The following is a 57,671-nucleotide window of genomic DNA, read 5'->3' on the forward strand; positions in this document are numbered from 1 at the left end:
AATTTTAATAAATAAAAAAGCTTACTAAAATAAAATTGAGATTTACCTACTGGAAGAGTAAATAAAAATTTCCATGAATTTGTTTGGTGTTCTACGTTAATCAAATTCGAACTTATAATGGTGATAGCAAGAGGAATTAAAAACATAATAACAAATTGAGTCATCACTACCATTGCATCCCACATATTATAGTTTCTTTCCATAAAATTATTTTTTTGCATCAATATAAGTAAAAAGGATAACATAACAATTCCAAGAGGATAAACTAAAGTAACCGGTGTGATAAAGGTTCTCTTCAGTTTCATTTTTTCTGAATGTATAACATTATTCACGATACTTTTCCACCTTTGTGTGTAATTTCGAGGAAAATATCTTCTAAAGATTGTTTTTCTTCTTGTATTCGATATATAGCTAACTGTTGACGCATTAACTTATCGGCAATGTATGCGATTTTACTATCTTCATTTTCATTAATTACTATTTCTTTATTCTCATTAAGGAATACATTCCATCCTTCTTTATTCAAAATTGTTTGAGCTAAGTTTGGATTGTTAACTCTTATGTTGATTTTTGAAGCACTCTTCTTTCTTAATTCTTGGATATCATCTTGAAAAATTAAATTTCCTTCATTTATAATGCCTACTTTATTGGCCATTTGATCAACTTCGCTTAGTAAATGACTAGAGATCATAACTGTAATTCCATAACTGGAAGGTAAACCTTTAATTAACTCTCGAACTTCTTGTATACCTGCAGGGTCTAGTCCATTAGTAGGCTCATCAAGGATTAATAATTTGGGAGAATTAAGCAAAGCAAGTCCAATTCCTAAACGTTGTTTCATACCTAATGAATAGTTTTTTACTAGTTTGTCTTTTGCTTTCATTAACCCAACAATATTAAGTACTTCGTTAATCTGGTTTTTATCTTTAATACGTAATAATTTATGGATTGCTTCCAAATTTTCATATCCTGTCAAGTTTCCATAATAAGAAGGGTATTCAACTAAGGAACCCACTTGGCTCAAAATGCTCATTCTGTTTCTGGTTAAATTTTTACCAAATATTTCAACATCTCCAGAAGTAGGTTTAATTAATCCTAATAGCATACGAATGGTAGTTGTCTTCCCAGCACCGTTAGGGCCTAAAAACCCATAGATATCTCCTTGTTCTACAGATAGGTTTAGCTGATTTACTACCTTTGTTTTTTTATACTGTTTTACTAAATTAGCCGTTTCAATAATTTTATTCAATTTAATCACCTCAAAATCATTATAGATTGTGAAAGTAAACAGAGAAGAAAAATAACCTTAACATAACCTTAAAAATTAAATTATTTCATAATAATTCGAAGAAATAATAAACAAGACCGTTCTAAAACATAGAACGGTCTTGTTTATTACAAAATAAGGTTTTTTCCAATAAGTCAATACTAATACGTAATTCTTTGCAATGATAGGATAGTCATACCATTGCAAAGAATTTTTAAAATTACTATAACTTACATCTTCATGTTCTTCTACATCCTAAATCTTTATATGTTCAAAGTGGTAGACATATTCTTAATGAAGTTCCAGTCTCTACATCTTTTTCAAGTTTTATATTACCTCCATGTGCCTCTATAAACTGATTAGAAATGTGTAATCCTAATCCAGAGCCTTTCTTAGCTACAGAATTACCTTTATAGTACCGATCGAATATATGCTTTTTAATTTCTTCTTGAATTCCTACTCCATCATCTCTAACAATAATTATTAAAGATTTTGAGTCTATTTTTAATATGACACTAATATTAGTTTCTTTAGGATTATGTATAATGGCATTTCCAAGTAAATTATTTAATACTCTTTGTAGTAAAGGAGCGCTAAATGGATAATAAAATTCTTCGCCAATGTAATTAAATAGTTCAATTTCATAATCTTTAGCTGATGGATTATTGGCAAACTCAAGAACAATCTTTTTAATAAAAGTTATTATATTCTGTTCTTGCTTGACTATATCTTCGTTTTGATATTCAAATTTAAATGTATCGTTTAAATCTTGCAACAAAGCCTCCATATATTCTGTTTTTTCTTCTATTTTCTTCAAAAATAAAAGTCGATCCCCTTCCGTCCACTTATCACTAGATAAGAGCATAGAAGAATAACCTTTTATATAAGAAAGTGGAGTCTTTAAATCATGGGCAATGTCTGCTACCCACTCTCTTTTCTTTTTCTCAATTTCTTTTTCTTTTTTCTTACTTTCTTTTAAAGAGTTCGTTAAATATTGCAAATGATTTAAAATGTTTTTGTAAAGAATAAATGTATATTTTATACTACCTGTTCTCTTTGAAAGGCTTCTAGCTACGCCATTTCTATCTACTGGCTCCTCATATTTGTCCTTAGATAAGTAATTAAGCCATTCTAATATGTGAAATAATGGACTACTTAATAGCCATCCATAACTAAAAATTACCAGTACCAATATTATTAATGTATGATATTTAATAATAAAGTCACTGATTTTATCATTTAGTGTATGATCCTCTATAAAAAAGTTGATTATGTCAAAACTAAATGAATTAATCAAAGCAAAACCAAAATAAACGAAATTTAATAATAAAAATAAATTAATTAGAAATAAAAGAATAAATTTTAACCTTATTTTCAAAAAGAACCATCCTTAGGAGGTATAAATTTATATCCTAAACCTCTAACATTAATTAATAATTCAGGATTGTTTGGAGCTTGTTCAATTTTCTTCCTAATTCGATTAATATAAACCATAACTGTATTTGTATCGCCTAAACTGTCATTTCCCCATATCTTTTCATATAAATCTTGTATGCTAAAAATATAATTAGGATTTTTAAAGAAGAAAGATAACAACTGTAGTTCTCTAGCTGTACAAGATACTTCACAATTTCTAACAAAGAGTTGACCACTAGCTAAATTAAGATATAAAAAACCATACCTATATTCTAATTGTTCAGTTTTATCTACTTCTCTATAATTTTGTTCTCTTCTAATCTTTGCTCTAATGCGTGCGATAACCTCTAATGGTTTAAATGGTTTAGTAATGTAATCGTCTCCTCCTACATTTAAGCCAGTGAGGACATCTAAGTCGGATGTTCTAGCTGTGAGAAACATTATAGGAGTATTGGTTTTTTCTCTTATTTTAGTACATAATAAATATCCATCCATATCAGGTAATGTTACATCCAATACAATTACAGCATATTGATTTCGTTTAACATACTCTAAAGCTTCTTGAGAGGTCGTAGCTTTATCAACTGAATGAAATCCCTCAACCTTAAGAGCTGCACTCATCATATCTAATAGCCCTACTTCATCATCTACCAATAGTATCCTTTCCAACTTTTCATAACACTCCTTATTTTTCAATATAATACTAATTGTACCAAAAAACATCTATAAATTTTAATCAAATATAAAGAAGCAGATAAAACTAAGTTCTATCTGCTTTAAACCGACATCTCCAATTTTTTAATGTTATAAAATAATTGATAGGAAGGACTCTTAATTAATAATTCTTCATGTGTACCATAATCAATTATCTTTCCTTTATCCATTAATACAATAACATCTGCACTAACAACAGTACTTAAACGATGTGCAATTATAATTCTAGTGCATTTAAGCTGATCTAAGTTGTCACTAATTTTTTGTTCGGTAATTGTATCGAGAGCACTTGTCGCTTCATCTAATATTAAAATAGATGGATTATTTACTAAAGCCCTTGCCAAAACAATTCTTTGTTTCTGGCCACCTGATATATTTGATCCCATTTCAGAGACAATGGTCTCGTATTTCATAGGCATCCTGCTAATTTCATCATGTATTGCAGTTAATTTAGAAGCTTTTTCAATTTGCTCTGAAGTTATATTCTCATGATACATGCGAATATTTTCCTTTATAGTACGATTAAATAAAAAATCCTCTTGCATTACAATACCTATTCTTCTTCTCAGATCAGATTTATTAATATTCCTAATATCCTTATTATCAAATTTTACAGTTCCAGTTGTTGGTTCATATAAGCCAGCTATTAAAGAAGCTAAGGTACTTTTTCCAGAGCCAGATTTCCCTATGATAGCTACTTTTTGCCCAGCTGAAACTTCAAGATTTATGTTGTCTAGCACTTGTTCTTGATTACTATAATAAAAATTTACATCTTTTAATGAAATGTTTCCTTTGATATCATTTATTTTTTCTTTATTTTCATTACCTTCTGTTTTAGTACCTAAAATATCGTGAATTCTTTCTAATAAGGCTTGAATTTTAATAATTTCGCTAAACGACATAGTCAAAGAAGTAAAAGGAGTTAAAAAGGTCACAACTAGTGATTGAAATGCAAATAATGTACCCAAAGTAATCTCTTTTTGCATGACTAATATTGCTCCAGCCCAAGCTACAAATAAAGGAGATATAAACATAAGAGAGTTATTGAACGCACTAATTACGTTCTGATAATTTAATTTGTCTGTAGAAGTAGCGATTTGTTTATTGAAAAGTGCTGACCATCCCTTATATACCTGATTCTCAACTCCTAATGACTTAATAATAGATATACCTTGAACAGTTTCTGTCAAATATCCATTAGTACTGGATTGAGAAGAAACCTCAAGCTGAGTTAAATGTTTTAAACGGGATCTTGTTGATAAGGTTACAATTACCTGTAAGAAAGCAATTGTACTTACTATAAGTGTTAATTGAATCGATTGTAAAAGCATATAAATAAACAACACTATAATCAGTAAAAAATTTATAATTGAAGAAACTAATTGGTTAGATACAATTTGACGAATAGCTACATTGCTGTTGGCTCTAAGGATTAAATCTCCACTTGTTCTCAGCTCAAAGAAATTATATGGTAATTTAAAAAGATGAGATATAAATCTATTCATCAAAGATTTATCAATTATATTTTGTAATTTAATTAATAATTTCCCATGAATAATAGTAAATCCCAGATAAATAAACAAAGTTAACAATCCTACAAGGCCTATAACGTTGATCAATTCAATATTATAGGATTTTAATACATCATCAATTAAATACTTTAATAGCAAAGGTACAGATACAGTAAGCAATTGTAAAAACAAAGCTACACTTAATATTTTATAAAGCACTTTTTTTTCATCTAGAAATGAATTAAAGTAAGAATATTTTTCTTTCCTATTCATTCTTCTTTGTTTGAATTTTTTTGATGGAGTTAAAGCCAATAGGATGCCAGAATATTTTTTTTTAAATTCATTAATTTCTAATTTTAATCTTCCAAGCTCAGGGTCGACTATAATGGCTAACTTATCATTAATTTCTTCTAAGACTACATAATGTTTTTGATTCCAAAATATAATAGCTGGAAGAGGAATATCATGTAATAAATTCAAAGGAACAGCTTGTCCCTTTGAATCTAAATGATAATCCATAGCTAATTTTTTTAAAGTCAGTAAGCTTGTACCGTTTCTTCCTTCACCAGCTTTTTTTCGTAATTCTGTTAAATCTACATGGCAATAATAATAAGATAACACCATAGCCAAAGAGCACAGCCCACATTCTGATTGCTGCATTTGTTCAATAAAAGGCACTTTTCGCTTATGTTTTACTTTAGCTTTGTTACTCTCCATATTATTTCTCCTCTTTTACTACTTCAGGGGAATCCAATATTAAAATTGAAGGCAAGTTGTTATTATATAGCCTAAGCATTTCATAACCTATTCCAGCTAAGCCTGTAAACATATTAGGCGTAGGCTTGTCACTACCTGGTATTCCGCATTTCCATATATTATTTTCTTTTTTCACTCCTTCAAATAACATATTCACACGTGCATATACCTCATCCATTAAGGTATAGTTTTTTGTCTTAATGGATGCAGAAAGAAGAAAATCAATATTACCTAAATCTCCGTGACACAAACAATGACTCTCTTTGTTAAATCCACTAGATCTTGTCTTATCCACAGCCAATTCCAGATCTGACTTTAAAACCTCTTCAGACAAATAATCAAGAGCATATAATCGACTTAAGCCTATCCCAGGAGCCCCATTACACCAATAAAGAGGAGAGTGGACCTTACCTGTATTTTCAACATTTCTTAAGTCAATCCAATTACCTTTATTATTATCTAGTAAAGAATTATCATATTTTATTGCTTCAAATGCGGAAGTTTTATAGGATTCTTGTTGGATAAAACTATATAACTTTATGAGTGAATAAGCAATTCCAGAATTACCATGAGCTAATCCCCCTAATGGTTTTCCTTTAGAGCGATTAATTTGTAACCACCCAATACCTTGTTCAGTAGGAATAGCGTTCTTTATTAAATGTTGTCCGCAGATTTCTGCTAATTCTAAGCTTTTTTTGTAACCAGATATTTTAAAGAAATCTAAAGCAACAGTGATAATCCCTGCACTTCCTCCTAAGAAGTCATACATTCGATCATCTTTAATTTGATTGTGTAAGCCATTTACTATGTGTTTACCTAAATCTAGTAGACTTTCGTCTTTCCATAAATAATAAAAATGATTAACTGCATAAACAATAGAAGCGTAGCCTAAAAATGCTGAAGAGCTTACTTTTCTCTGACTTAAATCTGTATATTCTTCTAGTACGCTATTAAAACAAGCTTTTGCAACGGAAGTAAATAAGTCATCATTCGATTCTTTGCCTAGATAACCGTAAAATAGTGCCATACCTATTAATCCATCATAGAGCCCTAGCTCCATTGGCTTGTATTCAACTCTTTCATATTCATTAATACCTAAAGAAACCCAAGTAATGTTTTCTTTATTTTCTCCCCAGACAGCATCTTTCAAAAGGGTTTTTCCTATTTTAATGGCTTCTAATAGATAATCCTCTTTTTGGTATAAATTTTTTAGTTTCAAGTTGATTTTTGGGCTAGCTTCTTCATCATAATGACTATTTTCAGTTAATTCATGTGCCTTCCTAACTGTACTAAGCGCATAATCTATGTACTCTAACTGCTTATTGCAATCTTTTGCACTGAAAAAATTAAAATTTTCCAAAACCTGTGTAAAGCTATCTTTTTGATAGAAGTCTGGTATAATTTTTTTTCGTGAATCGTAAACTTTAGGTGACTCGGGATATGACCAAAAATAAGGAATATCTTCATTTAATAAATCTTTTACTTCTGATTCAATTACTTTCGATAAAGTTGGAAATCTAACTGCTGCTCTCCACAAATTATCAAAAAGCTTTCCTCTTTCTAATCCGTCCTTAAGATATTTAGGATGTTTTCCGGCCTCTAGCATACTACTATATGTTTGAGTATCTCGAACAATATTTCTAATTACACAGTTTTTGAATTTATAGATAATTCCTTCAGGTTGTTGTAACTCTTTCATTGAATCTAAAATAATGTTGTATGTATTATAAAAACCTATTTTAATGAATTCATCAAATTTATCTGTATTACTGAATCGTTTTCCTTTATAAATAGGGTGATTCTTTTTCAACTTCAGTGGGATAACCGTTTTTTCCATTTTCATTTCGTCTGTAAATAAATTAGTGAATTTATAAGCATACATAGATTGATTTTCTTGATTTCCTAATCCACTGACATCTAATTTTAAATCGTTTAAGTTTCTTATAGAAATAGGGAGTAACCCTGTTCGCATAACAGATTTGTTTAAATTTAGCAACGCTTGATTAGTAGCTGTTTTTGCATCTGTAAAAATCGTATTATTATGAAAAAGTGCTTCTAAATCTATTATGATTGGATGTTCGCCTTTAGCAATTATATTTTCAAAATGTATGTCTGTAGCATTTAACATGTACAAAATAGCAAGATATTGTCCTTGCCGTTCATAAAAATGATTAACTTGAGTAATACTTTTACATTCCTTATTAGGTATGAATTCAACCCATCCGTACTTTTCTTTATCAATTAATTTAACTATATCAAAATGTTTATTTATATTTTTTTTATTAAACCATTGTAATAACTCTTGAAAGGCTACATCAGTTGACAAAGAGTGAGGTTTATAAACTAATTTTTGGTTATTAGAAAAATTATAAATGATTACGCCTTTTCCATTATTGTGGCTATCGCCTGATATCTCAATTTCAACAATGTCCTTTGTTTTAATACCTATTTTTTCATTTATTTCCTTATAATCATTTAAAAAGTTAATGATGGACTCGCTCATAAATAAAGTAGTTCTTTTTATATGCTCACAAATTAATCTTGCTAGAACCGGATAAGTAGATAAAAACTCTAACACAAGCTCTTTTGAGCTAAACGTATTATTGATGTAATAATTGTATCTTTCATGCGAATCAGCTCCTACAAGTGTGCCCATCAATCGATTCTTATTTAATTCAAATATCAAACATTTTCCAGATATTTTCAAAATCCCTTCCATATTAGCTTTTAATATAGAGGTTAGTATTGGTTCTATATAGTTCTTATCTAAAAGACTTTGGACTGGTTTAAGATAATCTAATGTTTGTTTAATTACATATTCTAAAAATGGACTCATAAAACCTATAAATGGTATCTTTGTTTGATCAAACATTTGGCAGACACTAAAATTATTGCTTTTATTATCAACTAAAAAAACTGCTTCAAGAATTTGATACCACTCTTTATCTTTAAATAGCTTTTGACTGCTCAAAGGCATAGAAAGAATCTGTTGAAATTCTTGTATTGTTATTTGATCAGCCTCTAATCTTCGATGAAATGCTTTATCATCTTCTAAACCTGTAGATTTTCTCCAAATATCTGTTTTATCAAAGTTATCAAGGTTAACATGAAGTGCTAAGGGTCTTTCATGCAAATACAATGCATAATTCCATATTTCTTTATTTAACAAATCACGCATTGTCATCATTTTTTTATTATCTATATGTAAAGTCATAGGAACTAGTTCCTCCTTTATTTGAAATAAATCCTGTAAATAAAAATGAAGAATAAGAACTGATGTTCTTATTCTTCATTGTTTTTTTAGTTGACCATTCTTTATCTAGCTAAACAGCAAACGAATGCGAAAGTTCCTAAATAACATTCTGATGTTGCAGTCTTAACTACGCCATCACCACCACCAGCAATATTTGCTAGCTCTTCGTCTGAAAGGTCATTAATTGATTTCAATGCTTCTAATTCCACTTTACTCATGTGTGTTCACCTCTTTTCTATGTATGAACAAAGTATATTGTATAACATTTCCTTTTTCTACATTAAGGAAATAAGCGGACGAAAATGAAGGATAAAAGTTTATTTTTGCAGGTTAATAGGACTAATTTATTCGAGTAATTTATTTGAATAATTATGAAGATTAAGTTAAAATTTATATGTTTTTACTATAAAATACAATTATTATGGTATATTTATCTTAAGGTTAAAGGGGGAATTGTATATATTATTAGAAAAAATATCCTATAAATGGGCATTGTATCTCTGTTCTTCGCTTAATAAAGAGCCAGACTTAGATATACTTAGGTATGGAATAGAAGTGTTTTTAAAGAGTATAATTAAAATTTTATCTTTATTATTTGTAGGAGTAATATCGCATAATCTCCCCTCATTATTAATCATTTCTATTTCCTTTATCTTACTTAGGTTGGTATCTGGCGGATTTCACTTTTCTTCATATCACTATTGTTATGTGATTTCTATTAGTCTGTTAACTCTTTTATCAGTATTAAGCAAATATTTAAGCTTACTAAAACTTGATTGGACATTTCTTTTAATAAGCTTAAATTTACTATCTATTACTCTTTTACTTGTTTTCAAAACTTCTATTAACATTAATAGACCTAACTTTCATAAGAAAAAAATGTATTTATTCTTATCTATAGCACTAACTATAATAAGTATTTTAGTATCCTTAATTATAAAAGATAAGTATCTAAGCTTTTCTATAGGGATACAATTATCTATGTTCTCTCAAGTTATAACCCTTGTTAAGTTTAAAGAGAAGGAGCAGTACATATGAAATTTTTGATTCAAATTTTGTTTTCTTTTTTCTATTTAGTTGCAAATACAGAAGTTAAAACAGCTAGTTTTTTTCTTATTCATGAACCGAAAATACCGCAACAATTGAAAATAAAATATAAAAACGGAAAGTAATGTATGGTTACTTTTATTCTTACAATTCTTGAAAATATTATAGTTGTTATTTTTTTATTAGTTCTAGTAGGAAAGAGAAAGACTTTAAATACTAAAAATATAGTAGGGTTTATTATACTCTATTCATTTTTCACTACTATTACATATAACTATATTGATAATATTTACTTTAGAATAACTTTTAACCTAATATGTCAAGTTATTGGAATGAGATATATTCTTTCTTTACGCCCGAAAGCTTCTATTTATCTTTCTCTTCTTGCATCAACTTTTCAAATGCTAGTAGAGATGATCGCTTACATAATAGTAATAAGAATGGATAATATGTTTGGCTATGAACCTTCTAAAATATCTTTGGCTGTACTTTTTTATTTTTTATTCGGTACTATTACAGTTTTATTGTACAAAAAGAAAGTAAAAGTCAATTTTTCATTTTTAGAAAATATAAATTCTTTTTCTTTAAAATTAGTATTTATTATATCTTTGGTGCAAATTATGATTACATGTGTGATTTCTTTCACTAATCATATTACTTCTTTAGCTGCAGGATTAATGTTAATTCTAATAGTCTCAATGGTAATTATTATTATTTATTTAATGAGAGAGCAATATCAAAAAGTATTAGAGAAGTCTGATGAAGCATATTTAAAGCATTTAGAACAATTAATTCAATCAATTCGTGCTCAAAGGCACGATCACATGAATCACTTGCATGTTATTTCAAATCTTCTACATGCTAAAAACTACGAAGAAACAGAGAATTATATTAATGAGTTGAATAGCAAAATAGAAATGGACTATTCTTTGTTAAATATTAGACATCCATCACTTATGGCGTTGCTTCAAACTAAAATTGAATTTGCTAAAATAAGTAAAATTAAATTCGATATCAATGTAAAAGAATCTGTGTCAGGTATATCTATAAAATCATATGAACTTATACAAGTTGTGGGGAATATTATCGATAATGCTTTTGATGCTGAATTAGCTTCAGCTACTGAAAATAAAGAAGTGACCCTAACCATAGACAAGTTACTGAACTCTATGTTAATAATTTCGATAAATAACGTTAATTCGTTTATAAGCTCTTCACAAACCCAAAATATTTTTTTTCAAGGTTATTCATTAAAAGAAAATCATAAAGGAATTGGTTTATTTACAGTTGCAAATATACTTAAGAAAAATAAATCTTATGTGGAAATTGAAAGCAATGTAGAACATGGAACAACTTTTTACGTTTTTATACCATATACAATAAAAGGTGATTAAACAATGTTTTCTGCTTTAATAATTGAAGATAATTTAAAAATACAAGAAGAATTAGAAAATAGTGTTAAAAAATTAGGAGTAGATGTAGTAGGTAAAGTTAGCTGTGAAGAAGATGCTAAAGCTGTTATCATAGAAAATAATCCAGATGTAATTTTCTGCGATATTAATTTGCCTGATTTTAATGGTTTTTCTTTTGCTGAACAATTAAAATTAATATATCCTTCCATAGAAGTTGTATTTATTACAGGATATACCGAATTCGCTCACAAAGCATTCGAAATACAAGCAATCGATTATCTTACAAAACCTTTTAGTTATGAAAGGTTAAAAGAATGTGTAAAAAGATTACATAGTCATTTTAACAAAGAAAAAAACAAAAAAAGTATGCAGCTTGATTTACTTCCTATAAAGTCTAATAAAGGGATAAATTTTTTAGAGACAAATAATATTATATATATTAGTTCTGAAGGTAAATTTTCTACAATCATATCAATCGATTCTGGTAAATATAAGGAAATTAAGACATCAGAAACTTTGAAATCTATAGAAGAAAGGTTGGATCCAAATAGATTTGCCCGTACCCATAAGAGTTTCATTGTAAATCTTAGCCAGGTAAATAGAATTGAGCCTTCGGGACAAACAAACCTTATCTTTTTTAAATCCTGTTCAGATATGGCCTATTTAAGTAAAAATTATATGTTAACACTTTATAAAAAATTAAATTTCAGGTAGATTTTAACCATATTATAGATAATAAATTACCCTAATGGAATTATTAGTAAGCTTTATTTAAGATAAAGATAATAATCACAACTTTTAAATATCATATTTATTAATATGTACCTTTGAAAAATATAATAAGTACATCTTCCATTCTATTGAGTAACAACCTATAAATTCACCTAAAATAACTTCATGTTATTTACCCATACATTTATATAACAAAAAGTGAGCTCATAATGTAAGAGTTCACTTTTTGTTGTTTCTAGAAATTATTTATCTTGTCGATACTTGTAATCCTTAACACAAAGTTTTAAACAATTTGAAAGAAAAAACTTGCTACAGAAAGCCTTACTTTATAAATATATAATCTTCTTCTCCTATTTATAAAGTTGATAACTCCTTATTAATTTCACTATAATTGTAGAGGTTATAATACTTGCCCTTTAGAGATATTAATTCATCATGATTTCCAAACTCGACAATTTTGCCCTTGTCCATTACATAAATTACATCTGCATTTATGATAGTTGAAAGCCTATGTGCAATGATCACACAGGTACATCCGGTTTCTTTGAAAAAATTAGCTACCCTTGCTTCATTAACCGAGTCCAGAGAACTTGTTGCTTCATCTAACACTATAAGCTTAGAATTATTAATTAAAGCCCGAGCTAGTGCCATACGTTGTCTCTGCCCCCCTGATAAATTTAAGCCCATACTAGAGACCAATGTATAATAATTCATAGGCATATCTTCAATTTCCTCGCCAATTTGAGCAATGTGAGCAGCTTTCCTTACCTTTTCCAAATTAATATCTTCCATACCCATACTTATATTTTCATAGATAGATTTATTAAACAAATGAATATCTTGTGGTACTACTCCCATTTGTTTGCGGAGTTCTTTTTTATTAATATTTCGCAAATTTACAGAATCATAAAAAACATCTCCTGTATTGGGAGTATATAAACCTAACAATAATTTTCCTAAAGTACTTTTTCCTGAACCCGATGTTCCTACAATAGCAACTTTTTGACCACTTTTTATATGTAACGATATATCTTCAAGTACAATTTCTGAATCTTGAGTATAAGAAAAAGATACATTTTTTAATTCTATCTCGCCCTTTAGATTTTGTACCCTCTCTTTATTGTTATCTTCCTCAATCTTTGCATCGGTAATATCCCTTATGCGCTCTAAACTGTTTGAAGCTAATAAAAAGTCATTCCATGTTTGAAATAGTGAAGTACTAGTAGCAAAGAACATTACAGATATGGAGTAAAATGCAATCACTTCTCCTATAGTAATGAATCCCTTAGTAAATAAGCTTAAGCCAAAGATTAAAACTACAAAAGGAGATATAGTTTGTAAAACTTGTGTAAAGGATGTATAGATATTGATTAAATACCCTTGTTTGCGATACCTATAGAGCATATTATCTAAACTTTCATTCCAGGATTTAAAAATCTGTTCTTCAATTGCAGCAACTTTAATTGCAAACATAGCCGTAATGGCCTCTACTTGTATCCTTTCTAACTTACTTCTTTCCATTAATTCATATATATTTGCTTCTTTAATTGGGTTCCTCATAATAAAACTAAATACACTGTACACTAAGAATAATCCTATTACAACTGCAGTAAGTACAGAGGATTTACAACTCATATAACTTAATATAAATAATAGAGAAATTATTTCCATGATTCCTTTAACGACTTTTTCGGATATTAAATCTTTAATTAAATCTAGATTTCCCATCCTAAATAAAATATCTCCAGATGAACGAACTTCAAAAAATTTATAAGGAACTTTTAATAAATGACTAAAAACTCTTCCAAATAAAGATTTATTTAAAATTATTTTAATATCGATCAGGAATTTACCTCTCCTAAAAGAGGAGAAGCTATAAACAAGTAATAACATTGAAAATAATAGTATCATCGGTATATCTAATTCTCGTTGTAAAGTTACCTTATCAATTAATTGTTGCATTACGATTGGAATTCCCAGTGTAATTATGGAAAGGACTAAAGAAAAACCAAAAAGTTTTATTAATAATAGCTTATTGGTTAATATACTAGGTAAGATTATATCTAATGTACTTTCTTTTTTACTTTTAGGAGTAAATTTATTTGTAGGATTTGGAACTATAACTACATTAGTAAAGTTTGCAATTATCTCCTCTTCAGATATTTTTCTTTTTCCTAATGCAGGATCTACAATATAATATATACTACCCTTCACTTTTTCTAAGACGACAAAATGATTGTTTTTCCAGTATATAATAGAAGGATTTTTAATTACTTTTAGGCCCTCAACAGATGTTTTATATACCTTTGTTGAAAACCCTGTTTTTTTCAGAAAATTATAAATTTGATTAACTCTTAAGCCATCTCTTCCTACTTCTAAATGATTTCGAATTTCACTAATGGACTCATAACTTTTATAATATCTTAATACCATTGCAACGCAGCAGAGCCCACATTCTGTTTGTTGCATTTGTTCAACAAATGGTACCCTTCTTTTTGTTTTATATGACATTTCATACTTCCTTTTTTTAAAATTAGAAAGCTTAACAGTAAAATAAGAAGGAGAAATCCCAAGTCAGAAATTAGATTCTTTTCCTGTCCATGGAATATATCCCCTTCCATTATTAATCCATAAATTACTCTAACCAAAGAACATTTGGAAGATTATGATTTGTTAAATTTTGTAAAATGGAGTATCCCACTCCCGATAAACCTATCATAAGTCCGTAATTTTCAAATCTTCTAAACATTCCTTTGTCCCAACTTTTCAATAGATAATCTTTAAAAAATCTTTCATACGTCAATTTACATCTTTTTTCTAATTTTTCATCTGATAGAATTTTTGCAGCATATTCCAATATAAATAGATTGCCTAAATCACCGTGACATAGTGTATTATTAAGATTGAATCCATTTTCTATAGTAGTAGTTAATGCTAGTTTAATTTCTTGGTCTAAAAATTCATCATCGTAACCAAATTTCTTTAAGAGAATTCTATTTAATAAAATTCCTGGTGCACCATGGCACCATGCTAAACTACTTGATTGTTGATTCAAATTAATATACCAATTTGTTCCTTCTTCATTTAACATTGAACGTTCAAAACTAAGAGATTTTTCAACTAGACTTAATATTTCTTCATTTTTATTTATATTATATAACCTCATTAAATTAGCTGATATTCCACTAGTTCCATGAGCAAAACCTGTATAACCTTCAGCTTCTTCAAACGGTTCCCAAAGTATCGATCTTTCAGAATAAATTGTGTAATTATCCTTTAATTGTCTATATATTTCGTTAGCTAAACACAATAACTGTTTCTTTTTATCAGCGCTTGTTGTGTTATCATATAGTGAAATAACAACGCCCAAACAACCTGCTAATCCTGAAACCAAATCATAATTAGAGGTTTTTTTTATATATTTCAGTAGTAAATCAATGTTGTCATATACAATATCTATTAAATCGTTTCTCTGAATATATTTACCAATATGAAACAATGCATACATAATTCCACTTAAGCCAGTAAATGCTCCAACACTAAATTCTATACGCTCATTAATTTCATTATTCTTCAATCTATCTATAAACCTTATAATTGGTTTTATAGTTTCAATTGTTGCAGCTTCAAACCTCTTCTCTCCAGTTATAGAAGCTAAAAATGCAAAATACATACCAATTCCACTATTCCCTCTATAAAGGTCAGGTCCCACTGAAGAAATACGAGTAGTAACCTCGTTTTTACCCATTATCATTAATCCTAACCAACTTCTATCAACAGAATCTTTTTCATTTCCTTCAATACTTTTAGCAATTAGACGATCTCCTATTTTTATTGCTAATTTCAACTGTTCATCTCTGGTTAAAGTTATTGAATCAGTCAAGGATGATGAGAAGGTGACTCCAGGTGTATGCCTATTTTTATCCGTAGCATTATGAGCAAAACTTAAATCAATGATAGTTAATTGCTTTTCTAAATCTTTACTACTAAAAGATAATATCTTCTCTCTTACATTATCTAATGGGGAAGACTTTATATAAAAATCTTCTACTACTTCATTTCTAGAAGTTTCTATCCTACTCGAATTCGTATATGCAGTAAAGTAAGGTATATCTCCTCTCAACAAATCCTTAACTTCGTTAAAAGAAACTTTATTCACGTTTCTTTTTAAAGAAGATATAGCTATTCTCCCTAACAGAATATTGCGATCTATGGGGTTTCTTAAGACATCTGGATGGAAACTAGTATGTAATAATCTTGAATAAACAAAAGTAGGTTTTAAGATTGCGCGACACTTTATTTGCGAAAATAAATCGCTAATTTTCTTAATAAACATTTGTTTATTTTCTAATATCCAATTATATAAACATGTAAATCCTTCTTCTATATCATCAATGTAATATTGAGATGCTTGAACTTTTCCATTAACCTTTGGATTGTTGTTTTCAGGGGAAATTACAGTATAATCTTTTTCAATCTTAATTTCGTCAGTATTACTATTAGCCACTACTGAAGTTTTAAAAGGCGATTTTTGTTCTTGGTGACCATTTAATCCTCCAACATCTAAGACTTGAACATTAGTTTCACCAGAAGAAATTATTCTACTGGGCAGCAAGTAAATAGAATATACAGATGACTTTACCATTCTTTCTATAAAGCTCATCGAATCTTTTTCTTTATTTTCTGAGTCATCAACATCTACATGAAGTAAAGATTCTAAATCAACTAAAATTGGTTGAGATCCTTGAGCAATCAAATTTTCATGATGAAAATCTTTAGAATTTAATGCATAGAGTAAACAAAGTAATTGACCGGTTCTATAATAAAAGTCTTTAATTTCTTTAATATTGTTACATTGCTTAAATTCTATAAATTCCATCCATCCACTATTATCTGTATAATGAATTTTAGCTGGATACAATGGCTTAAAGTGAGGAATATCTTTGTTATTAAACCATCTTAGAAGCTTTTCATAACTATCTTCCATTTCAAGGGAACGAGGTTTATACACTAAACGATAACCTGATGTAAAGTTTATAAAGGAAACACTTTTTCCGCCTTGATGTGCATCACCCAGGCCAATTGAAATTGTTTTTATTGAATTTCCTTTTAAGCCTTTAAACTTTTTATATAGATAAGATAATTGAGAGTTTGTATCTTCTGTAATATTAATAATATATTGTATTTGAACCTCTGCTTGATATAGAAGCAGGGAAATTAGTTCCTTATATTCTTTAAATAGTTCCTTCAAAAACTTTACATTTTTCAACAACGTATTACTGAAAAACTCAAACCTTTCTTCTGTAGAGTCACCGTCCAAAATGTTCTTTTCCTTGGCTATATTTATTTCTAATATAAGAACTCTGTATGCAATAGGGTATAATTTCTTATATACTTGTTTAATAATGTCATGAATGAACAATTCATAATTATAAATATTTTTAATTTTTATAATATTTTCATAATATTTATTTATGTAATACTTAATAATAGGTTCGAAAAAATTAAAGAATTGTAAATTATGTACATCTATTTTTCTAAAAATCATTTCTATAACGCTAGAATATGCCTCTTCAAATATTACTGTCTCCTTGTTGGAGTTAGAACGTGTATTATTCTCCCATTCCTCAATTAAAGATTCTAAATCTTTGTTAGAAATTTCTCTGATAATTTCCTCGAATTCTTTTACCTTGTTAAATTCCGGGAAAAACTTCATCCAGTAATTAACTAGATCGGAATGTGAAATTTTCTCTTCAGAATTTATTACATTATTCATGTTGTTTCCTCCGTTATAAGTGTTAATGTTAATAAAATTTAAATCTAAAATAAGAAAGAATAACCTTCAATAGGCTATTCCTTCTTATTTTTTCTACTATAAGAGTCTAAATTAATCTCCACAACGTATAGTAGCTGCACACTCTGCTGACCAGGTACAAGTTTCACCATAGTTACGCCCTAAACCATGTTGGAATGCAAGGGTTTTAGAAACTGCATCTGTAGTTCCTCCAGCCATAGCGCTCATGTCTTGTTCACTGATTTCTTCTAATAGATTTCCAGATGGATTATCTACATTCAAAGAAAGTTTAGATTGTAATACAGGATTTTTTAAAAATTTTTCCATTTCACTAACACCTCTAATGTAATTTTTTTGAGACTGTTCCATAATATGTTATTAATTACAGTTAAAAAAGGTTGATTTTTCATCAACCTTTCCATTAGAAAATTTCTATGGTATGTTTACAGAATACCTCTCGTTTTAACTTTCCTTTTGATTTGTTTCATATTTTTACAATTTGTTTTTTTTAGAATACTATGTATTTGTGTTTTTACTGTACTAGTAGATTTTATTAGTATTTTTTCAATTTCAGATCTTTTGTAACCTTTCTCGTAAAGGTCATATATTTCTCTTTCAGAATTAGTTAAATTATGAAGAATTTCCTCTTTTTTATATAAATAAAACTCTTCGAGCAATACTTCTATAGGGTTAAAAGTACTAAAAGCCTCACGTATTTTTTGAGGGATACTTGCATAATTCTCTTTTAATATATAATTAACAGCTCCAGCAGCAAAAGACTTCTTCATCATTTTTATATCTTGCAATCCAGTTAACATAATAATCTTTAATTTTGGATACAACTCACTTATATGAGAACAAAAAATAATTCCCGATTCATTTTCTGAAATCCTAATATCCATCAGAATAAGATCTACTTTTACTTTAGAAGAAATTATTTTTACTATCTCTTCTAAAGTAGTAGCTTTACCTGTGACCTTAATATCTTCATGTTTATTCAAAAATTCTGATAATAAATCTAACCAATAACTATCATCTTCAACAATTAAAACATTAATTACTTTCATAAATAATCTCTTCCTTATTTTAAATTCTTGTTTTTACGAACATTAAAGATATTATTGTCCCTTCCCCCTTTTCACTAGTAATCTGTAAATTACCATCATAATAATACAAAATCTTTAGACAATAGGAGAGTCCTAAACCAAAATCCAACTTCCACTTTTCGGTGCTAAAAAAGAATCTTTTACTCTAAATAAATTAACTGAAGAATACCATTTCTATTATCTTTAACTTTTATATAAACTGTTTCACGGCCAATTCTTGTTTTTCCTATTACTTTGCCTTTATTATGTTGAATTGCTTTTATAGAACTTCTCAAGAGATTTTTAATATCTTCTTTTGTGAATTTCATCACAAGTTAAAAATGTATGATTACATAAATTTTTAACTTGAACATTATTTAAATCTACTACGATTTTTCATCTTTTACTGTTTCATTAACAACATCATAAATGTTTATCAGTTGTCTTTTTAAAGCAACATCTTCTTGAGGTTGAGTTAATTTCCAATAAGTATTTTGCTGAATCTAAAATTATGGTTGTTTTTCAGATACCTACACTAGTTCATGATTATTATTTCTTAAACTATTATTTTTAAATTATGGCTACATAAAGAAATTTTCAAAATTTCTTTATGTAGTGTATGTGTCAAAGCAGCTGAATTAGCTTTCATTTGGTCAATATACAGATAAAAGCTCCTTTTTTTATTTTTTAAATTCCGTAATTTTTGTCATAAGGCAATATAATATAAATTATAAATGAGAAAGATAAAAGTATATTTATTTTTCTCACTGAAATCTCTGTCCTCTTCCCTTATATAAATCAATATACATATGTAAAAAGACTACATATTATCTAAAATTTACATAATCATGGAATATTATAAAACATATAGTTATAATGTTCAAATAAGTGTTTTTTTGAGTGAATTACTCTTTCATTTATATTCATTACAAAATAGTATCGTAATATTTCTATAGTATCAAATGCTCTTATTTTTCCAGGAACTAACTCTATAAAAAATAAGAAAATGGAATTCCTTTTACTTAAGAAAACCATGTTCTTGTTTCAGTTCTAGTGCAAATACTTGATGAATAAATTGGTTTTGATTTTGGACAGACGCCTTCCGTTGAATAGTGTCTTCTTTTCTAATTATGTAAACGGTTTCAGGTGTATATCTTGCTGTTAGGTATAAAAATGATTTTTTAAACTAAAGAATTAAATAAATTTATCAGCAGCTGAAGTCTCTCCAAAATCAAGGAAAGTTTATTCATAAACTATTTTGAGTACCCGCATAAGGGTAAATATCATGAGGGAGCTATACATCTGGTTTAAGCAAATATACTCTTTGTACTAGACCTATAGCTGGAACAAAATAATTAAAATATTAATTGCAGCAAAATAAAAATTCTTACTTAACACAATGTACCTTTCTGGAACATGCCACAAAAACGAGCCCTTGGCACTAAAGGGCTCGTTAGCTTTGTCTTTAATGTACCCAGCTATATTATCGCTTTAAAAAGGATAAGTAATATAATACATAGGTTATAAAGATTAGTTTTCTTGAGGAGAAATAATGATGAATCTTACAAACAATCATTTAGAAAGTATAAAGAGGGAAGAAGAGCAAAAGTAATTGCTTGAAAGAACCCTTGAAGCTCACAGAAATAGAAAATGGGTGATTAATTTAATTTGGACTGTATCTATAATTGTAGTAATACTATCCTTCTCTTTTCACCTATCAAAATCCGTAGTTATAACTGGGATTTTACTATTGATATGTGTAATTAGCCAGATTGTACATAAGACATTAGATATGAAAATAGAGCTACGCTTAAAAAGAGTTAAGCAGGAGAAGCGAAAGAGCATCTTTAAATTAAATAAACTCTAGAGTTCTTCTTTTTCCTTTCAAAAAAAGGATTAGATTTTGTCTAATCCTTTTTTCTATATTCGTATCAAGTTTAAATTGACGCCTTAATCTGCTTTGTATAGAAAAAGCGTACAATGAAGAAATAAGCGACCTGAATGACTAGGAAAACACTTAAAACAGTAACGGATTGCTTCAATAGATTAAAGTAGAACAGATGTGATAAGGCCGTAAGAGCTACAGCACCATGGATGAGCGCTACAATTATCGGTACGAAAAACAGCATCATGGTTTGCCTGTTTAATATTTTTTTCAGCTCTTTATCAGTTAATCCCATTTTTGATATAGACTTGAATTTTTGTTTATCTTCATCCAGATCCATATAAAGTCGGAAGTACAGAAAACTACCAGCTGATACAAAAAAGACAAGCCCAATAAATAGTCCAACAAATAAGATGGGACCGTACCCTTTCATAATCTGATAGATTTCATAATCTACTGCTGTAATATCAGGTCTTGGTAGTTTCTTGTATAGCTTTTTAGAAGCGGATATCACCCTGTCTTTTCCACTTTTTGCTTGCCAAGCATAATAACTTTGCTCATCCTCTGGCTTAGGAAGATGATTATAATCTTCATCGGATACAATATAGTATGAACCAGACACAGGTAGAGCTTTTGATTGAATGGTTTCCTTTGCTCTTAAAGTAGAACCTGACGTTAATTTAATTTTTTCATTTAGTAAATCTCTTTTTGGTCCAAGTTTCATACCGTTAAAATCAACAACCATAACCTGCCGATTTTTTAAGTTAATGGGAGTTTCTCCAGTAAGTAAGGCAAATTTGTTAAAATCAGACTGATTCGTAATAAGGGTTTTATCTCTTCCAATTTTGTAGTAATTTAAAATTGTGTGTTCTAAAACTGTCTTGAGGTTTTCTTCCTTTAAAGTCTTATTTATAAATGCAACGTTCTGTTTTTCATTACCTTTAGATGGTTTATAAGAAAACGTAGCTGTATAAGTAGATTTTACGCTTGAAGTCAGAACCGTTTGAAATCCAAATAAAGAACCAATTGCACAAAATGCGACAGTTGAAACCATAGCTACCATAAAAAAAGTTCGCGCATTATCCTTCATACGAAAGGCCAAGTCCGAAAACAGCAACATGTTGGTTTTAAACCAAAAAATACGCTCATTCTTTTTTAGTCTTCCAATAATAAATACGCTTAGTTGCGTAAATAACAAATAAGTTCCAACGCAAACAACGATTATAACTGGAACCATTGCAACTACAACTGTTACTCCTTTCACTAATAAGGCACCACCATATCCTACTCCTAATAAAAGCACAGCTAATAATGTTAAAAAAAGATTCGCTTTTGGCTCACCCTTTGAAATTTTATTACCTTTTATTAATTCAATTAGCTTTTTACTACGTAGAACATACGTAACAAATAGAGAAATAAAGAAAAATAAAATTATAAAGGAGATAAAAGTAATTATAATTGCTTTAACTGGAAAGTAAAAAGACAGTGCGTGTCCAATAATTAATACATTTTCAGCTAGTAATAAAATAGCCTTTGCAAAAACAAGGCCAAGAAGTACACCACCTAGTGTTGCTGAAAATCCAATGAGCATATTTTCTAAAAACACCATTAAACGAATTTGTTTCATTGACATACCTTGCATCATTAATAAACCAAACTCTTTTTTTCGGGATTGTAAAAACGAGCTCATGGAATATAAGACAAAAAAGAAGGAAAACACATAAATAATTCCTGCTGCTGCATTCATTCCTGACGTTACACTTGAGCTCATATCATCTTCATTTAATGCAGGGTGATTGGCAAAAATAGAGAAGGTAAAAAAGACCATGACCGTGAATAAACTGCTAAGAAAATAGGCTGCATATAACCTTTTATTACGTATAACGTTGTTAAACGCGAACTGTCGAAAGGTCATGTGCATTCCCTCCCAATAAAGAAAGTGTATCTATAATCTTTTGAAAAAAAGCCTGACGATTATCACCACGGTGTATCTCTGAATAGAACTTACCATCACGAATAAAGATAACACGGTCACAATAGCTTGCTGCCTGCGCCTCATGTGTCACAAGCATCATTGTTGTTTTATTGTTCTTATTGATAAACTCAAGCATTTCCATCACATCTTTTGAAGATTTAGAATCAAGGTTTCCTGTGGGCTCATCTGCGAGTAGAAGCTTAGGCGTATGAATCATTGCTCTGGCTACAGCTGCTCTTTGTGCTTGTCCACCAGATATCTCATAGATTCTTTTTTTCATAATCTCCGTAATCCCTAAATTTCCAGCGATTTCATATGCCTTTTCCTTCATTTCACTCACTTTTTTTCCGTCCAATGTTAATGGTAGGACAATATTTTCTTCAACCGTTAAGGTATGAAGTAAATTAAAGTCTTGAAAGACGAAGCCCAGTTCACGACGGCGAAATTTTGCTAACGCGTCTTTTTTTAATATATGAGGGTTCTTTTCATTGATTAGGATTTCCCCTGTCGTTGGTTCATCAATAGTAGCAATTATGTTCAGGAGCGTTGTTTTTCCACTTCCTGATGGACCCATAATCCCTACAAATTCCCCATCGTCAATAGTCAGATTTATATTCGTTAACGCACGATATGCAATTTTACCTTCATAAATCTTACTGACTTGTTTTACTTTTAACATCACAAGCTCTCCTCTCCATACACTTGACTTGTGATTATTATATCTTTTATGTAATCTTTAAAAAATCGATTTTCCTTTCACTTATCTTACACTCTTGTAAGGTTTTGTGTTTTGGTAAAAATAATTTGAAAGGCTGACCCTTGATCCAATTTGGATTCAAATTCAAGTCGATGACCAAGGTGATCAGCTGCTTCCTTCGCCAAATATAGACCCATACCTGTAGATTCTCTAAACTTCCTTCCATTTTCACCTGTATAAAAGGAGTCAAACACACGACGTTTATCCGTTTCGGGAATTCCAACACCAAAGTCTTTCACCTCTAAAACAGCTTCTCCTTCTGTTTCAAAGATGGTAATATCAATTCTATTGCTCTTCCCTTTTGAATACTTGACTGCATTATTAATGAGTTGTGAAAGAATGAAGAACAGCCATTTTTCATCCGTCTCTACAATCATTTCTTGATTCTGCTGTAAGACATTGGGGTATACTTGGTTCCGAATATAAAAACGTTTATTTTCACTATTTACATCCTTAATCATTTTAGACAAGTTTACAGGTTTGACATGAAAATCCTGCTCGATGGTCCGAAGTCTTGCCATGTAGAGGATGGTGTTTAAGCCTGTTTTCATCCGGTCCGTCTCTTCACGAATACTTGAAGAGTCAGGTTCATCTAAATTTTGTGCGATAAGCTCAATCACGGAAAGGGGTGTTTTCATTTGATGAACCCATTGATCCATAAACTTTAAATGTTCCTCTTGTTTTGACTCCAACACTTTTATCTTTGTTTGATAATGCTTGTACTGATCCTTTAGCAAATGATCAAGCGCTTGTGAGATTGGGGAAGCTTCCGTTGTTTGGAAGGAATCATCCAGGCAAGAAAGTTCGTTCGTCAATTTCTTATAAAACTTCCGACGACTTAAATAGTGGTAAACAAGATAACCTGTAAGAAAAAATAGGCCAAGAAAGATTGCATAGAAGGCTGGAAGAAGACATCGATAACCATCAAGCCAATAAATGGAAAGAACTACGAAAAATTGTACGATTTGCACTGCAATTAAAAGAGCATGTTCTCTAAAGAATAATTTCATTTCATTCCAACCCTTCACCATGTAACGATTAGACGATATCCAGCACCTCTAACTGTTTCTAATAAACCTGAAAGTCCAACTTCCTCAAATTTTTTTCTTACTCTTGCAATATTTACATTTAACGTATTCTCATCCACATAGACTTGTTCATCCCATAGTTTTTCTAACAAGTCTTCACGACCTGCAACACGAGGATATCGTTCTAGTAAACTTTCAATTATATCTGTTTCTTTTTTTGAAAGCAGGATTGTTTTATTACGAAATGACAATTCCAATCTTTCTGGGAACAGCTTTAATCCCTGTATCTCTAAAATTCGTTCTTGTACCTGTGATGCATATTCACCATAAGCACGGCGAAGCTGACTGCGAATTTTTGCCATTACAATTTCAGGATGAAAAGGCTTTGTGATAAAATCATCGCCGCCATTTTCAAGTGCCATCACCTGGTCCATCTCTCCTACTCGTGCAGATATAAATATAACAGGACATATAGACTCCTTCCGTATTTGCCTGCACCAGTAATAGCCATCAAAGCTAGGAAGGTTAATATCTAATAATACAATATCTGGTTTCTGCCTATGAAACTCTTCCATCACATCATCAAAATTCTCCACGACGGTGGTATTAAAGTCATACTTTCCTATATACGAATGGAGGTGCTCTGCGATTTTAGAATCATCTTCAATAATTAATATTTTCTGCATCTCTTCACTCCTTTTTCTCTAGAAAATTATGCCATACAAAATATATAATTTCAAAACACGCAAACAACTAAAAGATTTTAGGTTTTAGCTTTACTTTTTCTAAAGGAACATTTTTTGTTATGAAAGGCATTGCATTTTCAGCCATTTTACCTTCCCTTATTTTGATTACGCCTGTTCGTTATGCTGTTAATTCTGACCATATCCACATTATACAAGTATCAAGTGTTCGTGAATTATTGTGAAAATATAACAGATTAAGTAAACAGTAAAGAGATGGAAGAACAATATTCTCAGCTTCTTCTCGTAGAGTTAAAATCAATTTCACATAATGATGAAGAACACAAAAAGCTATCTCAGCATTGGCAGACGAGAAAGCTTTTTATAGGATTGATAATTATAAAGTACCAAAATATAACCGCAAGTAATCAATAGCACATTTTTCCATAATAGCTATTTTTGGATGAATGGACATATATATAAAGCTACATATCCGATTAAAGGAACCCACACAAAAACCTTTTCCTGTAAAGGTTTTTGTGCTTTCTTACTCCCTTGTATATATATTATGTAAACGAGTGATGTATATTGTATTCATTTTAAGCTTCTTTTTTAAGAATAAAATAGTAAAAAGCAGAAATTCCCAAACTGTTAAACATAATAGGTAATACAATCATTGTATGTTCACCTTCTTTTTATAAATTTTGTTGGGATAGACCTTTCAGCTGCTACTGAGTACATATTTTCCTTTTAAGCAAAATCAAATAATGCAACATCTATTTAGCTATTAAAATAAATCTTTATACACGTATAAAGAAATTATACCTATATACTGTACATTAGATTTCCTTCTAGTTAACACAATGATAGTTAGACATTCAAAACTATAAAAAACCTTTTAGAGGCTTATTTCGAATGCCCATTATAGAACCAACTGCAGGATTAATGTAAGGGTAAATATATATTATCTTAAAGGAGAATTTAATTAGTTCGAAGGTTGGAAAAAGAAAATCTTTGTCAAAGGAATTAAAAAAATAAATAATAATCCTTATTTTTACATGATTTTAAATCCATTATATAGTAATATATTTATAAAATTACATATTATGATAAAGGCAAACTAGTTGAAAAACTAGGACGCAAAGCTACAGGTCTAAGGTTAAATTGCTATGGCAGCTGAGCTCCCTGAATATCTGAAAGTAATTTTCATGGATGGTAAACAACAATTGATAGAAAAAGAATTAGATCAAGAATGGGTTAAACTTATAACAGAAGCTAAGGAATTGGGATTAACTATTGAAGAACTTAAAAAGTTCTTCAAAAAACAAATAACCCCCTAATCACAAACAACACTATTCATATTTGGTCTTGTTTATAATCATTCAATTTCTGGGATTTCCTATTCAAAAACTCTTTAAACTCCTCTTTGGTAACGCTAGAATTCATTGCTTCTTCAACTAAAACTAGCCATTTATAGGAAAGAGTAGTGTCATGATTTGAATTATTCATTATAATCTTCCTCCTTTACAACTTGTCCTATTATAAAGCAAATTGATTTGTAATATAAGCTATAATGATAAAATTATTACTTTTTATCCTGTTTTTTACACAAATTGTTATTCATAGGGTCTTATTCAGTTATTTAGCTTATGAAGATCAAATTTAATAGCTTAGGTAAAGTGTAAACTCATGAAGATATAAAATGAATATAAGTAAATTTATCCTTTGTCTACAAAAGTACATTTGAAAGGATTTTATTAGTGGAAGAGAAAGAATCATCCAAAGATTACTTAATAATTGATAATATGGGGAGAGTAAAGGTACCTTCCCAGCTTCTAGAGCATGCCAATATCCACTCATCTGCTGCAATACAATTCCTCAACTATAAAGATTACATTGTCATGAAGCAGGTTGAATTCCCACCGGTTCTTTTGGAAGAAAATAAAGATAAGAACTTAATTAGGACTATTGATAATTTAGGCTACATTGTAATTCCAAAGATACTTCGTGAAATACATGATATAGATCTACATGATGAAATAGAAGCGAAAGTCCTTAACGAGAGCATTATTTTTGAAAAGAAAAGAGAGCAAAATAAATCTCCAGGTCTACTAAAGGGATATATAGAACCTGAATTAAGTGAGTTATCTTTACTTCAAATAAAATCAGGGAGAATAAAACTTCCTGATTTTGTATTGAAATCTTTGAATTTGGAAGAACATATGCAATTACAGTTCTTTATTAAAGGACCAGATACTATCGTTGCAAAAAAACATAGCTATAAATTTCTTACAGAAGGAAAACTTTTTTTCACTGGACAATCACGCGTGATAAAGAAAGATAAATACTTAAACATTCCTAAAAAGCTGAGAATTTATCTAAACATTCATAGTGGCGACATCCTAGAAATCAAAACAATAGGGGAAAAATTAATCATAAAAAAAGCAATTGAGAACGATACTCTTGTTTAAAATAAGTAAGCGCAGCTGAAATAATTAGCTGCGCTTACTTATTTGCTGTTACCAAAAATCATTTTGTAAAAAAACTAATCTTTAGAGATACATCTTTCAAGGAATTTCACATCAGTGTCCCTTTTATTTTTAAGAGTTTCCGAAAACCTAGTCACCTTTTATTTAAGCGAGTGGGTTTATTTAATCTAATAATCCTTTTTTCTATTTTACCCTTGAAATACCATTGGTTATTGTACATTTTTACCACTTCTAGCTTAAACGAGATTGTAAAAGATTGTCCTTAGTGACCCATAAATCCCCTCTAAGTATAGTGTAATCCTCTTTCTTATTTACTCCATCCACTTAATCGGGAACATATCACATATGAATGAATCCTTACAAAAAGAAACCTTAATTGCTAATATCCAAGGGTATTATACTTTCTTCGTAAAAATAAGAACTAATCAGTCACAGAGGTCTCTTTTAATTGGTTTAGCAGTTGATCAACGAATTGACTGATTACAATGGTATTTTTACTGGTGAATCCTTCTTCTAAGCCAACTTGAATCATCAGTTCTCTTCCTGCCTCTATATCTACAAGTAAAGCTTTTATTAAAGAATCGTCCTTTATATATACTTGCACTTATCTAATCACCTATTTCTCTAATTTGCTACTTTTTATTTAACACCAACTATATTGTGGCTTTCTAACAATATTTTTTCCTGTAAAATCCAATTAAAAGCTCGGAATCCCCTTTTTAGGGTTTGAATAGCTCACTTTTTATATCTAATGCGTGTTAAAATACTTTTTGTAGATGCAAATAGAAATTCCATTCCTAATTTCATAGTTAAGAAAAGTCCTCAATTCATGAGGACTTTTTTTATAATTAACATAGAGATATTTAATTTTCAAATTAGAAATTAAATATTTACCCTTCCATTAGAATGACAAAAAGGACAAACATGATGACTTGTTTGTCCTTTTCACATCGAGAAGAGTCTTATATTTCTTACACATTCTTTCTTATTATCATCTACTTGTGACCTTCACCTTCTCTAACCGGAACTTTCATATGTACTGTTTTTTTACTCCTTAATAAGTTCAACTAGATGAAAAATAATTGTTGATATATGTAAGTTTTTGAAGAAAAATAAGTTGAACTAAAGGATTGAATTTCTTCCCTTGTTCTTGTATAATGAGTTCAACAGAAGTTCAACTTAAAAATGAGGTGTATAAACATGAAAATTTCACGTTTTAATAAAGACTGTGGAAACTCCGTTGATATGAACATCATTGATGGATACCTATTTGATTTCCCAACCAACGTTGTAGAACTACAAAAAGATGTTGCTGATTCATTCTTTACAGATGCTGTAACAGCACCAGAAGAATTTAAAAAGCGTATCTTACTATCTACAACAATCGGTGACGAAGAAAAAGAACGTTATTTCTTAGTCGGTGACATCGCAGCAAGCCAACAACTTGCGAATAACCACATCAATCGTTTACATAACAAAATTACAAGTCATATTCCTTATGTGACATTTCTAGCTGCCATTGCATACTACCATGCGTTGCATGCGAAAGATCAAAAAGATAATAGCATCGAGATTGACTATTTCTCTACGATGTTGCCAATCTGGTTATTGAAAAAAGAAAGTACGTTTGGCGAAGCGCAAAAGGCCATGGCCACTCGCTTCCTAGGTGACCATACATTCCGTATTCATACTCCAGGATTTGAAAAAGAATTAAAGGTAACTGTGGACGAAAGTGCTTGCCTGAAAGAAGGCGAAATCGCGCGCTTTGCGTTGAAGAAAGACCTAACACTTCAAGACCGTGAAGATGCCAATGAATATGTGGAATGTGAAACCGTGATGGTTGATATCGGTGGTGGCTCGATTGATGTCGTCATTTTACCGGAAGGATTAAAGGCTGCGAATAGCCGTGAGTCATTCCAAAGTATCGAGGGTATTCCCTATTTAGCTCATATTGATAAGTTACGTAAAGAGAAGTTCCCAGAGCTGTTTACCGATTTACGTGCTTTTGACCAATTTATTTTAGATAACTATAGTAAGCAAAAATTCGAGTTAAAAAATGAAAATACAGGCGCAGCCATTGATTTAACAGCTCAAATTACATCTTCTTTAAAAGAGTATGTGGAAATTTTACTAGCGAAGTTAAATGATGTAGCCCCACCACCGGCAAATAAAATTCGTAAATACGTATATAGTGGTGGTGTCGCTCCAACACTAGAAGTAGCAATTATGACAAGCATGAGTGAAAAGATTGGCGAAGAACGTACAGAGAAATATCATAAAGTACCAGCAGATAGCCGTCACTTAAACTTATTTGGCCTAGAAATCCGAAGCATCGGTTATCTTCAAAAGAAACAAGCTGAGAAGAAAGCCGTTAAATCCTAACAGCGTAGGTGATAACCATGTCAGAGCGTCAAAATGCCTTTACGATTAAAACCAACCAGTTGAGTGATGAAGTCTATGACGTACTTGCAAAATATGCGAAGTCTCGAAAATTAGGAGACTATATTTCATCTTTAATTGTTCGGGACCTTCATCGTTCATCTACCGATCAAGTAGATTCAGGTCACAGAACAGAAGAACTTCTTGAACATATCAATTCAGAACTGAAGGAATTAAAACAATTAGCTAAGGCTAATGGCTTTATAGTCAAGCAAGAAGAGTTAGAAGACAAGCATCCAGAAAGTCAAACCTTAAAAGAAGGTAAGATTGCAGATTTAGAGCAAGTATCTGGTTCTTTAGACGACGATGATTTGGAAGAGTATAGCGATTTTTAAAGTAAAAAGCCACTAGGTATTCTAGTGGCTTTTTTGCTTTACATGGTCTTTTGAGCTTTAATGTATTTCCATATGTATAAAGAACCTGATTGGACTAAAAGAATAATAGTAAAGAGGATTTTATTTATGAGCAATAGCAATCAGCACGAGTACTTCTATTTATTCTAAATCTCCTCCTTACTTCTTTGTCTGAAGAACATTAATAATTAGGTGTAACAGATACTGTATTGATAATAAAATTACTCCTAAAGTGTTAGATAGAAGGAAGCGGTATAGTCATGGTATACTAATAACAAACATGGAAATGATGGAGGGTATTATGACAAAACGATTAGATTTGCGTGTCGACTTTGCATTTAAATCACTATTTGGCACACATGGAAATGAATCTATTTTAGCTGCTTTTTTGAACGCAGCACTCCGTTTTCCAGATGATAAAAAAATTCAGACGGTGCAGTTATTAGATCCGCATTTTAATAAAGAAAACCAAGAAGATAAACGCTCTATTTTAGATGTGCACGCACAGTTAGAGGATGGAAGCCGAGTTAATATTGAAATTCAGCTTAATAACAAACATGACATGGAAAAAAGAACACTCTATTACTGGTCTAAAATGTACAGTAGTCAAATGAAAGAAGGAATGGACTACGGAGAGCTTTGTAAAACGATTACCATTAACATTGTGAACTTCCGTTATTTATCTCATATTCATGATTATCACTCCACTTTTCAGTTATATGAGCGAGAGCAGAAATTACTCTTAACGGATATGCTGGAAATTCATTTTATGGAGTTACCTAAGTTATTAATAAAATGGCGTAACAGAGAGGTAGATCCACGGGAAGATCAGCTTGTGCGATGGTTATTATTACTTGAAGCATCCGAAGATGAAGAAATCACTCAGGTATTGGAGGAGATTGCGATGCAAGAAGATCAAGTATTAAAGAAAGCAATGGACGAGTGGGAACGTGTTAGCCAAGATCCGGAAGTGCTACTAGCATATGAAGCACGAAGAAAAGCATTATTAGATGAAAAGTCAGCTTTAAAACGAGCTGAGAAACTTGGAGAAGAAAAAGGAAAACAAATAGGTGAAGAAATAGGCGAAAAGAAAGGTATCATCAAGGTGGCCTTAAGTATGATTCAAAAGGGTTTAGATACTCAAACAATCGCTGAATTTACAAACCTTACACCAGAAGAAATTGATAAATTACGTCACCAATAATCATAATTAAAAAAGGGACTGCCTAACAAATTAATTTGTTAGGCAGTCCCTTTTTTAACTTCCTCATTATCAGCACATCTAATTTGAAGTTTATTGTAATTGAGTTAGCTTATCTTTATTATGCAGCGTAATAAATGTTATTGCGTACTATAGTAGGAAAATATAAGTCTTATATTTTTTATTAAATTGAAGACCTTTTCTTATATATCCCCTTTTAAGTTGCACTAGCATTTTTCTTTTTTTTCACAGGTAATCCGTACTTATTAGAGTTTTCTTTTATTTTTTTTGCGATTTCTTGTGCTTCTTCTTTCGTCATTTTCATACAAAAGACTCCTCTCATGTTCTAGTATTATAAGTTTTTTCCACTATCTCAAAAAAATATACATGCTCCTCCCTCCCCTGCCATATACATGTTTTAGGTATGTACAAAAAGTCATTGTCCTAGAGATAATTTTAGATTTTAGGAGTGATTATGTGAGAATAGAAGAGAAGAAAAGAAAAATTCGAAGTGACAAAAAACGAGATGTAAAACCATCTCTTCCAATTGATCTTAAAGAATGTGTTTATCGATTGTCTTACATTACAAATACACCTGTAAAAAATGTAGTTGAATCAATTTGTATATCAGGCCTTGCTTCTTCAAAAGTAATGGATTACCTATCAAATTATTTTAGAAGAGGATTTAGCTTTGGCAGCACTGTGTACATGGGAGATATGTCCAAAGAGCCAATTAGACACCTATACAAAAATATTGAGAAAGAGCGTGTCTCTACGCGTTTAAAAGATGGACATGGAGAAACATATGATATTTTGAAACGCTTAGCTTATGCTTTAGATTGTTCTCCTGCATTAGCAGCATCTTTTTTAATTGAAGCGAGCATAAGGAATTCTGATTTTGTTGATGACTACATGACTCGGCATTTAGAAGAAGAATTAGATCAGGGAAGAATAAAGGAGTTAAAAGAGGTATTAAAATTCATTAATAAAAATAACCCTTATAGGGAAGAGTACAGTTTACACAATTTAATTTCTTATATTATGGATGAATTAAAGGTAGGAGCAACTAGCTTAGGATCTTCTGTCCAAAACTGGTTAGAAAGTATACAGCATAAAAAATAGTTCGACCTAAAAAACCTTTGAATTTACGATTCAAAGGTTTTTTGCTTATCTTTTATTTCGTTAAATAAAATTTTTGCGCCTAACGGACTTAAAACCATGTTATTTGCATATCTGCGGTTTTGAGGCGTTATCTCGCCTGTAATCACACATTTGTTATATTCTTCGTATTTTTTTATTTCTATATGATCATCTTCCAATAAGATTTCTACTGAATCGCCTTTAGCTATATCCATTCCTTTTCTTAGTTCAATGGGAAGCACTATACGTCCCAAGGCATCTATCTTTCTTAATGTACTTAGTCCCTTCATCCTAACTCTCCTTTTATATGTTCACAAGTGTAACTTCGATATTATACTATAAATGTATAAATTAACCAATGTAATTCTTATAAACTAAGCTTTTGGAGACAAGGATTAGAACTTTTTCTTAGATTGCTCTTGTACGTAAGTACACGTACGCGCATGTTCACGTGAAAAGAAATGATCTTGTTTATGATAAACTTTCACTCCACAAGAGGGGCAAGCAAAGAAACCCACTTTAGGACCTTGAGTCACTTCGTGTGCATAAAACTCACCAGCTGTTTCAAACATCACTACATGGTTCGCTTTCTCAACCTTAGCTCTCATACAAGCATCTCCCACCTTATTTTGAGTTTAATTCCATAATAAGGGTTAATAGGGTAAATTGTAAAAGAAAATGTATAGATAGATACCTATTACGGAAAAAACAGCATTTTTATGCCAATTATCCATAGACATACAGATCTAGTTACACATGCATTATATCTGACGTGTAGCTTTTATACATAAGCTGATAAGAAGACGAATTACCATTTTTAAACTATAATAGTAATAGGTTTTTATTACTACGAATATGTAAAATTTACATGATATATACCCTAGCTTTATTTAGCTGACAGCTTAAATAGATAAGGAGGGGTGGTTATGTTCTGGTGGAAAAACCCTAAAAGATCTAAGTTTGGGAGATGGTTAGATCAAGAAGGTATTGCTCAGGTTGATTTTGCAGAGCGAAGTAAAGTATCAAGAAATACCATTTGGCGCATTTGTAACAATAGAGACTACATACCCTCGCCTGTCATTATGAAAAAGGTCATGAGTACTGTGCGAAGAATGGATAAAAACAAGCAAATTCAAGATTTTTTCGATATATAAAAGGCACAATCCCTGTGCCTTTATTTGTTTTTTGTTTTTAAAAATAAATAAAGACCATAATCTGTTGGAATCGAAGCGTATCCCATTTGTCTTAACATAGCTGTAATATTACCGCGATGGTATGTACCGTGGTTGGAAATATGAGGTAATAAATCGTTAACGCGTGTTTCCATTGTTCCACCAGCTGGATTCTCAATTATGATTGATTTATTTAAGTTTTCTTCTTGATTGAGAAATTCTTTGTATCGTTCTGCTAATTCATGAAACATTATTCTCATTTCCTCTAGGTTTTTCCCCTCTGTTTGTTCTTTTTGTTGCTCTGCTAACTTTAATGCGTAATTCATACTTTCACCACAAAAAACTTCTAACCACCCAAGATCAGAAAGATAAACATGGGATAATACAGAAGATATGGATGAGAAGACGCTTCCGACTTTCTGGTGGTACGTATCTTCCGGTAATTCTTTTAATCGTTTAAATATTTGTTCATTTGCCCATACGTGAAAATCAAAAAAATTTAATGTGAAGTTGTTCATATTAAAGTCTCCCTTTTTTTTATTGCTTCTCTATACGCAGCAATCTTGTTAGTTTTCTACGACTAACAAAAATCCCTTTTAAGGTATCCTGCTCATGTTCATTTAATTAAAAAAGTTATATAAAGTACCTATGAACGTTTTATAATAAACTTTAAATATTAAGTTAACACAAATTCTCTTCATGACAAACACATAGAAGAACTGTATACCTTGCTAATTATATGAAGATGCTTCCTTGGTATATCAAACGCAGATTTTAATAGTATTAAACAAATTCTATGTTTTAATGTGTTTCTTATTAGCATGTTCTAAGCATGCGATTAGATTTCAATGTTCTAAAACAAAAATGCATAGCTTAGTTCTATATTGCATGGTACAATATAGAACCCTGTAAATAATTTGAACAATATACAAAACTTCAGAAAACCCTGTGTTCTTAGAGATGCAGGGATTTTCTAATGATTAATTAATGCTTTTCCATACATTTTCTATTTAATATTTAGAAAATGATTATCAGGATAATCGCCTTTGGACACTGCATACCGAATAGGCGTAATTACAATAATGGTAGCTTCTAGTCAATTTATCAGTATTTAAACAAAAAAAAGCGACCTTATTGGCCGCCGTAATCCTACTCGTTATTTTCAAATAAATTAAAAGAAAGTTGCTCGGCTTTTTTCCTATGGTAATAAGCATTTTTAACTCGTTTTACTCGTTCTCTATTTTCAATGTAATAATCTCGGTCACGAATAGAAATGCAAGCTTTACAGTATGGTCCAAGGTGACCGAACCCATCGTTTTTATGATGATAGTTCTTTGCATATTTTAATTCGCCGCATCCACGGCAAGTCTTAGCGACAACTTGTCCGTCAGCGTCTGTAAAGTATACGAATCCTCTCGGCTTTTTTCTTTCCTCATACTCCTGCGCCAGTAGTTCTTCTCGTAGACTCATATTCGCTCACCTCCTCGGTTGCCTTGGTATTGCTACTTATTCTCTTTTATTATACGAATTAATTCCATTCGATACCAGTATGCAAATCCATTGCCTTCTCCGCGTATGACAGTTTCGTCTCCTGCAGACGTCTGGATTGATTCAACTTTATCTAATTCTTTCTATGTTAATGATTACACTGTTTCCAGAACCCTTTGCAAATGCACAGATAAAAGGTGTATAAACAGGCTACCTTTCATTATTTTGAGGTAGCCTGTTTTTGTGTGATTACAAACGCTTTTCTAGTACTCTATGTTAAGTTGATTTTAATTCTCCCAGAAGAGGAGGTGGTTCTTGACCTTACTTCTTTTGTTTGTTTGGAAGCCCCTTATATTTCCATAATTAAACTAGTTGATTAATTAACCTTCCAGTATATATAATTAATTGTAGAGTTGTACTCTTTATAAAATTTAACTGGTTCTATATTTAACTAAGTCTTTAGGTAGTAAAACATCAGTAATAAGCACAATTAGTCAAAAAGAATCTATAGCAAGAAAGGGCGAATATCTATGAAAAGAAAAATCACTTATCTTTCCATTGGTTTAGTTGTAATAATCATGATAGGTTTTCTTGGTTTCTTTACTTGGTCACAACAAACGTATGAACCATCTCAAAAACTTTATACACTCGTGAATAAAAAGGACATTAAGTATGAAAAAGATTGGGTTATTTTCAACTCAAAAAAGAATAATCGAGTGGGAATTGTTTTGTATCCTGGAGCAAAAGTAGAACCGGAAGCGTATAGCTATTACGGTAAACAATTAGCAAAACAAGGTTATTTAGTGGCTATACCCAATGTGAACTTTAACTTTGCATTATTTGACTCTAACAAAGCACAGGAGATAATAGATGCCCACTCCTCTATCCATAAATGGGTCGTAGGTGGTCATTCCTTAGGGGGAGTTACTGCATCTAAGTTTGCTTATAATCACTCTAAAGAAATTGATGGTGTATTCTTGTTAGGTTCTTATCCAGATGAAGGAACTGATTTCTCAAATAAGAAGCTTCCTATGCTTTCGATTTATGGTGACAAAGATGGTTTATCAACCGTAGAAAAAATTGAAGATACAAAGCATTTATTGTCCCAAAAAACAACCATGCATGAAATAAAAGGTGGTAACCATGGTCAATTTGGCATTTATGGAGCACAGAAGGGTGACTCTAAATCGTCTATATCTGTAAAGAAACAACAGGACGAAATGGTTACTGTCACTTCAACATGGATAAAAGAAAATATTAAATAATTAATGGTTTGTTATAAGAGAATTTTGTTGAAGGGTGATTTTTATGAGTTCAATAGATCTTTTAATCAAAGCTTTAAGGGCAAAAAACATTCCAGTTCAAAAGATAAAAGTAAAAAATAGTACGCGCAATGAGTGGAAAAGTTACCAACTGCTCAATGAAAAGAATCAATTGTTAAATGTGACATTGAAATGAATTATGATAATTAACTCTTAGTGTTTGCTGAGATAGTTAAGGAGAAAAAAATGATTGATACGATACTCTATTTTCTGTTTAGTATTTGTTACTTAGTGCTGCTTCTTTTTAGCATAAAACTTATTAAAAAAAGACCAGTACCCTTTTATATGGCATTTCTACCTCTTGTAATAACTGGTTTAATTTATGATAATGTCATCCTTTCTATAGGTTCATTTATTGGAGAAGGTAATGTCCTTTTCCTTCTCAGTATGTTTCGTTTTTGGTTTCATGCATTATTTACGCCTACTCTTGTACTTTTTGCTTATGGAGTGGCTAAGCATTTCAATCTTCAATGGGCTAACAAACTTATATTCAAAATCATCTTCCTCATAAGTACACTTACTCTTATGAGTTACGAGATTGTACAAACGATTAATAAAGAGCCAAAAATAATTCAAGATTATGGTATTGTTCGCTATACTCTTGTAGGAGGGTCTGGTCCGCCCTTAATGGTTATTATTGTTGCATTCGTTTTGCTTATTGTTGGGATATCCGTATACCGCAAAATGGGATGGAATATAATGATGATTGGAGTATTACTTATGGTTGGGGGAAGTGCTATACCATTTAACCTTCCAAGTACAGCTGTCATAAATATATTTGAGGTGTTTTTTATCTTTTCTTTATTCTTAACTCAGCGTTGTGTTACTTTTTCAACACATGATAAAGATTAAACTAATGCTTTTTATTCTTATGAGATACTCCACTTAACAAGATCTTCATTTCAAAATATAAGTATATATCCAATTTTATAAAATTGGATTAGAAACGTCCGCCGTCAAGTTTTTGCTCAGCCATTTTCACAAGACGCTTAGTGATTTCGCCACCTACTGATTCGTTTGCACGTGCAGTTGTGTCAGGTCCCAGTTGTACTTCCATTTCTTGTTTCATTTGATTAACTGCTTATGCGAAACAAGGCAACACCTACTAACCAGGAAGTTCCCTTATTTCGCTAGATAAAAATACATCGTTAAGAGAAAAGTTATAATATGATAAATTAGAAAAAAGGTTAAAGTACAGTTAAACTAAAAAAGAGAAGGTTTTTAACCTTCTCTTTTCCTACAGCATCAATGATTAAGCTTTTTCTAATGTCATTCATTATAGTTTATTCATTACAATTTATATATAATTATCGATTCTTAAGCATCTTATCGTTATAACCAAACAGCCATGTCAGAATAAATGATACAGCAAAGGCAATCAAATTAACAAAAATATAGATAAAAATCTGATTATTCAAGTACAATAATAATCCTGGAATAGCTGTAACAGACATTCCTGTTGCTTTTAGATGAAAAATCGAGGCTAAGAATCCCCCTACTGCTCCTCCTATAAGACCCATTATAAAGGGTTTAAAGAACCTTAGGTTTACTCCAAATATAGCCGGTTCTGTAATTCCTAAAAAGGCTGAAAATGCTGATGGGAATGCTAATGCTTTCACTTTTTTATTTTTAGATTTCAATCCAACTGCTAGCGTTGCAGCCCCTTGAGCTACGATTGCGCTAGTAATTAATGGATTGAATGGATTAAATTTTGTATCAGCTAATAATTGAATTTCAAGTAAATTAAATATATGATGAACGCCAGTAATTACAACAACTTGTTGTAGGCCACCAATAATAATACCAGCTAAACCAAACGGTAAATCTAAAATTGCTTTTGTGCCTGTTAGAATTATGTTTTCTAATGAATGAAAGACTGGTCCGATAGCGAAGAGACCTAATGTAATCATGATCAATAATGTTAGAAATGGCGTGAGTATTAAATCAATTGAATCGGGCACTTTTTTACGAATCCAACGCTCTAATTTTGCCCCTAAAAGACCTACAAAGAAAGCTGGTAAAACAGAACCCTGATACCCTACAACTGGAATAAATCCAAAGAAGTGAATAGGATGTGCATCTCCTGAACCTACTGCATATGCGTTTGGAAGTGCTGGATTTACTAACATTAATCCCAAGACAATTCCTAGAACAGGGCTTCCACCAAATACTTTAAAGGCTGACCATGCAATTAATGCTGGTAAGAATGCAAAAGCTGTATCTGTGACAACTTGTGTAAACATTATAAAGTTTTCAGGGATATCATTGGGTGTATAACCCAACCAATTTAACACTGCTTCTTGAGTTAGTACCCCACGTAAACCCATAAATAATCCGGTTGCAACAAGAACTGGAATAATTGGAACGAAAACGTCACCAAAGGTTCGAATAGCTCGTTGAAAAGCGTTTCCTTGTTTCTTAGCTTCTGCTTTTACTTCAGATGTAGACGTGCCTTTAATACCCAACTCATTCACTGCTTCATATACTTTATTAACAGTTCCTGTACCAAAGATAATTTGGTATTGTCCTGAATTATAAAATGCACCTTTTACTTTCTCTATATTTTCGACTGCTTCTTGATTTACTTTTGTTTGATCATGTACCATAATACGCAATCTTGTTGCACAGTGAGCAAATGATGAAATATTTTCTCTTCCACCTATTGCCTCAACTACTTTGCTAGCTATGTCTCTGTAACTCTTTTCCACTTGATGATAACACCCCTTTGATGATGAGAATATAATGAAATTGTAATAAGAAAAAAACTAATATTCCTGATTCGATCGCGACTATATTTCTTGCCATCTATAAAAGATATAGCTCGAACAAATAGGAACCGGTTCCAAAAAAGCTAAAAAAACAACATATATATAATTAAATGTTTCCTTTCATAGGAGCCAATTTCGTTAAATAAGAAGTTTAATTGGAACCGGTTTCTTTCGCTTATTATAGTTTATGAAATAAGGAAATGTCAACGCTTTCTTTTGTTAGTCAGGGATTCTAAATTCCAGATCTTTAAAAACAAACATAGCTATATAAAAAAGAAGGTACTTGAAGGACGTCATTACGCATATAAAGCTTGTATTAACGCGGTAACGTCACTGAATTAGCTACTGATTAGGTAACGAAGCCGCAATTCTTTAGATACTATGTAGCTACTGCAGTAAGCTTGCCTATACACTCAAAAAACACCGAAGATTTTATTTAACTGCAACTAAATATTTAAAGAAGGATTTATTTTACTGTTATTGAATCTATACAGGACGGTTTATTTCAAATCTCAATTGCAGAGAGGGGAAATGATAATGGCCACTGGAAGAGAACGGGCGGCAAGGAGTATTTTGGGTCAATCAGGATTGAGGAATAGGAATCCAGACAACGCTACGTTTGATGAAAAAGGAACAAAGTCTCGTACCTCAAATTTTGAAAGAGTTGCGACTCCTCGTGAGGGTTCTACTCGAATAGCAAGGATGGCAGAAGAATATAGAGCTGAATATAAAAGAGTAAAAAGAAGAGAACAATTTTTGCAAGACACAATAGATTTATTAAGTGATTGTAATAACAAGCAGTCCGTTAGAGAGTTAAAGGAATTAATTAATTTAGCAAAAGAGCGATTAATAATGTATCAAGGTAAATAGAAATTATTCCTTTTTTTATTCCTGATATAGTATAACACTAATACGTTCACATACACATTTGTGTGAGTACATTTTTGTTAGGAGAGAGCAGCCAGTATATGATGGTTGCTCTCTTCGTTTTTAAGGAGATATAATTACATAAAAGATTAGTTTAGGGTATTCACTCTGAGAGATGGTTCAAAGAGAAAACTTAGAATTGATTACGACAAATATGGGCTTTTTCTAGAAAGTGTGTAAAAAGTAAAACTTCTTTCGATAATAAGAGTTCGTATTGTTCCAAAAACTGTTCGTAAATGTCATGTGTTAGATTAGAGTCGTTCGTATATTATTTATATACATAAACGAACGCAAATAGGCGTTCGCCAAATGAAATTGGATTTTGTCCGTAAAAGTATACTTTTACGGACTGTGTATTTGACTTTGTTTCAAAACATTAAAGGTGTAAACATTCTATTATTCATTATTTTTTTCTTTGTCAGGTATATTCTTAAAAACATTTTCTCCTGGATCAAATCCCTCTGGTCTCCAATAGTGTTCTTCGTACTTACCTTCTTCAAATATCTTTCTAAGATAGCTGATAGCATCAAACCATGTACTAAATACTAAGAATGGATAAGGAAGGCTACCTTCATCATTCCATACAATCCACTTATCTTCTTTAGATTGTGTAACAAGGTAAGAAGCATCGGGAGGCATTTTGAATATCTCATATGTATTCTCAAGAACATCATCCCAAGAGTTAAAACCTAATTCTTTAGCAAAAGTTTGATATTCCTTTAAAAATATATTTTTTACGAACCTAGAAACACGCCCCATTATCTAGTCCCCTTTCTTTTACTTAAATATCAAGTAGTCGGTCATTAATTTGTACTACTTTTGAGTCTTCTGGAAAAGTTGAGCATACTTCTTGTATAGATGAATATCTATCCTCGTTTGAATACAAGAAAAACCCTGCTCCATCATGGAAAATAGTTATGAATGTAGTATCTTCTTCCGTTTTAAAAATAGGGATAGATACGTTTTTCCATCTGCCCCATTCCTTAACTCTCTTGAGCTCAAAATTTAAATTTTGAGAATAAGAAAGCGAATAAAATTCGTTCATATTAGCAAGGTAAAAGGTATGTTCTAATGCTAAGGACAATGTACGCGCGTCTTTAATTGATAAAGTAAAACATCTAGGGTGATAGGTAAACCGTTTAAAAAATGTATAGTAAGCTTGTTTTTCCTCTAATAATTCATACCTATATTCTATACCTAATTCATTAAATTCCTTTTCAAATTCCTCTGCCATCATATCATCACAAAGAAACGTAAGATATAAAGGATACCTATCCTGCTTAATTAAGAAAGCGAGTAAAAAATCCCTTTGTTCATCCATATCGTCAACGCTTTCCATTGTTTCAGATATAAAGTAAACAGAATCGATAGGTCCTTCCAATTGAACATAATGCCCTACCATCTCATCAAACTCCGCATTTAACTGCTCTTGTTGAATCCAAATCTCACTCATATAAAACCTCCTTTACATATAAAAGAACCTGCAACAGTAATTTTTCCTATTTGACCTCAAAGATTTGCTGCGTCTTATATAGAAAAATAGTTAGGGTTCGAATTTGTATGTCTAAAACAGCCGTACAAATAACATCTGGTTTCTACTTGAGGCTTATAATCTATAATAGGAGCTTTTCCCTCATAAACTTCTCTAACTGCATTTTTAATAAAAGTAATCTCTTCCATCGTTTCTTCTTCGTATTCTTCTTTAAAATCTTCTTCCTCCTCTGGATCTTGAATGACTTCTTTCATCTCTTTTTCTTTTCTTTGAATAGTCTTAGAGGCAAGTTCTTCAATTTCTTTTGTTTTTGAAAGCTTCCATAAAGAATAAAAATAAGTCGGAAGAAATGCTTCTGAATAAAAATCCCAATCTAACTTAGAGTAAATGTTAACAAACTCTTCATAATCTCCCAGAATATAATATATCTCTGCTATATCAGCTTCTAATGCTTCTTCCTCTTTTTCGCTCAAAAAAAGTAATTCTTTTGCAACTTCTCTTGCTTCTGATTTCCTTCCTAGTTGTGCTAGACAAATTCCGTAGCTAAGTAACGGAAACAAACCATAGTTGTTAGAGGATCGTAGTTGGTGCGCTTTATAAAAACATTCAGCAGCTTGAGGTAACATTCCTTTTTTGTAGTAACATAACCCCAGATTACTTAAATTTTCTAGGGAAGGTGTTAGATTAATGCCTTCTTTTAATACATTTATTGCTTCTTCATACTTTTCTTCTTTTATGTATATTTCACCCATCAAATTATAGGGAAAGTAATGATCAGGTTTGTTTTTCAATAAATCTTCCACTATATCAAATGCTTCTTCATCTGCAATTTTCCATGTATAAGACACAGATTCTTCTTCTTCTGTCTCTTCTTCGAAATTTCGCGTTTCTTTAGTATTACTCGTAGCCTCTATAATTGGTTTTCCCTCTGTAAAATAAAAATAGGCTAAATTATAAAGGGGTTGAATAGAAGGTTTCATTTCAGCAGCAGCTTGTAGTTGAAAAAATGCTTCTTCATATTCATTTGTCTCCATAAACACTATAGCAAGCTCATTTCTTAGCTTTACGTTGTGAGGGTCCTGTTCAACTTGCTCCTGCAATTGAAGCGAAACCTTTTCAAAATCTATTTCATCATACTTGCTCATATTCATACTCCTTCTAGACATTAAACTCAATTTCATCTGTAGCATTAGTAAAGTTCCTTATGTACAAGAACAAAATAAAAAGCCACCTAGTATTTGCAGGACAGGTGGCTTTTTACTATAAAATGCATGTGCAGACATATAATAACACATTATTTCCATATAGACTATATTTTACCGTACAAGCATATGAATAAAAGGTGCGCTTTTTATTCATCTTCCTGCTTATGATTCCTCAAATCATCGTTGATAAATCAAGGATGTATAAAAAGCTGCATAATCAATAAAGAGGACCCTTTTGAGAACCTTTGCCTCCCAAGGGTTCTCTTTTTTGATGTGTTCCGGAAAGAGACATTATGTAAACTAAGAATGTATAGATTATACAGCGTAAAAACAGAAAAACTCCCCCAATGCGTTAAGGAAGTTTTCTGTGTAAAATTCGAATAAGAAAGTCCGTAGATGCCTCACGGCGTCTTGAGTAGTTTGCTCAAGATGCAGCATAGTATGTATGTTTAATTATCGTTATTGAACTTTTTAGTTATTCGTCTTTCTAAATCCTCTAAAGCGTTTCGTAACCAAAGAGTTTGAGCAAACGCTGCTAACATAGATACAAAACCCATAATTAAGATAAAGCTCAGCTTATTATTTATTTTTTGATACATATTAGCTTTAAGCCACCTTTAACTTTTTACATAGTATTCTCTTCTATGGCCTTTTTATTATAAAGGTTCCTAAAAAATTCATTATGTTAACTACCTTTGTATATCATATTCATTAATTTCTCACTCCTTATTTAGAAATATAAAGGGTGTTTACTATGATAAAATTGTAGCAAGTAGAAAAAATTGTAACGGGAGTAAATTATGAAAAATAAAGATTTCTTATTGTCCATTGTTTTAAATGTGTTTTTAGCTTACCTCTGGATCTTTCTTATTTATTCAATTTTTGATTTCGTTAAGCTAAAGGATAACGCTTTATTGTTTGGTATAGTTTTAGCATTCATAGGTACTCTACTCTTTGCAGAGGTGATAAGAAGAGTTAACCCCTTTATTGAATACAAAACTACTCATCCTGTAAAAGTTGCGGGCTTTATATCTTTTGGCCTTATTGCTGTGGTCAATTTATATTGGATAACTTTTTAAAAATGATAATAAAAATTGAAACAAGCAGCTTAATTTAAGCTGCTTGTTCTTTTAAGTGCCGGTAATATGGATTATGGTAACTAAGTTTATATGGTATACATCATTGAAATACATTAATATTATTTAAATAACTGAACTCTTAATTAAGAGAATTTTTAAAGTTGGAGAATTTTATGGATAGTAGTAGACAGCAGAAGATGAAAAGATTATTAAAACAAAACCATGTACGAAACGAAAGAGAAAATGTTATTGCCCTTTTTGATAAATATTTCGACTATAAATTAAGAATTGAAGATTTTAAAAGTAGGAAAGAAACAAATGAACATAACAGATTATTGGAGGAACAAGTCTGTTATGAAGAGATATTTCAATTATATAATTCTTTTAATAGCAGTGAAATCAATAAACATCTTTGCGGAGAATTATCAAGGAGTATTAGGTTATCTCATAAGCACCTTTTAATTTTCCATAAGCTTGTTGAAAAGACAGGTACAGTATATTTAGACAAACAACATCTGAAAAAAACCTTAAATGAATTAGGAAATGCTATATCTTTTCCGAAAGAACACAATGTTATTATCGGACATGGAAGGAATAATGTAACAGGTAATATTGTGTTGGATAAAGGTTTAACTAACAATTTATATAACAACATAACAGAATTTATGGACAATGATTTTATGTATTCACATTTTTATATAGTTGACCCTAATTTTGAATTTGGGTTAAATATTTCTTACGAGGAATATTTTTATTCAGTCAGTTACTGGGGCTTTAGTAAATGATGATGTAGTTTAAAAAGATACTCTATACACTGAATATCAAGGTAAAACTGATATAATAAATAGAACTCAGAACATATATAGGAGAATTAAATATGGATTCTAGACAGCTCTTTTTAAGAGAAATACATAACATTATTAAGGAATATTCAGAGGTGGGAGAACAATTAAAACAACCTCCTAAAGAATTATCATGGGAGGAATTTAATTTAACTAAAAATGAAATAAGTGCTTTAGACGCTCAGAAATTCACTGACGAAAGCATTAGTGCAATTGAAAAAATCGTAAGAGATAATATTATGGGGGCTTTTCATAGTTCTTTTTGTTTACTAGATGGTGTGAGTGATCCTGTATCAGAAAATGATGAAGACATATGGGTTGGCTTAAAGTTAGAAGAAAAACAAGAAGATGAAGAATTTTTACATGATGAACTGTATAGTTCATATTGGGATTGGCATGAGTCAAATAATAAAGACAAATAGAGTTATAACAAAAGCTTTTATGGGAGAACTAAAATGATTACAAATTCTTTAAAAAGAGAAACGGTAAAAAAACTGAAGGTATTGATACATCAATTAGCTGAAGGTAATATAGAGAACATTGTTTCTTCTGGTTTTTCTGAAATAACTGAGGCGGAGATTAGAGAAGAATTGCGATACTACCCTGGTAAAATGACGTTACCTCCAAATGCAGCATATCAGAATTGGGAAGAGGAAATTGATATATATGAGGTAGAATATGAGTCACCGCCTAACTATGAAGGAACCTTTAATTTATACTATGATGGAGAACAGAGTGATTTAACTTTAAAATTCAATATATATGTTGAAAACGATAATGAAATTTTAATTAAAATACGTGACCTAGATGTAATGTGAAAACAAAAGGTCCTTCATTAAAAAAAGGACCTTTTGTGTTGCCTATCGTGATTATATTAACTAAAAGTGTATGTTTTACTCATCTTTATTTTTAATTTTAGACAAGTATTTTTCTTGCATCTTTCTAAAATTTCTTTCATATTTGTCTAATTTTTCTTTATCTCTTTGATAATTTAAAAGAGGCTTTCTTTTACCGACTACCATTGTATTAAGCTCATAAATTGGGTAAGTTAATTTGAAATATGGCTCAAATTTATTGCAATGTGTATTAGGCAATAGGACAGAAAGCATTGCAAATTCTTCAGTTGGAAATTGATTAGACGTTTTAAAAATCTCCAACCCTTTTAGAGCTGAAATAGGTTCTAAAGATTCATCCAGTACTCTGATATTAGAGAATGCTAAATAGTCTAGGTTTTTAAGAGATTTTAGTGGTTGTAGATTCTCTATTTTCAATTGATTTGAATCGTTCCCTTCTAAATTTAATATCTTCAGGTTAGATCCGTATTTTAAATATTGAATATTAGTAAGTTTAGAAAACCCTTTAATTAATAAAGATTCTAACAATGGATTAGCTTTTAAGTCCCACAATTCCTGAGCTCTTGTATTAGATTCTAATCCAAGAATCTTTAGATTTGTTAAGTTTTCTAGTCCAGATAAATCCTCCACTCTCATACCATAAATATAGAGGGATTCAGGGTTAATTAAATTGATGAGTTTATCGAATTCCCTTTGGTTCACAAACTCAATCCACAATTTTTTTATTCCAGATAGTTCTGCAAGTTTTGAAAGGTTTTTGGTATCGCCTCTAATCAAAAGTTCTGTTGATGATGTCTCTACATTTTTTAAGTCATATGTAATATCAGGTCTTTTATTATCATGAAATACATATTCTACGTGTTTCTTTTCTAAGTCCATACGTTTTCACTTATGCTCCACAAAGTATTTGATTATTACTATTTATTAATGCTGAAATTTCACAAAATCTTTTTCTTTATGTGAATAATGCTTCTTATTTGTAAAATAAACCTGTTTTAATTTTGTACATGGACTAATATCCCCATCCAATACATTGGTTCCTAAAAAAGAAAACGCTTCTAGATTTTCTAATCGTCTTATGAAATTAATAGAAGGCACTTCACCACATCTAGGCAAGCTAAGTATTTCTAATTTTGACAAGGTTTGAATAGTTGAAAAGTCTTGTATATTCTTACATGCTTCAATCTTAAGGAATTTTAAAGAGCTATATAGACCTTCAATTCCTTTTAAGGATTTTAAGGTACGGAGATAAGCAATTTCTAAAGAACTTAATTTATTGAGGTGTTGGATTCCCTGGAGGGATTCAATTCTACACTGTGCAAGGAGTAAACTCTCAAGGTTTTTAAGCTCTTTGAATTCTTCTAAATTTTTATTTTTTGGATTATAGCTCCATATATAAAGTCCTTTAAGATTCGATAGTTGATTTATGTTCTTAAATTTTTTATTCCAACTTAAAGTTAAAGATTCTAAGGTGTTTAAATGGGCTAAATCAATATCTAGATTTATACTTGTAATGCCCAATCCTTTTAGATTCTTTAGAGAGTAAATTCCAGAAATATCTTTTAAATATTCTCCATGTATTGAAAGGTATTCAATATGATTACATTGAAATAAAAAATCGATATCTTCTTTCTTATAATAGTCGTTTGTGATATCAAGGTGTTTAACATTATGTTTATTAATATATTCAATACATTCATCAAGATGCTTGTCATTGATAATAACAGTTTCCTCTTGTGAGTACTTAGTTTCTTTGCTGATTTTCACATTACCTGATTTAAAAAGAAACAATTTGATAACCTCTATTTTTAAGTTTTATTTTAGGTATACCCTATACTATTAATAATACCAATTGGAAAACTAAATTGATATTTAATTCATTCCTAGAAGGAACATTATGGTAAATAAACTTTCTTAATTTATATATTTAAAAAAGTTGAAAGATCTACTTATGAGTAGATCTTTCAACTTTAGATAATAAATGTCATTACCAAATTAATGACTAAAATAGTTATTAAGAGGCCTAATATAGCTTTTTGAAGTGTGAAGTTTACTTTACTATTTTGAAAACCTTTAAATACTAGAATAAGAGTTATTAAATTCAAAAATAAAATTATGATTGCTGCAGGACTAGTTATAATATTCACTCCTATTTTTTGTGTCACCTTTATTTCTGATACTTCTATATTCTTTTATATAACATATATAGAGATTTTTGGATACAGATTTTATTACCGATAACACGTTTTATGGTAACTAAAAAAGCCGAAAATCTACTGACTAAGTCAGTGGATTTTCGGCGACAAACGCTACTCTTTTCAACTAATGAGTGGAGACAACTTAAGTAGTTTGTGCTAATGATTCTGCTTTATTTATGCTTTACTCTTTCTACTAATTGTAACAGTTCATCACTGGGGCCGCGGAACAAAATCATACGTCCCCCTTCTAATGTCGGTTGGGGTTCAGGAGATAAAAATTCAATTCCTTTTTTCTTATAGTGGTTTATTGCTTCGTTCATATTCTCTACTGTAAAAGCAAGATGATTAACAATACCACTTTTATTATAGTCGCTCATAGGATTAATATCTCGAATTAGTTCAATTTCTACACTTGGCTGTTCGTCCAAATACAAAAATGCCATCTCTTTTATTTTTGAAGACCCTCGAAGACGAACCTTGAAGCCAAACATATCCGAGTAATATTCAATGGCCTGATCCATATCCTTAACAACTATAGCTACGTGTTCCATTTTTTAATCATTCATATTCTTCCTTTCGACATAAAAATAACGTTACTTAAAACGTTGATCCATCTAATAAACATTTATGTACTGCAGAATTAATATAATTCCTATCAAACTACCGTTTTTTAACCTCCTAGGGATAAAGGTATAAAAGGATCTAATGTGTAGGAATTAAAGAATAGTAGCATTCATAAATAAAAGAGGTAAGATTATCTTAACCTCACCTCTTAAAGTTTGCTCGTTTATGGCGCAATATCTTCTAACACTTTCTCACGTGTTTCAATCATCTTAAATGCCATAAATGCACCTACTGCAGCTACACAAGCGAACAGAACAAAAACCGAACTAATCCCTTTAGCGCCTAATACAAAGCCGAGTATCGTAGGAGCAATGGCTGAAGCTAGTCGTAACCATGCTGTCGCGAACGCGATTCCAAGTACTCTCATACGTGTTGGATAAATTTCTGGTGTATAGAGATAGAGAAGAACCGTAATTGTTCCCATGACGCCGTATGCTGCTGAACCTAAATACATAACACTTTCAGCAGATTTTGCACCGTTAAACCAAAGCGTTGTTAAAAGTAACCCTACAACTAGAAAAGCGATAGTTGCCCACCTTTTACGTCCAACTCTATCAATAAGTAATGCGCAAGCAAACACAGCTATTGTTTGAATGACATTCGTTAGTGACGCTGCATGTAGAGATTTTTCTAATGGAAGATTATAAACTGTTTTATATAAACTTGGAAGCCAGTTATTAAGTCCGTTCGCAACAAAGTAGGAAGAAAACCAAAGAGTCCAAACAATTAGCGTTCTACTGCGGTAAAAAGGGGAAAATAATTCTTTCCAATCTCCTTTTACTACAGCTTGAGGTGCACTAATTTTTGCTTCTATACGTTTATCCGTACTCGATTCAATTTCTTCAATTACTCGTTCTGCTTCATCAAATCTGCCCTTTGAAATTAACCAACGAGGCGATTCGCGCAACTTAAAGAAGAATAAAAAGACAATTAATCCACCAATGCCACCGATTAAAAACATCCATTTCCATCCAAAACTAGGTACAACTAAAGCGCCAATCTGCGCAGATATCATTAACCCAAGAGGGAAGATCATTTCATATAGCATAAAAAAACGTCCACGTCCTTGTGCAACTGAAAGTTCATTTATATAAGCTGCAGCAACAGGGACTTCACCCCCTACTCCGATGCCTTGCACAAAACGCAGCCATAATAGGGCATGAAAATTCCCCGCAAACGCACAAGCAATACTCATTCCTGACATTAAAAAGATGGTCCATTTAGCACTATAAACACGTCCAAATCGTTCGGCTAACCAACCAAAAAAGATAGCTCCAATCGCTTGTCCAAGATATCCAGAACCGATAAGAATACCGATCTGACCAGGAGTTAAATTCCATATTCCAATTAATACAGGCAAAACGAATGCTAGAGATAATGCATCAAAAGCATCAAAAAATGTGGCTGAACCCATAATAACACGTGGTTTAATATGCCAACGTGAAAAGGGAACGCTCTCTATACGTGTAAGCAGTTCAGTAGCACGATTAGACAAACCAATTTCTTCGTGATCATAGTTGATAGTCGTAGTGGGTTCTGAAGAATTTCTGTTTAATTCTGTATTCATACATAAATCCTCCTTAGTAGCGATTCCCTCTAATCGCAATGACAATGATCCTAAGATGTATAAAACAATACTTAATTAAAGTGGAAATATAAGATTTTAATAAAATGAAAAGGTTTACAACAAAAGACAACAACTAGTAGACCCTAAAATCTTTTTAGAGCCTACGTATGAATGTTAGTGATGTCTTGGCCTATCGGTTGTGGACCTATCGACATATTCCATCGTGAACACAACGTCTTTCTTTCGAATTTGTTTCCCTTCTAACATACTCGTCAGGATCGAGGTTGCCCTTTGTCCAATACCTAGTAAATCCACATGAACCGTAGATAACGCAGGGGTTATAAAGTCTGAAATCGGAACATCATCAGCTCCCACAACGGATAAGTCTTCAGGTACTGATAAGCCAATCATATCAGCTGCTTTAATAACGCCGATGGCTAAATAATCAGATGAGCAAACGATGCCTGTAATGTCTCTATGTTTTTTTAGAAACGTAGCTACTTCTGTTGTAGCTTTTAGAGCATCAAATTCAGCAATTTCAAAAACATTTTCAGAAGAATAATTTAAACCTAATTCATTCATTTTCTCTTTGTAGCCGTTCAAACACTTGACACTATGCATGGAACTAATCGGTCCATTTACAATCCCAATATTTCGGTGTCCTAGCTCATAGAGAGCATTCACTGCTTGTTTGATACCATCTTCATCATCCGGTCGTACACAAGGGAAAGGTGACCCTTCTAAATAGCTACCTACTACGACAATCGGTAATCGAATACTCTCTAACCATTCTAAGCTTAATTCCTCATTTCTAGGTGCAAAAAGGATAACACCATCTACGGCTTGAGTTTCAAGCAACCGTTTCTGTTGGGAAGAGGTAAACGACATCATCATATTATAGTCCGTCTGGTCAATTCCTTTTGCTATTCCTTCTAATACTGTTGAAAAGAACGGGTTATTTAAAATAAATGACCCCCTTGGAACTACAACTGCAATATTTCCTGTATTTTGTTTAACAAGTCCTCTTGCTCCTAAATTAGGACGATAATCTAATTCTTCCATTACTTTGCGAATTCGTTCTGCCGTTTTCGCACCAACACCAGGTTTATTTGTCAATACTCGTGAGACAGAAGCTGTTGAAACACCAGCTTTAAGTGCCACATCCTTGATACTTACACTCATAGTACATACCTCCGTGGGTCAAGTATATCTATCTATTATAAACGAGTCCCACCTAAATACTAAAGAGTAGTGGTTGCAAGATTGCCCCCACTACCTACAACATTTATTACGCTTTCACTTCATCTTTTAGTAATCCTACTTTTAGTAACCCTTGACGAATCTCTTCTACCTCTTCATCTTTTAAAGGTAATACTGGACGTCTTGCTAATGAACTACTAATTAGTCCACGTTGATACATTGCTTCCTTCATACGTAAATGTGAGGTAGAAGAAGGCTCATCCATTTTATATACAGCTTGCTTTAATTCAAAGATACGGTCATACACAGCGTTCGCAGCCTTTAAGTCTTGATCTTTCACACATTTCACTAGTTCTGCGATTAAATCTGGTACAAAACAACCAAATCCAACTAATGCACCGTCGATTCCTTGAACTAAAGTAGGTAACAAATATTCATCATGACACGTTAACAGTGAAACATCAGGCGCATTCTTTTTTAGTGCTCGAATATCTACTTCATATTGTGCAATATCTCGTTGTCCCACTTTAATAGACACAACGTTTGGAATAGCAGCCATTTCTAATAATTGGCTAGTTGTATACGATGTTTTTGTCCAAGTTGGATATTGGTGAACAACGATTGAGATATTAATAGCTTCCGCCACGTCTTTAAAAAACTGTACTGGTGATTCTTCTTGCATCCCAAATCGCAGCCAAGAATGTGGAGGCATCAGAAGGATCCCACTTCCTCCAGCTTTTTCTACAGCTTGAGCATGTTGGATAGCCTCGATTGTTCCTTCTGCGGAAACACCAGAGATAACAGGAATGCGACCTTTTAATTCGTCAGCAGCAATTCGTACGGCCTCTGCACGTTCTTCAGGCAATAAAGTCATAATTTCCCCTGTATGACCATTTACTACAATTCCATTAACCCCTTCATGACCCGCGACCCAGCGAACTAAAGAACGAAAGCCCTCTTCATCAATTGAATAATCGTCCTTAAATGGGATAAGAACTGCTGGAAATACGCCACTCCATTTTACTTTGTTTTTCATTAAAAACATCCCCTTTGTCAATTTTTAATTTATAGTAATCGTTTACGTAAATAATCATAAAATGAAAACGCTTAATTGTCAATATTATTTTTATTTTCTGATAAAATAAGTTTAAAAACTACCTTTTATGCCTTTTATAGCAGTTAAAACTATGAAAAAAACCAAAAATATAAAGTAAACGTTTACTTATTTATCGTCGTAATTTTAAGCTTTTATTTTTAATAGTTAACTTTAAAAATGGATTTTAGGGTTAATACCTTACTGCTAGTTTTGGAAAATGTGGACCTTGAAAACTATTTATATAAAAAGAAACCTTTGCCATAAAGGCAAAGGTTTTTCAAATTTATTGGAATAGGGGGAATACACTATTAGTCTGTCCAGATTTGTAGATTCATATGCATATAACTTTAAAAATAAATATTGTGATTGAGTCTTTTTTTTAGTAAATAACCTTATTTAAGTTCTTTTATTTTTTAAATAAATACTAAAGTATTTTATATATTATTAACGTTTCACTATTTATACTTAATGACGACAAATAAGAATAAAATCAACAAGAGGTGCGTATGTTACCCGCACCAAAAACATGTGAGTAAACTAACTATGTTGAAGGTTTACTAAGTAAATTATGAAACTAGACAGGGTGAAGAAAGCGACAGTGGAATGGCAAGATGTTCAAATGGTAGAAAATCAGCAATTAGAAAAGACCCTGTATCATTTAAGACGCAGGGCTCTTCTAAAGTTTTGTATATTGTTCAAATTATTTACAGGGTTATATATTGTACCATACAACATAGAACCCTGCTACACTTTTTCACTTTGAGAATTTTAAATATAAAAAAGAATTCATTTCGAAAATAATTATTCAAAATGAATTCTTTTTATATAGATTAAGGTCTATGGAAGTTGACAGTTTTTTCGTCATCTCCTGTTCGTTCAAACCAACCTCTAAAGGCCCAGTTATCGTATCCTCCGTCACCTTCATTAATAAACGTTCCTTCTTCAAATATCCAAACTCCAAACGTGATACCATCGTAATCTACGGTATCAAAATATTGGACACCTTGTAACTGGTTTGAATTATAACCTTGACTCAAATTCATGACCACTACATTATATTGTTGACCCGATTCAAAAAACGCTTTTTCCATTGCTCCTTTGACAAAGCCACTTCGATTATCAGCCGTTTTAGCTGCATCTGCAATCGCTTGCCCAATTGCTACTGGATCGATTGCTACGTCTCCTCCAACTTCTGCAGCTTCTGCGGATCCAGCAGAATCTCCTAAATTCGGTAGAGCTAATGGCGTCGCTAACACAGCTAAACCTACGGCAGAAGCTACAACAGCTTGTTTCGCTCTTCTCATTTGATCTCCTCCTATTTTAGTTGATTCTTAGAACAATTACCCTTTTTATGAACATTAAAACAAAAATTCCATAATTAAGTAGGTATAGGTGAGGAGAAAAAGTGAAATAAAGGTTTGAAGAAACCTGAAAATAATCTCGATTGGAAGCCAGATGAAGAAACAATGACACATTTAGAAATAGTTTGTCATGTTGTAGTATCAGATACTATCCCCATCTATCTATTGAAAATTCAGGTAGCTTAAACGTACATTTCAGTAAAGACTTTTATAAAACGTCACTTACTTATTTGTTACCGAGTTGCTCTGCCAAACCGATTAAAAGTCCTTCTACTCCACGGATGTAGCAGAGCCGATACGAGTCTTCATATTGAACCACTTCGCCAACGAGCTGAGCGCCATACCTAGTGAGTCTGGACACCATTTCGTCAATGTCTTCAACAGTGAACATGACGCGTAGATAGCCGAGAGCGTTTACAGGAGCAGTCCGGTGATCTGATATAGTAGGTGGGCTGAGAAATCGCGAAAGTTCAATCCTGCTGTGGCCATCCGGGGTAACCAGCATCGCAATCTCTACGCGCTGAGAACCCAATCCTGTTACACGTCCACCCCATTGACCTTCGACGGTGGCTCGTCCTTCAAGACTCAAGCCAATCTCCTCAAAGAAAGAAATTGCATCGTCAAGGGATTCCACAACGATACTGATATTGTCCATTCTTAGTAGGTTGTTTTTTTCCATAGTTTTATCTCCTTATATGTGATATTTTATTATCTGTTCATTTTCATAATCATTCTATTAAAAAGTTACAAATTCCTTTCAAACAAAACATTCTTACCCTGTCACTAAGCCATATTTGGTGTGTATTTTATATTCTTTGTAGAAAAATGATCTATTTGCCAATAATACACGAAAGACTTTACTATTTACTAAGCTAATTAATGAAAAAATCGGTGTAATAATAATTCCGAATAGTGTATAGTAAAGAATAATTTTTCATTATATGTCTGAGAGGTGGGATTGTTATGGAAAAGCTAGAATATGAATGGGTAAAACAAGCACGACAAACTTTATTAGAGCAATGTAGAGAATTGAGTGAAGGTGACTTGGCGAAAGAGTTTGCATTTGGTTTTCAAAGTATTAGAGATTCTCTAGTTCATGTGGCAGGTTGCTATCATGCTTGGCTAGGTTCTTTTGTGCTTTCAGAAACAACATCACCACTATTCACAAAAGAAGTAATTAATACTATGCAAATAGACGATATTCAGCATTATTTTCAACAGGCTGATAGATACGTAGAAAAAGTATTGAAGCAATTTACAGATAAATTTGATGAGTCTATTGAAAAAGAACTGGCTTGGAGAGCAAACAGTGGTTTGGTAAGAAAAACACCTCGTCAATTGCTTGTCCATTCAATTACTCATGAATCACATCATAAAGGACAAATTGTAGTTATGTTACGCCTATTAGGGCATACACCTAAAAATACGGACATATTGGGGTTACCTGAAAAAGAACCTTCCAAATAATAAATTTAAAAACCTTCTCACAAAGAGCGATATTTTTAAAACAACGTATGTGCTCTTTGTGAGATTCGTAAAAGTAGACGTTTGTAGTTAATATAAAACCAATTAAAGGAAAAAGGTCCTTGTCGGAGGATATGTCTGTTATGATAAACATATAATTTTCTCTAGAGGGTGAAGTCTATAAAGGAGTTTTTATTTATCAAAAAAGCTCGATAAAAAAATTAAAGTTAACTAGCTTTATTTTTTTTTATAATATACATCCTTCTTTTCAAATAGTTGATTCTGTATACAAGTATGATATATTAAAAGTCATATTATTTTTTACAAATTTCAACGTAACTCTATTTTTGAGGAACCTCACGTCCACTGCCGAGGTTCCTCTTTTATTTTGTATATGTAGCAACACATTCAAATTAGCGTTTGATTACACATTATGGTAATTTATTTCATTAAATCCTTGTATAGAGTTCATCACAGAAGACATTTCTTTTAATAGGTAAATGTCTTCTGTGATCTTTTTAACCTGTTAACAACAAATAACCAGATATAAATATATAAGCACAACTTTAATTCAACAGGATTTTGATACCATTAAAGAATTTCAAAAAAAGTTCTTTATAGAATCCCTTTTTTATTTTAAAGCTTAACTTTTTAGTTCTACGTAGAAAAATATGTTTTACTCTCGGTTTGTCTTTTTCCTTAAATACTTTATGCTCGTGCTGTTTAAACAATTTATTTCCTATCCACTAACCCTTTCTTTTAAATAACCTAAAAATCCATTTTGGACTTTAATTATATGGTCACCGTTCCAAATACTATTGACCCTAAAGTAATACCACCTTCGAGATTCGCCTAAAAATTCTCCAACGCTATAACCTTCTTTGATTAAATGAGCTTGAATTTCTTCTTTCCAATCATTAAACATCTTCTTCCCTCCTATTTAAGATTGTTAAGACTTTCCTTTTACTAATCCCCATTTCATTCAAGGGGAAACCAATCATTCTTATTATTCATATATGTTAGTATTATCTATATCATATAAGCTTTATAGCAATTCCAACTACGGTGAATAGAGCACCTTCAAAAGATTTGTAGAGGGTAACACGCCATAATAAAAAAGCCGAAAAGGTAACTCTCGGCTTTTTGAATCATATGGTATCTATATAACTGTGTATACAATTAGCAAGGGAGTTTAATCTTCCCAAACTTCATTCATTAAATCTTCAATTTCTTTTTCCAGCTTTTTCGTTTCACTTTCATCAATCTCAACTTTATCTCCCGTAATATAAACGACATCTCCAACTTGTGTATTCTTGGGAAAGATATCTTTAGGATAATCTTTTGTCTTTCCTTCAATTTCAACAACAGCAAATCCCTCTTCAAATCGATCAATAATCCCTTTTATCTTTTTCATAATTACCTCGATTTTTTAACAGAATAAGATGTTCCATCGCCTGTAATAATAATTGTACCACTTTGGTCTGTTCGCAAAATACTTGCTTTTGAATTCTTTAGTAAGTTCACAACTTGAGAAGTAGGGTGTCCATAGCTATTCTTACCAACGCTGATGACCGCATACTTAGGTTTTACAGCATCTAAGAAACTCCTACTTGTAGACGTTTTGGCACCATGGTGGCCTACTTTAAGCACATCTGCACGTAGTGTCTTCTTTGCCTTAATCATGTCTGCTTCTGCTTTTGTTTCAGCATCACCTGTAAATAAAAATGTATTCTTCTTATAAGTCATATGTACAACAGCACTCCAGTCATTTAAATCACTGTTGGCATATGTTTTGGTAGGCCCTACAATTTGAGCATTTACATCTTTAACAGGTAACTTTACGCCTGCTTGTGCTGTTTGAATCTTTAATTTTCTCTTTTTAACAGCATTCAAAAAGTCTTTGTAAGCTTGAGTGTTATTACTTACTTTCGGTGCATAAACATTTTCTACTTTAAATGCATTAATAACTTCATCTAACCCACCAATATGATCAGCATCAGGGTGAGTAGAAATTAATACTTCTATATCATCAACTTTTTGTTTCTTTAAATAATTTACAACCTCATTTCCTTTTC

At 31.4% G+C, this 57,671-nt stretch carries 56 protein-coding genes, 1 pseudogene and 1 riboswitch (2 of these 58 cut by a window edge); of the genes and pseudogenes, 20 read left to right on the forward strand and 37 right to left on the reverse strand.

Features of this window, described 5'->3' with window-relative positions; translation table 11 throughout:
- The 7 genes from ACMX9J_RS24450 to ACMX9J_RS24480 all read right to left on the reverse strand — a co-directional run.
- Positions 1 to 332: the 5' end (the start) of an ABC transporter permease gene (locus tag ACMX9J_RS24450; RefSeq protein WP_416226310.1), read on the reverse strand. 427 nt of this gene lie to the left of the window's left edge; the window shows 332 of its 759 coding nt (coding positions 1-332); its start codon is at positions 330 to 332; its stop codon lies off the left edge, out of view.
- Complete coding sequence (locus ACMX9J_RS24455) at positions 329 to 1,249, reverse strand: ABC transporter ATP-binding protein (RefSeq protein ID WP_416226311.1); 921 nt, start codon at positions 1,247 to 1,249, stop codon at positions 329 to 331. Before ACMX9J_RS24455 ends, ACMX9J_RS24450 begins: the two co-directional genes overlap by 4 nt.
- A 289-nt stretch (positions 1,250 to 1,538) precedes the next feature.
- A complete protein-coding gene (locus tag ACMX9J_RS24460) occupies positions 1,539 to 2,645 on the reverse strand; it encodes a sensor histidine kinase (protein WP_416226312.1) in 1,107 nt (368 codons plus the stop codon).
- The gene (locus ACMX9J_RS24465; RefSeq protein ID WP_416226313.1) at positions 2,642 to 3,337 is read right to left on the reverse strand and encodes a response regulator transcription factor; all 696 of its coding nucleotides are present in this window, start codon (positions 3,335 to 3,337) and stop codon (positions 2,642 to 2,644) included. Before ACMX9J_RS24465 ends, ACMX9J_RS24460 begins: the two co-directional genes overlap by 4 nt.
- A gap of 122 nt (positions 3,338 to 3,459) precedes the next feature.
- A complete protein-coding gene (locus ACMX9J_RS24470) occupies positions 3,460 to 5,625 on the reverse strand; it encodes a peptidase domain-containing ABC transporter (RefSeq protein WP_416226314.1) in 2,166 nt (721 codons plus the stop codon).
- Between the two features lies 1 nt (position 5,626).
- Positions 5,627 to 8,878, reverse strand: coding sequence for a type 2 lanthipeptide synthetase LanM family protein (locus ACMX9J_RS24475; protein ID WP_416226315.1), 3,252 nt, complete (start codon positions 8,876 to 8,878; stop codon positions 5,627 to 5,629).
- A gap of 101 nt (positions 8,879 to 8,979) precedes the next feature.
- A complete protein-coding gene (locus tag ACMX9J_RS24480) occupies positions 8,980 to 9,135 on the reverse strand; it encodes a type A2 lanthipeptide (protein WP_416226316.1) in 156 nt (51 codons plus the stop codon).
- Between the two features lie 274 nt (positions 9,136 to 9,409).
- Between ACMX9J_RS24480 and ACMX9J_RS24485 the strand changes: the two genes are divergently transcribed.
- The 4 genes from ACMX9J_RS24485 to ACMX9J_RS24500 are packed head-to-tail and all read left to right on the forward strand — an operon-like array spanning position 9,410 to position 12,090.
- Positions 9,410 to 9,955 (forward strand): accessory gene regulator B family protein, encoded by a 546-nt coding sequence (locus tag ACMX9J_RS24485; RefSeq protein ID WP_416226362.1) that lies wholly within the window; start codon positions 9,410 to 9,412, stop codon positions 9,953 to 9,955.
- Positions 9,952 to 10,089, forward strand: coding sequence for a cyclic lactone autoinducer peptide (locus ACMX9J_RS24490; RefSeq protein WP_416226317.1), 138 nt, complete (start codon positions 9,952 to 9,954; stop codon positions 10,087 to 10,089). Before ACMX9J_RS24485 ends, ACMX9J_RS24490 begins: the two co-directional genes overlap by 4 nt.
- Before the next feature lie 3 nt (positions 10,090 to 10,092).
- The gene (locus ACMX9J_RS24495) at positions 10,093 to 11,358 is read left to right on the forward strand and encodes a sensor histidine kinase (protein ID WP_416226318.1); all 1,266 of its coding nucleotides are present in this window, start codon (positions 10,093 to 10,095) and stop codon (positions 11,356 to 11,358) included.
- Between the two features lie 3 nt (positions 11,359 to 11,361).
- Positions 11,362 to 12,090 carry a LytR/AlgR family response regulator transcription factor gene (locus ACMX9J_RS24500; protein ID WP_416226319.1) on the forward strand — a complete coding sequence of 243 codons (729 nt, stop codon included), beginning with the start codon at positions 11,362 to 11,364 and terminating at the stop codon, positions 12,088 to 12,090.
- Between the two features lie 372 nt (positions 12,091 to 12,462).
- On the opposite strand, the gene ACMX9J_RS24505 is transcribed toward ACMX9J_RS24500, so the two are convergent.
- The 8 genes from ACMX9J_RS24505 to ACMX9J_RS24540 form a co-directional block, all read right to left on the reverse strand.
- Positions 12,463 to 14,619, reverse strand: coding sequence for a peptidase domain-containing ABC transporter (locus ACMX9J_RS24505; protein WP_416226320.1), 2,157 nt, complete (start codon positions 14,617 to 14,619; stop codon positions 12,463 to 12,465).
- A gap of 124 nt (positions 14,620 to 14,743) precedes the next feature.
- Positions 14,744 to 17,884: a type 2 lanthipeptide synthetase LanM family protein gene (locus tag ACMX9J_RS24510; RefSeq protein ID WP_416226321.1), complete on the reverse strand. Its 3,141-nt coding sequence runs from the start codon at positions 17,882 to 17,884 to the stop codon at positions 14,744 to 14,746.
- Between the two features lie 111 nt (positions 17,885 to 17,995).
- Entirely contained in the window at positions 17,996 to 18,229 is a 234-nt protein-coding gene (locus ACMX9J_RS24515; protein ID WP_416226322.1) for a plantaricin C family lantibiotic, read from the reverse strand.
- Positions 18,230 to 18,345: 116 nt separating this feature from the next.
- Positions 18,346 to 18,969 carry a response regulator transcription factor gene (locus ACMX9J_RS24520; protein ID WP_416226323.1) on the reverse strand — a complete coding sequence of 208 codons (624 nt, stop codon included), beginning with the start codon at positions 18,967 to 18,969 and terminating at the stop codon, positions 18,346 to 18,348.
- Positions 18,970 to 20,924: 1,955 nt separating this feature from the next.
- The gene (locus ACMX9J_RS24525; protein WP_416226324.1) at positions 20,925 to 22,787 is read right to left on the reverse strand and encodes an FtsX-like permease family protein; all 1,863 of its coding nucleotides are present in this window, start codon (positions 22,785 to 22,787) and stop codon (positions 20,925 to 20,927) included.
- The gene (locus tag ACMX9J_RS24530) at positions 22,762 to 23,526 is read right to left on the reverse strand and encodes an ABC transporter ATP-binding protein (RefSeq protein WP_416226325.1); all 765 of its coding nucleotides are present in this window, start codon (positions 23,524 to 23,526) and stop codon (positions 22,762 to 22,764) included. The genes ACMX9J_RS24525 and ACMX9J_RS24530 overlap by 26 nt, the downstream gene beginning before the upstream one ends.
- Before the next feature lie 86 nt (positions 23,527 to 23,612).
- Entirely contained in the window at positions 23,613 to 24,614 is a 1,002-nt protein-coding gene (locus tag ACMX9J_RS24535; RefSeq protein WP_416226326.1) for a sensor histidine kinase, read from the reverse strand.
- A 14-nt stretch (positions 24,615 to 24,628) separates the two neighbouring features.
- Positions 24,629 to 25,318 (reverse strand): response regulator transcription factor, encoded by a 690-nt coding sequence (locus ACMX9J_RS24540; RefSeq protein WP_416226327.1) that lies wholly within the window; start codon positions 25,316 to 25,318, stop codon positions 24,629 to 24,631.
- A 119-nt stretch (positions 25,319 to 25,437) separates the two neighbouring features.
- Between ACMX9J_RS24540 and ACMX9J_RS24545 the strand changes: the two genes are divergently transcribed.
- Both ACMX9J_RS24545 and ACMX9J_RS24550 read left to right on the forward strand, forming a co-directional pair.
- Positions 25,438 to 25,560, forward strand: coding sequence for a hypothetical protein (locus ACMX9J_RS24545; RefSeq protein ID WP_416226328.1), 123 nt, complete (start codon positions 25,438 to 25,440; stop codon positions 25,558 to 25,560).
- A gap of 859 nt (positions 25,561 to 26,419) precedes the next feature.
- Positions 26,420 to 26,504: riboswitch (cyclic di-GMP riboswitch) on the forward strand.
- Positions 26,485 to 26,655, forward strand: coding sequence for an anti-repressor SinI family protein (locus ACMX9J_RS24550; RefSeq protein WP_416226329.1), 171 nt, complete (start codon positions 26,485 to 26,487; stop codon positions 26,653 to 26,655). It overlaps the preceding riboswitch by 20 nt.
- 16 nt (positions 26,656 to 26,671) lie before the next feature.
- On the opposite strand, the gene ACMX9J_RS24555 is transcribed toward ACMX9J_RS24550, so the two are convergent.
- A complete protein-coding gene (locus tag ACMX9J_RS24555; RefSeq protein ID WP_323874054.1) occupies positions 26,672 to 26,824 on the reverse strand; it encodes an anti-repressor SinI family protein in 153 nt (50 codons plus the stop codon).
- Positions 26,825 to 27,075: 251 nt separating this feature from the next.
- On the opposite strand from ACMX9J_RS24555, the gene ACMX9J_RS24560 reads away from it, so the two are divergent.
- Positions 27,076 to 27,786: an AbrB/MazE/SpoVT family DNA-binding domain-containing protein gene (locus tag ACMX9J_RS24560; protein WP_416226330.1), complete on the forward strand. Its 711-nt coding sequence runs from the start codon at positions 27,076 to 27,078 to the stop codon at positions 27,784 to 27,786.
- Between the two features lie 439 nt (positions 27,787 to 28,225).
- On the opposite strand, the gene ACMX9J_RS24565 is transcribed toward ACMX9J_RS24560, so the two are convergent.
- Positions 28,226 to 28,408, reverse strand: coding sequence for a Spo0E family sporulation regulatory protein-aspartic acid phosphatase (locus ACMX9J_RS24565; RefSeq protein ID WP_416226331.1), 183 nt, complete (start codon positions 28,406 to 28,408; stop codon positions 28,226 to 28,228).
- A 596-nt stretch (positions 28,409 to 29,004) separates the two neighbouring features.
- On the opposite strand from ACMX9J_RS24565, the gene ACMX9J_RS24570 reads away from it, so the two are divergent.
- The 4 genes from ACMX9J_RS24570 (at position 29,005) to ACMX9J_RS24585 (ending at position 32,919) form a co-directional block, all read left to right on the forward strand.
- Complete coding sequence (locus ACMX9J_RS24570; protein ID WP_416226332.1) at positions 29,005 to 30,186, forward strand: hypothetical protein; 1,182 nt, start codon at positions 29,005 to 29,007, stop codon at positions 30,184 to 30,186.
- 17 nt (positions 30,187 to 30,203) lie between these two features.
- Entirely contained in the window at positions 30,204 to 30,578 is a 375-nt protein-coding gene (locus ACMX9J_RS24575; protein ID WP_416226333.1) for a hypothetical protein, read from the forward strand.
- A 319-nt stretch (positions 30,579 to 30,897) separates the two neighbouring features.
- Positions 30,898 to 31,800 (forward strand): Rpn family recombination-promoting nuclease/putative transposase, encoded by a 903-nt coding sequence (locus ACMX9J_RS24580; protein ID WP_047751996.1) that lies wholly within the window; start codon positions 30,898 to 30,900, stop codon positions 31,798 to 31,800.
- A gap of 474 nt (positions 31,801 to 32,274) precedes the next feature.
- Positions 32,275 to 32,919 (forward strand): hypothetical protein, encoded by a 645-nt coding sequence (locus tag ACMX9J_RS24585; protein WP_377259669.1) that lies wholly within the window; start codon positions 32,275 to 32,277, stop codon positions 32,917 to 32,919.
- Between the two features lie 23 nt (positions 32,920 to 32,942).
- Here ACMX9J_RS24585 and ACMX9J_RS24590 read toward each other — a convergent pair whose 3' ends face one another.
- Both ACMX9J_RS24590 and ACMX9J_RS24595 read right to left on the reverse strand, forming a co-directional pair.
- A complete protein-coding gene (locus ACMX9J_RS24590) occupies positions 32,943 to 33,227 on the reverse strand; it encodes an AbrB/MazE/SpoVT family DNA-binding domain-containing protein (RefSeq protein WP_221816161.1) in 285 nt (94 codons plus the stop codon).
- Between the two features lie 105 nt (positions 33,228 to 33,332).
- Entirely contained in the window at positions 33,333 to 33,545 is a 213-nt protein-coding gene (locus ACMX9J_RS24595; RefSeq protein ID WP_047751999.1) for a hypothetical protein, read from the reverse strand.
- Positions 33,546 to 33,863: 318 nt separating this feature from the next.
- On the opposite strand from ACMX9J_RS24595, the gene ACMX9J_RS24600 reads away from it, so the two are divergent.
- On the forward strand, positions 33,864 to 34,091 hold the full coding sequence (locus ACMX9J_RS24600) for a helix-turn-helix domain-containing protein (RefSeq protein ID WP_047752000.1): 228 nt from the start codon (positions 33,864 to 33,866) through the stop codon (positions 34,089 to 34,091).
- Positions 34,092 to 34,111: 20 nt separating this feature from the next.
- Here ACMX9J_RS24600 and ACMX9J_RS24605 read toward each other — a convergent pair whose 3' ends face one another.
- Together ACMX9J_RS24605 and ACMX9J_RS24610 are read right to left on the reverse strand one after the other, a co-directional pair.
- Entirely contained in the window at positions 34,112 to 34,627 is a 516-nt protein-coding gene (locus tag ACMX9J_RS24605) for a DinB family protein (RefSeq protein WP_047752001.1), read from the reverse strand.
- 631 nt (positions 34,628 to 35,258) lie between these two features.
- On the reverse strand, positions 35,259 to 35,579 hold the full coding sequence (locus ACMX9J_RS24610; protein WP_047752002.1) for a hypothetical protein: 321 nt from the start codon (positions 35,577 to 35,579) through the stop codon (positions 35,259 to 35,261).
- A gap of 548 nt (positions 35,580 to 36,127) precedes the next feature.
- On the opposite strand from ACMX9J_RS24610, the gene ACMX9J_RS24615 reads away from it, so the two are divergent.
- On the forward strand, positions 36,128 to 36,862 hold the full coding sequence (locus ACMX9J_RS24615) for an alpha/beta fold hydrolase (protein WP_047752003.1): 735 nt from the start codon (positions 36,128 to 36,130) through the stop codon (positions 36,860 to 36,862).
- A 243-nt stretch (positions 36,863 to 37,105) separates the two neighbouring features.
- Complete coding sequence (locus ACMX9J_RS24620) at positions 37,106 to 37,771, forward strand: hypothetical protein (protein WP_416226334.1); 666 nt, start codon at positions 37,106 to 37,108, stop codon at positions 37,769 to 37,771.
- A gap of 88 nt (positions 37,772 to 37,859) precedes the next feature.
- Here ACMX9J_RS24620 and ACMX9J_RS24625 read toward each other — a convergent pair.
- Together ACMX9J_RS24625 and ACMX9J_RS24630 are read right to left on the reverse strand one after the other, a co-directional pair.
- Positions 37,860 to 38,000: pseudogene (locus ACMX9J_RS24625) on the reverse strand (small, acid-soluble spore protein, alpha/beta type); the annotation flags it as partial.
- 226 nt (positions 38,001 to 38,226) lie between these two features.
- The gene (locus ACMX9J_RS24630) at positions 38,227 to 39,627 is read right to left on the reverse strand and encodes a sucrose-specific PTS transporter subunit IIBC (protein WP_144635593.1); all 1,401 of its coding nucleotides are present in this window, start codon (positions 39,625 to 39,627) and stop codon (positions 38,227 to 38,229) included.
- Between the two features lie 597 nt (positions 39,628 to 40,224).
- Here ACMX9J_RS24630 and ACMX9J_RS24635 point away from each other — a divergent pair.
- The gene (locus ACMX9J_RS24635) at positions 40,225 to 40,557 is read left to right on the forward strand and encodes a hypothetical protein (RefSeq protein WP_047752006.1); all 333 of its coding nucleotides are present in this window, start codon (positions 40,225 to 40,227) and stop codon (positions 40,555 to 40,557) included.
- Between the two features lie 453 nt (positions 40,558 to 41,010).
- Here the strand turns inward: ACMX9J_RS24635 and ACMX9J_RS24640 are convergent, their stop codons facing one another.
- From ACMX9J_RS24640 to ACMX9J_RS24650, 3 genes are all read right to left on the reverse strand, one after another.
- A complete protein-coding gene (locus ACMX9J_RS24640) occupies positions 41,011 to 41,373 on the reverse strand; it encodes a hypothetical protein (RefSeq protein ID WP_221817286.1) in 363 nt (120 codons plus the stop codon).
- A 22-nt stretch (positions 41,374 to 41,395) separates the two neighbouring features.
- The gene (locus ACMX9J_RS24645; protein ID WP_416226335.1) at positions 41,396 to 42,067 is read right to left on the reverse strand and encodes a hypothetical protein; all 672 of its coding nucleotides are present in this window, start codon (positions 42,065 to 42,067) and stop codon (positions 41,396 to 41,398) included.
- A gap of 74 nt (positions 42,068 to 42,141) precedes the next feature.
- Positions 42,142 to 43,251: a tetratricopeptide repeat protein gene (locus ACMX9J_RS24650; RefSeq protein ID WP_416226336.1), complete on the reverse strand. Its 1,110-nt coding sequence runs from the start codon at positions 43,249 to 43,251 to the stop codon at positions 42,142 to 42,144.
- 860 nt (positions 43,252 to 44,111) lie between these two features.
- Between ACMX9J_RS24650 and ACMX9J_RS24655 the strand changes: the two genes are divergently transcribed.
- From ACMX9J_RS24655 to ACMX9J_RS24670, 4 genes are all read left to right on the forward strand, one after another.
- Positions 44,112 to 44,390, forward strand: coding sequence for a hypothetical protein (locus ACMX9J_RS24655; RefSeq protein WP_416226337.1), 279 nt, complete (start codon positions 44,112 to 44,114; stop codon positions 44,388 to 44,390).
- Between the two features lie 173 nt (positions 44,391 to 44,563).
- Positions 44,564 to 45,175 (forward strand): hypothetical protein, encoded by a 612-nt coding sequence (locus ACMX9J_RS24660; RefSeq protein ID WP_247807235.1) that lies wholly within the window; start codon positions 44,564 to 44,566, stop codon positions 45,173 to 45,175.
- Positions 45,176 to 45,267: 92 nt separating this feature from the next.
- Positions 45,268 to 45,654 (forward strand): hypothetical protein, encoded by a 387-nt coding sequence (locus ACMX9J_RS24665; RefSeq protein WP_416226338.1) that lies wholly within the window; start codon positions 45,268 to 45,270, stop codon positions 45,652 to 45,654.
- A gap of 33 nt (positions 45,655 to 45,687) precedes the next feature.
- A complete protein-coding gene (locus tag ACMX9J_RS24670; protein ID WP_247807237.1) occupies positions 45,688 to 46,050 on the forward strand; it encodes a hypothetical protein in 363 nt (120 codons plus the stop codon).
- A gap of 75 nt (positions 46,051 to 46,125) precedes the next feature.
- On the opposite strand, the gene ACMX9J_RS24675 is transcribed toward ACMX9J_RS24670, so the two are convergent.
- The 8 genes from ACMX9J_RS24675 to ACMX9J_RS24710 form a co-directional block, all read right to left on the reverse strand.
- Positions 46,126 to 46,965 carry a leucine-rich repeat domain-containing protein gene (locus ACMX9J_RS24675; protein ID WP_247807238.1) on the reverse strand — a complete coding sequence of 280 codons (840 nt, stop codon included), beginning with the start codon at positions 46,963 to 46,965 and terminating at the stop codon, positions 46,126 to 46,128.
- Between the two features lie 45 nt (positions 46,966 to 47,010).
- Positions 47,011 to 47,877, reverse strand: a complete 867-nt coding sequence (locus tag ACMX9J_RS24680; RefSeq protein WP_416226339.1) for a leucine-rich repeat domain-containing protein — start codon at positions 47,875 to 47,877, stop codon at positions 47,011 to 47,013.
- 577 nt (positions 47,878 to 48,454) lie between these two features.
- A complete protein-coding gene (locus ACMX9J_RS24685; RefSeq protein ID WP_416226340.1) occupies positions 48,455 to 48,835 on the reverse strand; it encodes a VOC family protein in 381 nt (126 codons plus the stop codon).
- 236 nt (positions 48,836 to 49,071) lie between these two features.
- The gene (locus ACMX9J_RS24690) at positions 49,072 to 50,475 is read right to left on the reverse strand and encodes an MFS transporter (protein ID WP_416226341.1); all 1,404 of its coding nucleotides are present in this window, start codon (positions 50,473 to 50,475) and stop codon (positions 49,072 to 49,074) included.
- A 174-nt stretch (positions 50,476 to 50,649) separates the two neighbouring features.
- Positions 50,650 to 51,657 carry a LacI family DNA-binding transcriptional regulator gene (locus ACMX9J_RS24695; protein ID WP_416226342.1) on the reverse strand — a complete coding sequence of 336 codons (1,008 nt, stop codon included), beginning with the start codon at positions 51,655 to 51,657 and terminating at the stop codon, positions 50,650 to 50,652.
- Between the two features lie 106 nt (positions 51,658 to 51,763).
- Complete coding sequence (locus ACMX9J_RS24700) at positions 51,764 to 52,711, reverse strand: dihydrodipicolinate synthase family protein (RefSeq protein WP_416226343.1); 948 nt, start codon at positions 52,709 to 52,711, stop codon at positions 51,764 to 51,766.
- Between the two features lie 890 nt (positions 52,712 to 53,601).
- Positions 53,602 to 54,075: a stress protein gene (locus ACMX9J_RS24705; protein WP_416226344.1), complete on the reverse strand. Its 474-nt coding sequence runs from the start codon at positions 54,073 to 54,075 to the stop codon at positions 53,602 to 53,604.
- Positions 54,076 to 54,358: 283 nt separating this feature from the next.
- Positions 54,359 to 54,811: a VOC family protein gene (locus ACMX9J_RS24710; protein WP_226701713.1), complete on the reverse strand. Its 453-nt coding sequence runs from the start codon at positions 54,809 to 54,811 to the stop codon at positions 54,359 to 54,361.
- Between the two features lie 284 nt (positions 54,812 to 55,095).
- On the opposite strand from ACMX9J_RS24710, the gene ACMX9J_RS24715 reads away from it, so the two are divergent.
- Positions 55,096 to 55,599 carry a DinB family protein gene (locus ACMX9J_RS24715; protein WP_416226345.1) on the forward strand — a complete coding sequence of 168 codons (504 nt, stop codon included), beginning with the start codon at positions 55,096 to 55,098 and terminating at the stop codon, positions 55,597 to 55,599.
- 736 nt (positions 55,600 to 56,335) lie between these two features.
- Here ACMX9J_RS24715 and ACMX9J_RS24720 read toward each other — a convergent pair.
- The 3 genes from ACMX9J_RS24720 to ACMX9J_RS24730 all read right to left on the reverse strand — a co-directional run.
- Positions 56,336 to 56,521, reverse strand: a complete 186-nt coding sequence (locus tag ACMX9J_RS24720) for a hypothetical protein (protein ID WP_416226346.1) — start codon at positions 56,519 to 56,521, stop codon at positions 56,336 to 56,338.
- Between the two features lie 267 nt (positions 56,522 to 56,788).
- Complete coding sequence (locus tag ACMX9J_RS24725) at positions 56,789 to 57,010, reverse strand: DUF3006 domain-containing protein (RefSeq protein ID WP_416226347.1); 222 nt, start codon at positions 57,008 to 57,010, stop codon at positions 56,789 to 56,791.
- Between the two features lie 2 nt (positions 57,011 to 57,012).
- On the reverse strand, positions 57,013 to 57,671 hold the 3' portion of the coding sequence (locus tag ACMX9J_RS24730; RefSeq protein ID WP_416226363.1) for a ComEC/Rec2 family competence protein. 94 nt of this gene lie beyond the right edge of the window; only the last 659 of its 753 coding nucleotides appear in the window; its start codon lies off the right edge, out of view; its stop codon occupies positions 57,013 to 57,015.

This window comes from Priestia sp. RMT2NF4, from assembly GCF_047872835.1.
Taxonomy (GTDB): Bacteria; Bacillota; Bacilli; order Bacillales; family Bacillaceae_H; genus Priestia; species Priestia zanthoxyli.

Bases quoted from the DNA above. Each gene is read 5' to 3' on its own strand.
- ACMX9J_RS24470 (WP_416226314.1), bottom strand. From the start codon at position 5,625: ATGGAGAGTAACAAAGCTAAAGTAAAACATAAGCGAAAAGTGCCTTTT.
- ACMX9J_RS24475 (WP_416226315.1), bottom strand. From the start codon at position 8,878: ATGACTTTACATATAGATAATAAAAAAATGATGACAATGCGTGATTTG.
- ACMX9J_RS24480 (WP_416226316.1), bottom strand. From the start codon at position 9,135: ATGAGTAAAGTGGAATTAGAAGCATTGAAATCAATTAATGACCTTTCA.
- ACMX9J_RS24490 (WP_416226317.1), top strand. From the start codon at position 9,952: ATGAAATTTTTGATTCAAATTTTGTTTTCTTTTTTCTATTTAGTTGCA.
- ACMX9J_RS24495 (WP_416226318.1), top strand. From the start codon at position 10,093: ATGGTTACTTTTATTCTTACAATTCTTGAAAATATTATAGTTGTTATT.
- ACMX9J_RS24500 (WP_416226319.1), top strand. From the start codon at position 11,362: ATGTTTTCTGCTTTAATAATTGAAGATAATTTAAAAATACAAGAAGAA.
- ACMX9J_RS24505 (WP_416226320.1), bottom strand. From the start codon at position 14,619: ATGTCATATAAAACAAAAAGAAGGGTACCATTTGTTGAACAAATGCAA.
- ACMX9J_RS24510 (WP_416226321.1), bottom strand. From the start codon at position 17,884: ATGAATAATGTAATAAATTCTGAAGAGAAAATTTCACATTCCGATCTA.
- ACMX9J_RS24515 (WP_416226322.1), bottom strand. From the start codon at position 18,229: ATGGAAAAATTTTTAAAAAATCCTGTATTACAATCTAAACTTTCTTTG.
- ACMX9J_RS24520 (WP_416226323.1), bottom strand. From the start codon at position 18,969: ATGAAAGTAATTAATGTTTTAATTGTTGAAGATGATAGTTATTGGTTA.
- ACMX9J_RS24525 (WP_416226324.1), bottom strand. From the start codon at position 22,787: ATGACCTTTCGACAGTTCGCGTTTAACAACGTTATACGTAATAAAAGG.
- ACMX9J_RS24530 (WP_416226325.1), bottom strand. From the start codon at position 23,526: ATGTTAAAAGTAAAACAAGTCAGTAAGATTTATGAAGGTAAAATTGCA.
- ACMX9J_RS24535 (WP_416226326.1), bottom strand. From the start codon at position 24,614: ATGAAATTATTCTTTAGAGAACATGCTCTTTTAATTGCAGTGCAAATC.
- ACMX9J_RS24540 (WP_416226327.1), bottom strand. From the start codon at position 25,318: ATGCAGAAAATATTAATTATTGAAGATGATTCTAAAATCGCAGAGCAC.
- ACMX9J_RS24545 (WP_416226328.1), top strand. From the start codon at position 25,438: ATGAAAGGCATTGCATTTTCAGCCATTTTACCTTCCCTTATTTTGATT.
- ACMX9J_RS24550 (WP_416226329.1), top strand. From the start codon at position 26,485: ATGGCAGCTGAGCTCCCTGAATATCTGAAAGTAATTTTCATGGATGGT.
- ACMX9J_RS24555 (WP_323874054.1), bottom strand. From the start codon at position 26,824: ATGAATAATTCAAATCATGACACTACTCTTTCCTATAAATGGCTAGTT.
- ACMX9J_RS24570 (WP_416226332.1), top strand. From the start codon at position 29,005: ATGAAAATTTCACGTTTTAATAAAGACTGTGGAAACTCCGTTGATATG.
- ACMX9J_RS24575 (WP_416226333.1), top strand. From the start codon at position 30,204: ATGTCAGAGCGTCAAAATGCCTTTACGATTAAAACCAACCAGTTGAGT.
- ACMX9J_RS24580 (WP_047751996.1), top strand. From the start codon at position 30,898: ATGACAAAACGATTAGATTTGCGTGTCGACTTTGCATTTAAATCACTA.
- ACMX9J_RS24590 (WP_221816161.1), bottom strand. From the start codon at position 33,227: ATGAAGGGACTAAGTACATTAAGAAAGATAGATGCCTTGGGACGTATA.
- ACMX9J_RS24595 (WP_047751999.1), bottom strand. From the start codon at position 33,545: ATGAGAGCTAAGGTTGAGAAAGCGAACCATGTAGTGATGTTTGAAACA.
- ACMX9J_RS24600 (WP_047752000.1), top strand. From the start codon at position 33,864: ATGTTCTGGTGGAAAAACCCTAAAAGATCTAAGTTTGGGAGATGGTTA.
- ACMX9J_RS24605 (WP_047752001.1), bottom strand. From the start codon at position 34,627: ATGAACAACTTCACATTAAATTTTTTTGATTTTCACGTATGGGCAAAT.
- ACMX9J_RS24610 (WP_047752002.1), bottom strand. From the start codon at position 35,579: ATGAGTCTACGAGAAGAACTACTGGCGCAGGAGTATGAGGAAAGAAAA.
- ACMX9J_RS24615 (WP_047752003.1), top strand. From the start codon at position 36,128: ATGAAAAGAAAAATCACTTATCTTTCCATTGGTTTAGTTGTAATAATC.
- ACMX9J_RS24620 (WP_416226334.1), top strand. From the start codon at position 37,106: ATGATTGATACGATACTCTATTTTCTGTTTAGTATTTGTTACTTAGTG.
- ACMX9J_RS24635 (WP_047752006.1), top strand. From the start codon at position 40,225: ATGGCCACTGGAAGAGAACGGGCGGCAAGGAGTATTTTGGGTCAATCA.
- ACMX9J_RS24640 (WP_221817286.1), bottom strand. From the start codon at position 41,373: ATGGGGCGTGTTTCTAGGTTCGTAAAAAATATATTTTTAAAGGAATAT.
- ACMX9J_RS24645 (WP_416226335.1), bottom strand. From the start codon at position 42,067: ATGAGTGAGATTTGGATTCAACAAGAGCAGTTAAATGCGGAGTTTGAT.
- ACMX9J_RS24650 (WP_416226336.1), bottom strand. From the start codon at position 43,251: ATGAGCAAGTATGATGAAATAGATTTTGAAAAGGTTTCGCTTCAATTG.
- ACMX9J_RS24655 (WP_416226337.1), top strand. From the start codon at position 44,112: ATGAAAAATAAAGATTTCTTATTGTCCATTGTTTTAAATGTGTTTTTA.
- ACMX9J_RS24660 (WP_247807235.1), top strand. From the start codon at position 44,564: ATGGATAGTAGTAGACAGCAGAAGATGAAAAGATTATTAAAACAAAAC.
- ACMX9J_RS24665 (WP_416226338.1), top strand. From the start codon at position 45,268: ATGGATTCTAGACAGCTCTTTTTAAGAGAAATACATAACATTATTAAG.
- ACMX9J_RS24670 (WP_247807237.1), top strand. From the start codon at position 45,688: ATGATTACAAATTCTTTAAAAAGAGAAACGGTAAAAAAACTGAAGGTA.
- ACMX9J_RS24675 (WP_247807238.1), bottom strand. From the start codon at position 46,965: ATGGACTTAGAAAAGAAACACGTAGAATATGTATTTCATGATAATAAA.
- ACMX9J_RS24685 (WP_416226340.1), bottom strand. From the start codon at position 48,835: ATGGAACACGTAGCTATAGTTGTTAAGGATATGGATCAGGCCATTGAA.
- ACMX9J_RS24690 (WP_416226341.1), bottom strand. From the start codon at position 50,475: ATGAATACAGAATTAAACAGAAATTCTTCAGAACCCACTACGACTATC.
- ACMX9J_RS24695 (WP_416226342.1), bottom strand. From the start codon at position 51,657: ATGAGTGTAAGTATCAAGGATGTGGCACTTAAAGCTGGTGTTTCAACA.
- ACMX9J_RS24700 (WP_416226343.1), bottom strand. From the start codon at position 52,711: ATGAAAAACAAAGTAAAATGGAGTGGCGTATTTCCAGCAGTTCTTATC.
- ACMX9J_RS24705 (WP_416226344.1), bottom strand. From the start codon at position 54,075: ATGAGAAGAGCGAAACAAGCTGTTGTAGCTTCTGCCGTAGGTTTAGCT.
- ACMX9J_RS24710 (WP_226701713.1), bottom strand. From the start codon at position 54,811: ATGGAAAAAAACAACCTACTAAGAATGGACAATATCAGTATCGTTGTG.
- ACMX9J_RS24715 (WP_416226345.1), top strand. From the start codon at position 55,096: ATGGAAAAGCTAGAATATGAATGGGTAAAACAAGCACGACAAACTTTA.
- ACMX9J_RS24720 (WP_416226346.1), bottom strand. From the start codon at position 56,521: ATGTTTAATGATTGGAAAGAAGAAATTCAAGCTCATTTAATCAAAGAA.
- ACMX9J_RS24725 (WP_416226347.1), bottom strand. From the start codon at position 57,010: ATGAAAAAGATAAAAGGGATTATTGATCGATTTGAAGAGGGATTTGCT.